Annotated in this window: 46 protein-coding genes and 7 tRNA genes (2 of these 53 only partly in view); 26 read left to right on the forward strand and 27 right to left on the reverse strand. The window is 62.1% G+C overall.

The genetic code is table 11. The features are described 5' to 3' along the window. A protein-coding gene (locus tag H4V96_RS13610) for a prolyl oligopeptidase family serine peptidase (protein ID WP_280721003.1) crosses the window boundary here: on the forward strand, positions 1-674 show its end. 1,495 nt of this gene lie to the left of the window's left edge; the window shows 674 of its 2,169 coding nt (coding positions 1,496-2,169); the start codon falls outside the window, past its left edge; the stop codon is at positions 672-674. Positions 675-795: 121 nt separating this feature from the next. Here the strand turns inward: H4V96_RS13610 and H4V96_RS13615 are convergent, their stop codons facing one another. Then, a complete protein-coding gene (locus H4V96_RS13615; RefSeq protein ID WP_196855571.1) occupies positions 796-1,419 on the reverse strand; it encodes a glutathione S-transferase family protein in 624 nt (207 codons plus the stop codon). A gap of 240 nt (positions 1,420-1,659) precedes the next feature. Here H4V96_RS13615 and H4V96_RS13620 point away from each other — a divergent pair, with 240 nt between their 5' ends. Both H4V96_RS13620 and H4V96_RS13625 read left to right on the forward strand, forming a co-directional pair. Continuing rightward, positions 1,660-4,365, forward strand: coding sequence for a M1 family metallopeptidase (locus tag H4V96_RS13620; RefSeq protein ID WP_196855570.1), 2,706 nt, complete (start codon positions 1,660-1,662; stop codon positions 4,363-4,365). 735 nt (positions 4,366-5,100) lie between these two features. After that, a complete protein-coding gene (locus tag H4V96_RS13625; protein WP_196855569.1) occupies positions 5,101-5,676 on the forward strand; it encodes a YceI family protein in 576 nt (191 codons plus the stop codon). On the opposite strand, the gene H4V96_RS13630 is transcribed toward H4V96_RS13625, so the two are convergent. Then, positions 5,639-6,268 carry a LysE family translocator gene (locus H4V96_RS13630; protein ID WP_196855568.1) on the reverse strand — a complete coding sequence of 210 codons (630 nt, stop codon included), beginning with the start codon at positions 6,266-6,268 and terminating at the stop codon, positions 5,639-5,641. The genes H4V96_RS13625 and H4V96_RS13630 overlap by 38 nt on opposite strands. 244 nt (positions 6,269-6,512) lie before the next feature. On the opposite strand from H4V96_RS13630, the gene H4V96_RS13635 reads away from it, so the two are divergent. Continuing rightward, complete coding sequence (locus H4V96_RS13635) at positions 6,513-9,341, forward strand: hybrid sensor histidine kinase/response regulator (protein WP_280721004.1); 2,829 nt, start codon at positions 6,513-6,515, stop codon at positions 9,339-9,341. A 4-nt stretch (positions 9,342-9,345) separates the two neighbouring features. Here H4V96_RS13635 and H4V96_RS13640 read toward each other — a convergent pair whose 3' ends face one another. Continuing rightward, positions 9,346-12,507: an NAD(P)-binding protein gene (locus tag H4V96_RS13640; RefSeq protein WP_280721005.1), complete on the reverse strand. Its 3,162-nt coding sequence runs from the start codon at positions 12,505-12,507 to the stop codon at positions 9,346-9,348. 216 nt (positions 12,508-12,723) lie between these two features. Between H4V96_RS13640 and H4V96_RS13645 the strand changes: the two genes are divergently transcribed. The 3 genes from H4V96_RS13645 to H4V96_RS13655 all read left to right on the forward strand — a co-directional run bounded on the left by H4V96_RS13645 (position 12,724) and on the right by H4V96_RS13655 (position 14,754). Beyond that, entirely contained in the window at positions 12,724-13,272 is a 549-nt protein-coding gene (locus tag H4V96_RS13645) for a phosphohydrolase (protein ID WP_196855566.1), read from the forward strand. Positions 13,273-13,644: 372 nt separating this feature from the next. Next, complete coding sequence (locus H4V96_RS13650; RefSeq protein WP_261981014.1) at positions 13,645-14,223, forward strand: hypothetical protein; 579 nt, start codon at positions 13,645-13,647, stop codon at positions 14,221-14,223. Positions 14,224-14,595: 372 nt separating this feature from the next. Continuing rightward, positions 14,596-14,754: a hypothetical protein gene (locus H4V96_RS13655; RefSeq protein ID WP_157998747.1), complete on the forward strand. Its 159-nt coding sequence runs from the start codon at positions 14,596-14,598 to the stop codon at positions 14,752-14,754. Between the two features lie 80 nt (positions 14,755-14,834). Here the strand turns inward: H4V96_RS13655 and H4V96_RS13660 are convergent, their stop codons facing one another. Beyond that, a complete protein-coding gene (locus H4V96_RS13660) occupies positions 14,835-15,056 on the reverse strand; it encodes a hypothetical protein (protein ID WP_010399409.1) in 222 nt (73 codons plus the stop codon). 218 nt (positions 15,057-15,274) lie between these two features. Between H4V96_RS13660 and H4V96_RS13665 the strand changes: the two genes are divergently transcribed. Both H4V96_RS13665 and H4V96_RS13670 read left to right on the forward strand, forming a co-directional pair. Continuing rightward, positions 15,275-15,868: a chromate transporter gene (locus H4V96_RS13665; RefSeq protein ID WP_070346779.1), complete on the forward strand. Its 594-nt coding sequence runs from the start codon at positions 15,275-15,277 to the stop codon at positions 15,866-15,868. Further along, positions 15,865-16,449, forward strand: a complete 585-nt coding sequence (locus H4V96_RS13670) for a chromate transporter (RefSeq protein ID WP_010399414.1) — start codon at positions 15,865-15,867, stop codon at positions 16,447-16,449. The genes H4V96_RS13665 and H4V96_RS13670 overlap by 4 nt, the downstream gene beginning before the upstream one ends. 133 nt (positions 16,450-16,582) lie before the next feature. Here the strand turns inward: H4V96_RS13670 and H4V96_RS13675 are convergent, their stop codons facing one another. Beyond that, positions 16,583-17,371: a DUF4349 domain-containing protein gene (locus H4V96_RS13675; protein WP_196855565.1), complete on the reverse strand. Its 789-nt coding sequence runs from the start codon at positions 17,369-17,371 to the stop codon at positions 16,583-16,585. Positions 17,372-17,731: 360 nt separating this feature from the next. Between H4V96_RS13675 and H4V96_RS13680 the strand changes: the two genes are divergently transcribed. The 3 genes from H4V96_RS13680 to H4V96_RS13690 are packed head-to-tail and all read left to right on the forward strand — an operon-like array spanning position 17,732 to position 22,991. Continuing rightward, on the forward strand, positions 17,732-18,322 hold the full coding sequence (locus H4V96_RS13680; protein ID WP_196855564.1) for a DUF2760 domain-containing protein: 591 nt from the start codon (positions 17,732-17,734) through the stop codon (positions 18,320-18,322). A gap of 8 nt (positions 18,323-18,330) precedes the next feature. Then, a complete protein-coding gene (locus H4V96_RS13685; RefSeq protein ID WP_196855563.1) occupies positions 18,331-20,199 on the forward strand; it encodes an Hsp70 family protein in 1,869 nt (622 codons plus the stop codon). Positions 20,200-20,201: 2 nt separating this feature from the next. Next, positions 20,202-22,991, forward strand: coding sequence for an Hsp70 family protein (locus H4V96_RS13690; RefSeq protein ID WP_196855562.1), 2,790 nt, complete (start codon positions 20,202-20,204; stop codon positions 22,989-22,991). Positions 22,992-23,165: 174 nt separating this feature from the next. Here the strand turns inward: H4V96_RS13690 and H4V96_RS13695 are convergent, their stop codons facing one another. Then, a complete protein-coding gene (locus tag H4V96_RS13695; RefSeq protein ID WP_196855561.1) occupies positions 23,166-24,731 on the reverse strand; it encodes a hypothetical protein in 1,566 nt (521 codons plus the stop codon). Positions 24,732-25,089: 358 nt separating this feature from the next. Beyond that, positions 25,090-25,656: a YceI family protein gene (locus tag H4V96_RS13700; RefSeq protein ID WP_196855560.1), complete on the reverse strand. Its 567-nt coding sequence runs from the start codon at positions 25,654-25,656 to the stop codon at positions 25,090-25,092. Between the two features lie 335 nt (positions 25,657-25,991). On the opposite strand from H4V96_RS13700, the gene H4V96_RS13705 reads away from it, so the two are divergent. The 8 genes from H4V96_RS13705 (at position 25,992) to H4V96_RS13745 (ending at position 34,892) form a co-directional block, all read left to right on the forward strand. Further along, a complete protein-coding gene (locus H4V96_RS13705) occupies positions 25,992-26,507 on the forward strand; it encodes a sigma-70 family RNA polymerase sigma factor (protein WP_196855559.1) in 516 nt (171 codons plus the stop codon). An 8-nt stretch (positions 26,508-26,515) separates the two neighbouring features. Then, entirely contained in the window at positions 26,516-27,520 is a 1,005-nt protein-coding gene (locus tag H4V96_RS13710; RefSeq protein WP_196855558.1) for a FecR domain-containing protein, read from the forward strand. A 109-nt stretch (positions 27,521-27,629) separates the two neighbouring features. Further along, positions 27,630-30,548 carry a TonB-dependent receptor gene (locus tag H4V96_RS13715; RefSeq protein ID WP_196855557.1) on the forward strand — a complete coding sequence of 973 codons (2,919 nt, stop codon included), beginning with the start codon at positions 27,630-27,632 and terminating at the stop codon, positions 30,546-30,548. Positions 30,549-30,582: 34 nt separating this feature from the next. Next, the gene (locus tag H4V96_RS13720; RefSeq protein WP_196855556.1) at positions 30,583-31,203 is read left to right on the forward strand and encodes a biliverdin-producing heme oxygenase; all 621 of its coding nucleotides are present in this window, start codon (positions 30,583-30,585) and stop codon (positions 31,201-31,203) included. Beyond that, positions 31,203-32,378: a TonB family protein gene (locus H4V96_RS22495; RefSeq protein WP_196855555.1), complete on the forward strand. Its 1,176-nt coding sequence runs from the start codon at positions 31,203-31,205 to the stop codon at positions 32,376-32,378. The genes H4V96_RS13720 and H4V96_RS22495 overlap by 1 nt, the downstream gene beginning before the upstream one ends. A gap of 185 nt (positions 32,379-32,563) precedes the next feature. Next, positions 32,564-33,373, forward strand: coding sequence for a methionine ABC transporter ATP-binding protein (locus H4V96_RS13735; protein ID WP_196855554.1), 810 nt, complete (start codon positions 32,564-32,566; stop codon positions 33,371-33,373). After that, a complete protein-coding gene (locus H4V96_RS13740) occupies positions 33,366-34,040 on the forward strand; it encodes a methionine ABC transporter permease (RefSeq protein ID WP_070346784.1) in 675 nt (224 codons plus the stop codon). Before H4V96_RS13735 ends, H4V96_RS13740 begins: the two co-directional genes overlap by 8 nt. Positions 34,041-34,064: 24 nt before the next feature. Next, on the forward strand, positions 34,065-34,892 hold the full coding sequence (locus tag H4V96_RS13745) for a MetQ/NlpA family ABC transporter substrate-binding protein (protein ID WP_196855553.1): 828 nt from the start codon (positions 34,065-34,067) through the stop codon (positions 34,890-34,892). Positions 34,893-35,115: 223 nt separating this feature from the next. On the opposite strand, the gene H4V96_RS13750 is transcribed toward H4V96_RS13745, so the two are convergent. Next, a complete protein-coding gene (locus H4V96_RS13750; RefSeq protein WP_070346785.1) occupies positions 35,116-35,730 on the reverse strand; it encodes an OmpW family outer membrane protein in 615 nt (204 codons plus the stop codon). A 374-nt stretch (positions 35,731-36,104) separates the two neighbouring features. Here H4V96_RS13750 and fur point away from each other — a divergent pair, with 374 nt between their 5' ends. The 5 genes from fur to H4V96_RS13775 all read left to right on the forward strand — a co-directional run bounded on the left by fur (position 36,105) and on the right by H4V96_RS13775 (position 39,932). Continuing rightward, on the forward strand, positions 36,105-36,542 hold the full coding sequence (gene fur, locus H4V96_RS13755; protein ID WP_010399439.1) for a ferric iron uptake transcriptional regulator: 438 nt from the start codon (positions 36,105-36,107) through the stop codon (positions 36,540-36,542). 448 nt (positions 36,543-36,990) lie between these two features. Further along, positions 36,991-38,145, forward strand: a complete 1,155-nt coding sequence (locus tag H4V96_RS13760; RefSeq protein WP_196855552.1) for a SpoIIE family protein phosphatase — start codon at positions 36,991-36,993, stop codon at positions 38,143-38,145. Between the two features lie 64 nt (positions 38,146-38,209). After that, positions 38,210-38,767: a SiaB family protein kinase gene (locus H4V96_RS13765; RefSeq protein ID WP_196855551.1), complete on the forward strand. Its 558-nt coding sequence runs from the start codon at positions 38,210-38,212 to the stop codon at positions 38,765-38,767. A gap of 22 nt (positions 38,768-38,789) precedes the next feature. After that, the gene (locus H4V96_RS13770) at positions 38,790-39,188 is read left to right on the forward strand and encodes a DUF1987 domain-containing protein (RefSeq protein WP_010399447.1); all 399 of its coding nucleotides are present in this window, start codon (positions 38,790-38,792) and stop codon (positions 39,186-39,188) included. A gap of 3 nt (positions 39,189-39,191) precedes the next feature. Beyond that, positions 39,192-39,932 carry a GGDEF domain-containing protein gene (locus H4V96_RS13775; RefSeq protein ID WP_010399450.1) on the forward strand — a complete coding sequence of 247 codons (741 nt, stop codon included), beginning with the start codon at positions 39,192-39,194 and terminating at the stop codon, positions 39,930-39,932. Between the two features lie 10 nt (positions 39,933-39,942). Here the strand turns inward: H4V96_RS13775 and H4V96_RS13780 are convergent, their stop codons facing one another. The 8 genes from H4V96_RS13780 to fdnG form a co-directional block, all read right to left on the reverse strand. Continuing rightward, positions 39,943-40,656, reverse strand: coding sequence for a transporter substrate-binding domain-containing protein (locus H4V96_RS13780; protein WP_280721006.1), 714 nt, complete (start codon positions 40,654-40,656; stop codon positions 39,943-39,945). Positions 40,657-40,815: 159 nt separating this feature from the next. Then, positions 40,816-40,911 (reverse strand) — tRNA-Sec (locus tag H4V96_RS13785). Between the two features lie 12 nt (positions 40,912-40,923). Then, positions 40,924-42,879: a selenocysteine-specific translation elongation factor gene (gene selB, locus H4V96_RS13790; protein WP_196855550.1), complete on the reverse strand. Its 1,956-nt coding sequence runs from the start codon at positions 42,877-42,879 to the stop codon at positions 40,924-40,926. Further along, the gene (gene selA / locus H4V96_RS13795) at positions 42,876-44,285 is read right to left on the reverse strand and encodes an L-seryl-tRNA(Sec) selenium transferase (RefSeq protein ID WP_196855549.1); all 1,410 of its coding nucleotides are present in this window, start codon (positions 44,283-44,285) and stop codon (positions 42,876-42,878) included. The genes selB and selA overlap by 4 nt, the downstream gene beginning before the upstream one ends. Then, positions 44,282-45,337, reverse strand: coding sequence for a formate dehydrogenase accessory protein FdhE (gene fdhE / locus H4V96_RS13800; RefSeq protein WP_070346788.1), 1,056 nt, complete (start codon positions 45,335-45,337; stop codon positions 44,282-44,284). Before fdhE ends, selA begins: the two co-directional genes overlap by 4 nt. Positions 45,338-45,477: 140 nt before the next feature. After that, positions 45,478-46,161, reverse strand: a complete 684-nt coding sequence (locus H4V96_RS13805) for a formate dehydrogenase subunit gamma (RefSeq protein ID WP_010399462.1) — start codon at positions 46,159-46,161, stop codon at positions 45,478-45,480. Beyond that, on the reverse strand, positions 46,148-47,071 hold the full coding sequence (fdxH, locus tag H4V96_RS13810; protein ID WP_010399464.1) for a formate dehydrogenase subunit beta: 924 nt from the start codon (positions 47,069-47,071) through the stop codon (positions 46,148-46,150). Before fdxH ends, H4V96_RS13805 begins: the two co-directional genes overlap by 14 nt. Before the next feature lie 13 nt (positions 47,072-47,084). Then, positions 47,085-50,156 carry a formate dehydrogenase-N subunit alpha gene (gene fdnG / locus H4V96_RS13815; RefSeq protein ID WP_196855548.1) on the reverse strand — a complete coding sequence of 1,024 codons (3,072 nt, stop codon included), beginning with the start codon at positions 50,154-50,156 and terminating at the stop codon, positions 47,085-47,087. 854 nt (positions 50,157-51,010) lie between these two features. Between fdnG and H4V96_RS13820 the strand changes: the two genes are divergently transcribed. Beyond that, entirely contained in the window at positions 51,011-52,726 is a 1,716-nt protein-coding gene (locus H4V96_RS13820) for a methyl-accepting chemotaxis protein (protein ID WP_196855547.1), read from the forward strand. Between the two features lie 54 nt (positions 52,727-52,780). Here H4V96_RS13820 and H4V96_RS13825 read toward each other — a convergent pair whose 3' ends face one another. The 11 genes from H4V96_RS13825 to pdxJ all read right to left on the reverse strand — a co-directional run. Beyond that, entirely contained in the window at positions 52,781-53,233 is a 453-nt protein-coding gene (locus H4V96_RS13825) for a hypothetical protein (RefSeq protein WP_196855546.1), read from the reverse strand. A gap of 307 nt (positions 53,234-53,540) precedes the next feature. Further along, positions 53,541-53,614, reverse strand: a tRNA-Cys gene (locus H4V96_RS13830). A 42-nt stretch (positions 53,615-53,656) separates the two neighbouring features. Further along, positions 53,657-53,732 (reverse strand) — tRNA-Gly (locus tag H4V96_RS13835). 82 nt (positions 53,733-53,814) lie between these two features. Then, positions 53,815-53,890, reverse strand: a tRNA-Gly gene (locus H4V96_RS13840). 56 nt (positions 53,891-53,946) lie between these two features. Then, positions 53,947-54,022: transfer RNA gene (locus H4V96_RS13845), tRNA-Gly, on the reverse strand. Positions 54,023-54,093: 71 nt separating this feature from the next. Continuing rightward, positions 54,094-54,169 (reverse strand) — tRNA-Gly (locus tag H4V96_RS13850). A gap of 92 nt (positions 54,170-54,261) precedes the next feature. Beyond that, positions 54,262-54,337 (reverse strand) — tRNA-Gly (locus tag H4V96_RS13855). Positions 54,338-54,445: 108 nt separating this feature from the next. Then, complete coding sequence (gene pgsA / locus H4V96_RS13860; protein ID WP_010399474.1) at positions 54,446-55,030, reverse strand: CDP-diacylglycerol--glycerol-3-phosphate 3-phosphatidyltransferase; 585 nt, start codon at positions 55,028-55,030, stop codon at positions 54,446-54,448. A 188-nt stretch (positions 55,031-55,218) separates the two neighbouring features. Then, complete coding sequence (gene uvrC / locus H4V96_RS13865; RefSeq protein WP_196855545.1) at positions 55,219-57,099, reverse strand: excinuclease ABC subunit UvrC; 1,881 nt, start codon at positions 57,097-57,099, stop codon at positions 55,219-55,221. A 24-nt stretch (positions 57,100-57,123) separates the two neighbouring features. Further along, on the reverse strand, positions 57,124-57,519 hold the full coding sequence (gene acpS / locus H4V96_RS13870; protein WP_010399478.1) for a holo-ACP synthase: 396 nt from the start codon (positions 57,517-57,519) through the stop codon (positions 57,124-57,126). Between the two features lie 22 nt (positions 57,520-57,541). Continuing rightward, positions 57,542-57,671, reverse strand: partial view of a pyridoxine 5'-phosphate synthase gene (gene pdxJ, locus H4V96_RS13875; RefSeq protein ID WP_010399480.1) — the end only. Its footprint extends 632 nt past the window's final position; the window shows 130 of its 762 coding nt (coding positions 633-762); its start codon lies off the right edge, out of view; it ends in the stop codon at positions 57,542-57,544.

The following is a 57,671-nucleotide window of genomic DNA, read 5'->3' on the forward strand; positions in this document are numbered from 1 at the left end:
ATGGCTATGGCGGCTTTGAAGTATCGCTGAAACCAAGCTACAGCGGCACCACCGGCGTGGCGTGGCTGGAAAAGGGCGGCGTCTACGTGCTGGCCAATATCCGCGGCGGCGGCGAATTCGGCCCCCGCTGGCACCAGGCGGCGCTGAAGGAAAACCGCCAGCGCGCGTATGACGATTTCATCTCGGTGGCGCAAGATCTGATCAAGCGCAAGATCACCAGCGCGCGCCACCTGGGCATCATGGGCGGCAGCAATGGCGGCCTGCTGACGGGCGCCGTGCTGGTACAGCGTCCCGATTTGTTCAACGCCGTCGTCAGCCAGGTACCGCTACTCGACATGCGCCGCTATAACAAGCTGTTGGCGGGCGCCTCGTGGATGGGAGAGTACGGCGATCCGGACGTGCCGGAACAATGGGCTTACATCAGCAAGTACTCGCCGTACCAGAACGTCTTCAAGGATAAAAAGTATCCGCGCGTGCTGTTTACGACCTCGACGCGCGACGACCGCGTCCACCCTGGCCATGCGCGCAAGATGGTGGCCAAGATGGAAGAGCAAGGCCACGACGTGCTGTACTGGGAAAACACGGAAGGCGGCCATGCGGGCGCCGCCAACAACGACCAGCAGGCGCTGATGTGGGCGCTGACCTATACCTTCCTGCTAGAGCAGCTGAAGTAATGTGGTGGTGTCGGATTACGCGTTCCGGTAATCCGACCTACCGGGCTGTCGGTAGGCGTAGGTCGGCTTAGCCCAACGGGCGTAAGCCGACAACATTGTCGACGCGGGCCGCAGACATTGCTTATTTCGACTGCGCACTGGGGCGCGCGGCGATGCGGTCGCGGTAAGCCTGCAGGTGCTCCAATCCCTCTGCGCCCGGACGGTACTTCATCAGGCCGCGCACAAATTCCAGCGTGCAAAAGGCCGTGATGTCGGCAATCGTATACCGGTCGCCAGCGATGTAGGGCTGCTTGGCCAGCAACTGGTCCAGCCATTGCGCGGTCTCGCGCAGCTTGCCCGCCTGCGCCGCAGCGAAATCGGGCAACTGCGGGTTTTCCATCGCCACCAGGGCCGGATGGCCGTGGCGCGCCCAGTTGGCAGCGGCACTGAGCAAGTTCAGCTCCACGCGGCGGTCGGCCATTTCGATGAAGGCGCGCTCCTCGAAACCCTCGCCCATCAAGTTCGGCTGCGGCTGCAAGCCTTCCAGGTAGGTGCAGATGGCGCGTGCCTCGGTCAACACGCGCCCGTCCGACAGTTCCAGCACGGGCACGCGGCCCAGCGGGTTTTTCGCCAGGAAGGCAGGGTCACGTTGCTGGCCCGCCATCAGGTCAAGCGCCACTTCCTCGATGCCGGTGATGCCTTTCTCGGCGATAAACATCGTGACGCGGCGTGGATTGGGCGTGCGGGGGCTGATATACAGTTTCATGCGCTTGATCTCGTCTGGTTGTGGTGGTGGTGGACAATCGGGTGCGGCACTCGCCTGTGGCAGCGCGCCCCGCTACCCATCATACCAGCGGCGGCACTGGCGCGTTGACTTTGCATCCGTTTCGCCTTAGATTGCCTACGGGAGCGCTGGCGTTCAGTTCCAGCGATGTCCCGCTACCGCCATCGACGCTCGCGGCCTACCCGGCTGACGGGCGTTTTACTCATGCACCAAGGGCATACCATGCATCGCATACCAACACCGCGTTTCCGCCGCAGCCAACTGGCCGCAGCTGTCCTGGCACTGACTGCCATCACCGCCTTCAAGCCGGGCCACGCCGCCCCTGGCGTCAAGTACGCCTCGGCCAGCCATGCCAACGCCACCACGACGCAGCTGCCACGCGGCGTCACGCCTTTGCACTATATGCTGTCGATCACGCCAGACGCTGCCGCCGCCACCTTCAAGGGCGCAGCCGCCATCAAGGTAGCCGTCGACACGCCAACGACCAGCATCACCTTGAATGCCTTGAACCTGGCGTTTGCCAGCGCCGCCATCGAAGGCGCTGGCGGCAGCAAGCAAGTGACGCGCCAGATCGAGTTCGATGCCGACAAGCAGACGGCGACGCTGCACTTTGACCAGCCGCTGGCCAAGGGTGAGTACCAGTTGCGCATCGACTACAGTGGCAAGATCGGCACGCAGGCCACGGGCCTGTTCTCGCTCGACTACGACACACCGCAGGGGCGCCAGCGCGCGCTGTACACGCAGTTCGAAAATTCGGATGCACGCAGCATGCTGCCGTCTTGGGATGAACCGGACTACAAGGCGACGTTCGCGCTGGACGTGATCGTGCCAAGCAAGCAGATGGCAGTCGGCAACATGCCCATTGCCAGCAGCGAAGAACTGGGTAATGGCATGAAGCACGTGCGCTTCGCCACCACGCCGCGCATGTCGACGTATCTGCTGTTTTTCGGCCTGGGCGACTTCGAGCGGGCAACAAAGATGGCCGACGGCACGGAAGTAGGCGTCATCACCAAGAAAGGCGCGCTGGCGCAAAGCCGCTACGCACTCGACGAGTCGAGCGCCCTGCTGCGCGAATACAATGATTATTTCGGCGTGCGCTACCCGCTGCCCAAGCTCGACAACATCGCCGCGCCGGGCCGCAGCCAGTTCTTCGGCGCCATGGAAAACTGGGGCGCCGTCTTCACCTTCGAATACGCCCTGCTGCTCGATCCGACCATCTCGACCCAGACCGACAAGGAAAACATCTACACCACGCTATCGCATGAAATGGCGCACCAGTGGTTCGGTGATTTGGTCACCATGCGCTGGTGGGATGACCTGTGGCTCAACGAAGGGTTTGCGTCGTGGATGGAAAGCCGCACCACCGAGCGTCTGCACCCGGAGTGGAACACGGCCCTGTCCAACGTCGGCGGGCGCGAGTCTGCGATGAGCCAGGACGCGCTGCGCACCACGCATCCAGTGGTGCAGCGCATCGCCACCGTGGAGCAAGCCAGCCAGGCCTTCGACGGCATCACCTATCAAAAGGGCGAAGCGGTGATCCGCATGCTCGAAGCGTACGTCGGCGCCGACACCTGGCGCACGGCCGTGCGCAACTACATGCGCAAGCATGCCTATGGCAATACGGTGTCGGACGACTTGTGGCGCGAAGTCGATGCTGCCGCCGGCAAGCCTGTCAGCGCCATCGCCCATGATTTCACCTTGCAACCGGGCGTGCCGATGATTACAGTGAGCGACGCCGTGTGCAGCAAGGGCAGCACCCGCGTGACCCTGACGCAGAGCGAATTTTCCAAGGACCAGCCGGACAAGAAACCGCTGTCGTGGAAAGTGCCGGTGATCGCCTCGACGGTCGGCAACGGCAAGCCGGCGCGCGTACTGGTCAAGGATGGCAAGGCGATTTTGAACGTGCCCGGTTGCGGCGCCCTGCTGGTGAACGTGGGCCAGAGCGGCTACTACCGCACCGTCTACGCGCCCGCCGGCGCGCGCGCTCTGGCAGGCAGCTTTGCGCGCCTGGCGCCGATCGATCAACTGGGTTTGCTGGCCGATAGCCAGTCGCTGAGCATGGCGGGCTTGCAAGACCCGGCCGGTTTCCTGGAACTGCTGAAAGCGACGCCCCTGTCGGCCGATCCGCAGGTGCTGGGCCGGGTGGCCGCCTCGCTCAACAGTCTATATGAACAATATGCGGGTGACAGCGTGGACAGCAAAGCGCGCCAGAAGGCGTTCGGCCGCTTTGCCATGACGCGTTTGACACCGATGATGACGCAGACGGGCTGGGAAGCGCGCGCGGGCGAAGCGTCCAGCGTGGCGACCCTGCGCGGACGCCTCATTTCCATCCTCGGCGACATGGGTGAGCCGGGCGTACTGCAAGAGGCGCGCCGCCGCTACGCAGCCAGCCTGCACGATCCCGCCGCCATGTCCGCAGCCCTGCGCAGCAGCATCCTGGGCGTGGTGGCGCAGCATGCCGATGCGGCCACCTGGGAACAGCTGCACGCCAAGGCAAAGCAGGAAAAAACGCCGCTGGTGAAGAACCAGTTGTACGACTTGCTGGCCGCCAGCGATGATGCCGCTCTGGCACAACGGGCGCTAACGCTGGCGCTGACGGAAGAGCCGGGCGTGACCAACAGCGCAGCCATGATCTCGCGCGTTTCGCGCACGCATCCTGAGCTGGCATTCGACTTCGCGCTGGCGCACCTGGAACAAGTCTATGCGCGCATCGACGCCAGCTCGCGCAGCCGCTACGTCCCGCGCCTGGCCGCCGCTTCGGCGCAGCCGGACATGATCGCCAAGCTCGAAGCGTACGCGCAAGCGCACCTGCCGGCCGGTGCGCGCGGCGACGCCGACAGCTCCGTCGCTGGCATCAAGTACCGCATCAAACTGCGTGCCGAACGGCTGCCGGCCATCGATGCATGGCTGGCGAAGCAGGCGGGCTGAGTACAATTGCCGGCGCGACGGCGCCGGCAAGAAGAAAAAGCAGACAAAAAAAACCGGCTTCGCACAGTGCGGTAGCCGGTTGAAACGCTGTTTCAGAGCGCAGGGATAAACTGGGGAAGCATAAAAAGCGACAGCAAAAGCGGAAATCGTGCCGGTCATTGAGGTGTCCGGCAACCCTGGGCCCGGGGTTTCCGTGCGCCATGACTCCACTATGCCAGCCCTTGCCTGTAACAGGCTTAGAACTTCATTAAATCCCTGCACGATTGCTGCTTTCCCCCTGCCACGCCCTGCGATCATTGCTGTAAAACAAGTTTCACGTATCTGGTGCCGATGCTTGAGCTCACCGGCTAAGCTGTTGAGCCATGCCTGCATCCTATCGCTCCCGGAGCGTAGTGATTTGCGCAACACATGCCATATGCCAACAACAGCATCATAGCAGCGCTATATGACCGCCCTATGACCGCCTTATGACGTAGCGCTAACATTACACGCGCGCCGACGCGCCGATCGCGTACTATGACTGCATCACCGTCACCCCTACAGCCCATGCCCAGCCAGAACTATCGCCAGCCGTGCGCTATCGGCACCGTTTGTCTGCTTGCCTGCATCGTGCTGGCGGCGTGCACACCGTTGCCGCCCGCTCCCGTCCAGACGCCGGCCCATGCACCTGGGCCAGCCGCCCTTGCTGCCACACCCGCGCCAGCGCCCGCGTGGCAACAGCAAGAAAAAGGGGTCTTGCACATCGTTCCACAGCAATCCCTGCTGACCATCACCGTGCGGCGCGGCGGCGCGCTGGCCCGGCTCGGGCATGACCATGTGATCGCCAGCCGCAATCTGCAAGGCGTGGTGGCGCCGGCGCTGGGACGCGCGCAATTCCAGTTCCGGCTCGACGAGATGAGTGTGGATGAAGAGGGCTTGCGCCAGGCGGCAGGCCTGACGACGACGCCGTCAGCGGACGCCATCGCCGGCACGCGCCACAACATGCTGGTGCGCGTGCTGGAGGCCGAGCGTTATCCGTGGGTGCGTATCGAGGCGCGCCGCACGGACGACAAAGAGATGCTCGAAGCAGACATCACTGTGCATGGCGTGACGCGCACGGTGCAGTTGCCCGTACGCATAGAAGAAGCGGCCGATGGTCGCGGCCTGCAGGCCAGCGGCAGCCTGCTGCTGAAACAAAGCGACTTCGGCATCGTGCCATTCGCCATCCTCGGCGGCGCCATGGCGGTGCAGGACCAGATGGAACTGGCGTTCCGCATTAGCGCCCGCCAGGAAGTCAGCGCGCCAGGATCAGGCGCAAGCCCAGGCCGATAAAGATGCTGCCGGCCACGCGGTCCAGCCACAGGCCGGCGCGCGGCCGGCGGTTGAGCCAGCGGCCGACGGCGCCGGAAAAATAGCCGAGCAAGCCAAACAGCACACACGCCTGCGCCGTGAAGACCAGGCCCAGCTGCGCGGTCTGCCAACTGGCATTGCCTTGGCCAGTGACAATGAACTGCGGCAAAAACGAGAGGAAAAACAGCACGACTTTCGGATTGATACTGTTGGCAAACAAACCCTTGCCGAACAGGCGCAGCAATGATTCATCGGGCAAGGCGGCCGCGCCATCGACTTTCGCGCCGCCTCGACTGCGCAAGGCGCCGATCCCCAAGTACATCAGGTACAGCCCGCCGGCCACTTTCAGCACGGTCAATGCCGTGGGCGTAGCGGCCAGCACGGCCGACACACCGATGCTCGCCAGCACAGTGTGGGTGAGGCAACCAAGAGCGCAGCCCAGGCCGAATGCCATGCCCTGGCGACGCCCGCGCGACATGCCCACGCCCAGCACCATCAGATTGTCGGGGCCGGGACTGGCGGTAATGAGAACGGCGGCGGCCAGGAAGGCCAGCAACTGGTCGGCACTGAGCATGGAAGTCTCGCAGGAAAAAAACGCCATGATACCGTAGCACTCGCCATGCCGACAGCAGATGAAATTGCACTTGCGTCACCAAGAGTCGATTAAAATGACGTATCCATAGCAAACGGCATTGCCGCCGATTCCAGCGCGACCATCACCTCACTCATCGATGCCAGCCCACCCGCCCCCATCCAGCCACCGCGCCCCCATCTGCCGCGTCAGCGGCGGGCTATGCGGCTGGCCGCTTCTGTTCGGTATGCAGTTCCTTCTGCTGTTCGCCCTGCTGGGCTTGGCCGGCGCGGCGCAGGCAGCGCCCTTGCCCCTGACACAGCAAGGCATCGTACACCTGGGCAAAGGCGGGCAACTATTTCTCGCTGCAAATGAGGCCGCACCTGCCGACGCCGCTGCACTGCCCGCCTGGCTGGCGCGCCAGCGCCCGGCCGGACAAGTCGACCTGTTCGGCGGCGCCTACTGGTTGCATGCGCAGGTGCGCAACGACAGCAACGTCGCGGCCTGGGTCATCGACCCGAACGACACCCTGATCGACCTGGTCGACCTTTACGTGTATGGTCCGGGGCCGCAAGCGGCGCCGCAAACCTTGCTGACGGGCTACCAGCGCCCACACGAATATTTGCTGCACTACGGCAGGAACGTGCAGCTGGCGCCCGGTGCCACGTATGACATCCTGATCCGCTTTTCCAGCCCCTACTACGCGCGCGCGCCCCTGTTCGGCATGCAGACGCAGCAGGACTACCGCAAGCTGGTGGGCAAGCAAAACTTCTTGATAGTGGCCTCCATCGGCGCCCTGCTGGCGCTGGGCCTGTTCAATTTCTTCATCTTTTCCATTACCCTGGAAAAGGCCTCGGCTTATTACGTGCTGTACGTGCTGACGTATGGCCTGGCCTGGGCCATGACCTTCCACGTCTTCGCCGACCTGTTCGACTGGCACCAGCTGCAGCTGCATTACGTGCCGTTTTTCCTGCTGCCCGTCTTCAGCACCCTGTTCTATATGCATTTCCTGCGACTGCGCGACTATTCGCGCCTGCTGTACCGCATCAGCAAGGTCAACCTGGTGCTGCCGCTGCTGCTCTTGCCTAGCTGCTTCTTCGCCCTGTCGTATGCACACACCTTGGCCACCATCGTGATCAGCATCTGGATGCTGCTGGCGCTCATTTGCGGCATCGTCGTGTGGCGCTGCGGCTACCAGCCGGCGCGCTTCTTCGTGCTGGCCTTCGTCGCCCTGATGCTGCCCGGCTTCATGATACTGCCGGCCAACCTGGGCCTGATGCCAGCCATGGTGGCCAACGCCCAGCTGGTGACGCTGCTCGGTGGCACGCTTGACGGCTTGCTGCTGGCCTTTGCCCTGGCCGACCAAATCCGCCTGCTGCGCAACAACCTGGAACAGCGCGTGCGGGAACGCACCTTGGCGCTGACCCTCAGCAACGACGCCCTGCTGAAGGCCAAGGAACATGCGGAAGTGGTGAGCCGCCATCGCATCGACTTTCTGTCGGCCATGAGCCACGACATCCGCACGCCGCTCGCTGGCGTGATCGGCATGCTGAAGTTCGCCCTGCGCGACCAATCCATCAAAGGCCGCACGCAAGAATACCTGCGCATCGGCTTGCACAATGGCGTCTCTCTGCTAACCATTCTCAATGATATCCTCGATTTCTCGAAGATCGACGCAGGTAAGCTGACCCTGGAAACGCTGGACTTCGACTTGCTGGCGCTGATCGGCGACGCGGCCGGCATCGTGCAGGGCCAGGCCGATGCCAAGAGCCTGTTGCTGCGCCGCGAACTGGCGCTGGACCTGCCGCGCTACGTGTGCGCCGATCCCACGCGCCTGCGGCAAATCCTGATCAACCTGCTGGGCAACGCACTGAAATTCACGGCCAATGGCGAAGTACAGCTGGAAGTGCGGCGCGCCCGCACGCCACCGCGCCGCGATGGCCGTAGCGAGATCGAATTCATCATCAGCGACACCGGCCCCGGCATCGACGCCGATACCTTGCCGCGCCTGTTCCAGAAGTTTGAGCAGGCCGACCATTCCACCACGCGCCGCTACGGCGGTACGGGCCTGGGCCTGGCTATCTGCAAGGAACTGGTCGAACTGATGAAAGGCACGATAGGCGTGGAAAGCCGGGTCGGTATCGGCTCACGTTTTCATTTCACATTGCCACTGCAAGACGGCAGCGCGCCAGCGGCCGACGCCCGCCGGCCGACGTGCCAGGCGCGCCATGCCTACCGCCTGCGCATCCTGTGCGCCGAAGACGTGCGCACCAACCAGATCATCATCGGCACCCTGCTCGAAGGCATGGGCCATGCCGTGAGCATCGTCGAAAACGGCGAAGAGGCGCTGCGCGCGCTGGCCACGGGCGCCTACGACTGCGTGCTGATGGATGGCCGCATGCCGCTGATGGATGGCGAACAGGCCGCACGCCTGATCCGCGACGGCGGCAACAGCCAATTTGCTATTGCCGACGCACAGATCCCCATCATCGCGCTGACCGCCAACGCCAGCGAACATGACCGGCAACGCTACCTGGCCTCGGGCATGGACGACTTCCTTAGCAAGCCAGTCGACGAAGCGCTGCTGTTCGAAAAAATCAATGCCATCATCGACCTGCTGCTGGCGCGCGGCCAGGCACTGCCGCCGGCCATGCCGGCTGCGGACGATACCCTGGCGCGCCAATTTGGCCTGGACGACGCCAACAGCGCGGCGCAGACGGACACGCCGATGCCGGCCGATCCGATGACGACGCGCGTGCACATCCTGCCGCTGGCAGGTCTGTCACCGCAACACTTGCAGCGTATTGCGCAAGCGTTCCTGATGGAAGCGCCGCGACGCCTGGACCTGGCATGCCACGCCGTGCGCGATGGCAACGCCAGCGCAGCCGCAGCCGCCTTCCACGCCTTGAAAGGCAGCGCCGGCTACCTGAGCCGCCCTACCCTGCACAGCCTGTGCCACCAGATGGAAACCCTGGCCTCGAATGGGCGGCTCGATGAAGTAGAACAATTCCTGCCTCAGTTGCAGGCAGCACTGGACGTGGCGCGGCGCGACCTGGAAGACCAGCCCGGAACCTGAGCCATCAGGCCTGGAAGTCCGTCTCTCCCTGGATCACGGCCGGATAGCCCGTCATGGCGCGCGAGGTCTGCATGCCCGCCATCACGGCCGCCTCCACGCAGCCCGCGTTCAAGCCCGTCTTGATCCAGTCGCCCGTGAGGAACAGGTTGGAAAAGCCCGACTGATCGGTGGCCAAGCGATACTGCGTGCTGTTTACCACCGACATCACGTAGCGCTCGGACGGGTCGACGTTGGCGCGCCAGTACTGGCTGTCGAAGCGCGCCGGCCCGGTGCCGGCCTTGGCATCGACCAGCCATTGCCAGGGAAATGCGCCTGGCGCACCGGCCTCGGGCCACAGCGCGCCGATCTCGCGCTCCAGCTGATGCAGCGCGCCCTGCTTTGCCTTGTCCGCGCAGCGGGCGGGGAAACCCGTGTCGGTGACGGGCGGGTAGCTGTCAACGGGAAAGGCGCTGCAAAAGTAGGACACATTCTTCGGTTCCAGTCCCGCCGGCCAGTCTTCGCGCGCCAGCAACTGGTCCATCGGCGCCCAAGTGTCGTACGGCTCCGTGAAGGCCGACAGCACGGGCTGCTGGCCGTTGGGCTGCATGCTCCAGCCCATCTGTGTCAAATCCTTGTTGAGCCACACCTGGTAAGCCTGCGTGGCCACGGTTTTCACCTTCTCGACCGTCAGTTGCAGGGCCGGGTTTTGCGCCAGCAGTTGCGGGCACAGGGCGGGCAGCGAGCCGATGGAAATACCAAATACCACCTTGTCGAAATCGACGCCCTTCTTCAATACCGTGACCGGCAGCTCGCGGCCGCACGCTTGCCGGTATTGCTGCGGCCAGTCGCTCCAGTACGATTCCAGGTTGACGTCGTGCTCTTGCAGCAGCGCCGCCTGCACCGGATCAAGCTGTGCGTAATCGGGCGTGCTGGGCCAGCACGCCAGGCCCTTCACGTCCACCAGCGGCGCATAGCCGGAACCAGGGTCCTTCAATTGCACCTGCTGCGTGATGCGGATGCTGTCGATGTCGCCCGCACCCGGCACCAGCTCTTCGACCCGCTGGAAGAACTTGAATTGCACGCCGCGCTTGCGCAGCACTTCATACAGGGGAGTAAAGATGGTGTCGCCCATGCCGGCCTGCATCTTGAACATGATGCCGCCCTTGTAGGCCAAGCCGATGCGCGCCATCGATCGCAACAGCGTCCCCGCCTCGATATTCGGTTTCGCGAAATCGCCGCCCTCGTAGGCGAACACCAGGTCGTAAAAACCGCGCACGGGCGCCGAATTGATGCAGAACTGCTCGTCGCCACCATGTTTTTTCAGCCAGGCGCGGAAATCGATGTCGTTGATCACGTCAAAGCCATTCTTCAACACGCCATCGTCGAACATGCCTTTCATGACCGTTATGCCCAGGTCCAGACAAGTGAACAGGCGACGCAATTCATCGTCGCCCTCGATCAGGGCGCGGTAGCGCAGGCGCAACCAGGCACGGATGCCGCTCAGGGTGCTGGCCAGCAGCCGATGGCTGGCCGCGTCATGGCGCGTGGAATCGGGCGCCAGCTCGGCCACCAGCGCCACCAGCGCGCCCACCGACAACCCCACGTCCAAGCCCAGTTCATCGGCCCGCCCCACCACCGCGTCAGCCAGGTGGCGCAGCCAGCCCGGCCAGACGCCCTCACCCTCACTCTCGCCATCACCTTGCAGCGCGCTGCTGCGCACGATGCGCGCGTCGGCATCCGCTACCTGCCGGATCTGGCGTATCCACTGTTCGATCCAGCCCACCATGGCGATCGCCATCTGCCACAGGGTGACGTCTTCGCCGCCCTCGCCCGGCTCGCCCGGCAAGGTGGGAAAGACGATGGACCAGTTGCGCCACTGGCCCTTGACGTCTTCCGACAGGGCCACGTAATCGTGCTGCTTGAAGGCGTCGCGCCAGGTGGCCAGCGGTGCGCCGGGCGGACGCTCCAGGCTGGCATACGCTTCCTTGATCATTTTGAAAGCATTCGCATAGAAGCCGAACCAGATATGCAGGCCGTGCTCCTCGATGCGCTGGCCAAGCTGCGCATTGCGCCCACTGGCACCCTTGCCGCCCAGGCGCCAGCCCAGCTGGTAGACAGTGATCGCATGCTGGTTTTGCCAGCCAGGCTGGTTCGTCAAATAATAGGCGGCCGTCATGGCGGCCACGCCGCCGCCGAGGATGGCGATTTTTTCCGGCGCGATCTGCGAATTGTCGACCAGTTCCTCGCCCGGCATGGCCGTGAAGTCGAAATTGACATGGAACGGCAATATCGCCGCCTGCGGCCCCAGCCGCAAGCCCAGGGTCTGGTCCAGCGGGAAGCTGTCGAACGCATGCAAGGTGCATTCGTATTCGTAGCCGAGCAGGCGCGCGCTGTGCAGGCGGTTGATCTCGGCCGGCGCGGCCACCAGGGCCTGGTACACGGCTTTCACGCCCGCGCTGTCGGGAAATTGCTTGAGGAAAATCTGGTCGATGCGCGGCTTGCGCAGCAAGGAAACAATATCGGCCCAGCCGGCTTGATCGAGGTCGAAGAAATCGGGGATGGAGAGAAAAATCTTGAACGCCTGCTCGATGAGTTCCAGGAAACTGTTGATGGGCTGGTGCTGCCCCGTCTGCACGCTGGCATTCACTTCCAGCAACGGGTGCAAGGCCAGCTTGGTTTCCGGCGAAAAATGCTGGAAACCCTTGGCGGCCACGGCGCAGCGCAGCGGCTCGCTGCCGGCAGCAGGAATGTCGTATTCGCACAGGTATTTCGGATAGCCGAACAGTTCGCGCCCGTTGATCAGGGCCATCGCGTCATCGACAAAAATGTGAAAGGGATACCAATAAATATGCGCGAGCTTGCCAGCCGCATCCATCTCGCCGACCATGATCCAGGTGACGATATCGACTTCCGTGATCCAGCCCTTGGCCTGGTCGGCGGGATTGGCCGAATCGGCATGGTTGACGCGCGTAAACGTCAGCATCACGTACGGTGACAGCGCTTTCAAGGTCATCTTGCGGCCCGCCACCTGGTTCAGCGTGGTATTGACGGTCGCTTGCAACTTCGTCAGCTCGCCCCTGACGAAATAACCATACATTTCAGACTGTTTCAATTGCAGCGGCGAGTGCATCATCACCGAACCACCCTGATAAATATACGCAGGTCTTGCCGAAGGTATCGCTGTCATTGCCCTATCTCCTTAAGTTTCAATCAAACAAGATTTCTCTAGTGTTCTAGTGTATTTGAGAAATATCAATGCATGATATGAAATAAATTAAAGGATTTGCCAAGATGCATAGCTTAGCTTTCTTTCATGCAAGAAACAGCCTGCGCAGGGCAGGCGCAGCAAGTCCCTGCCATCGGGTGTAGGATGAAGCTTCCTCAGCGTTTCGAGCACCCTGCCATGGCAATGATTACCACCGACTACGTTTCCACCTATTCCGGCAACCGTTTTTATCCTTTGCGCCCGCATATCGACAAGGTCGCCATCGAAGACATTGCCCATGGCCTCGCCTACCAATGCCGCTTCAATGGACAGACGCAAGTGTTTTACTCTGTCGCCCAGCACAGCCTGATTGTCGCCGGCCTGGTGCCGCCCCATTTGCGCCTGGCGGCCCTGCTGCACGACGCGGCCGAAGCCTACCTCGGTGACATGGTGAAACCCTTGAAAGTGCTGCTGCCGCAATTTGCCGTACTCGAAGACAAGGTCAGCGCCATCATCGCCACCACCTATGGTCTGGATTTTTCCGATTACGCGCCCATCAAACGGGCCGACCTGATCGCCTTGGCGACGGAAAAGCGCGACCTGATGCCCCACTCGGCCGAGCGCTGGGATTACCTTGACGACATCGTCCCCTTGCCCGGTATAATCGAGGCCATGGGCCCGGCCGAAGCCAAGCAGCGCTTCCTGCACGCCTTTACACAGCTGGGCGGACTTGGAATGGCGCCGTGAAAGTCTCTTTCCATGCTGCGCCAACGGGCGCTAAGCCACGGTTTTTGCACGGCTTTTTCAGATATCCACAGCAACTGTGGATAAGGTTGTTGATAAGTCCCTCTTGACAAGCCGCAACACCAGCATTGATGCGGCTTTCAATAATTTGCTGAATTCACAGGCAATTTTTTAATCCAATGAAATCAACGACTTGGAATCATGATTTAGCGCCAGAGCGAAGCAGCTGGGGCAGCTGGGGCAGCATGAAAATATATTTTGCTATGCATAAGCAATCCTGCCCCAGGCCATCTTGCCTGGACAGCATTGTTTTGACAAACCCCGCAGACTGGCATAGTGTGGGGTACGCGAGTACGATCAACGGTGGGTAAATGCATGAATATGGATAGCGACAGTGCCGCCAAGGGGGCGGACGAACCCGACTGGCTAATCGACGAGCCACTCGGGCGCGCAGGCGCGACAGCAGAACCTGCGATCGCGACGCCGTGGCGCGTGCTGATTGTCGATGACGATGTCGATGTGCACGTGGTAACCAAGTTCGCCCTCAGCCAGGCCAGCTTCCAAGGCCGTAGGCTGAGCTTTTTGCACGCTTATTCGGGGACCGAGGCGCTCGCCTTGCTGCGCAGCACGCCCGATATCGCCGTGGTGCTACTCGACGTCATCATGGAAACCCCGGATGCCGGGCTGCAGGTGGCGCACCAAGTTCGCACCGAGCTGCACAACAGCGCCGTGCGCATCATCCTGCGTACGGGCCAGCCCGGCCAAGCGCTCGAACACCGCATCGTCATCGACTACGACATCAACGATTTCTGGTGCAAGACAGACCTGACCACGCGCAAATTATTTACCACCGTAATCACCTCGCTGCGCACCTACGCCACCTTGCGCGAATCGCAACAACAAGTCACCGACCTCGCTGCTGCCCTGGCCCAGTGCGGCGACACGCCAGCGTGAGGGGCCGATGGCAAGCTTTGGAACGCCACCGCCACGTTGACAACGGCTAAGCAAAGCGGCGCGCGCAGTGACATCAGCAAACAAGCAAGAAATCATGGGTAGATGCCGCGCTTGACGCCCGCAGCGTCAGGGCATCAAGCGCGGGGCCGGCTGGACAGCAAGCGTCGCCGACTGAAGACGACGACGCGCAGTCAGTGTTGATCGGCCTTGTCAGGCATAACAACAAGTGTACTGGATAAACATACAGGCCAATTCCCCGCCGTGCCTTGGGCTGCGGCGACGCTGCATTTGCCACGCCGATCCGGCACCACTATCTAAGTGGCGGATTGTTAAGCGCTTTTTCAGATATCCACACGGACTGTGGATATCTTTGTGGATAAGGCTCTATTGACAAGCCTCAAAGCCACAGCCCGTGCGGCTTTCAATAAACTGCTCAATCAAACAGCAAAAATAAAACCGATTAAAATCAGTTACTTAGAAAATCAAACAATATCACCACAAAATTATTTCGCCAATTTCGCTAAGCCATGATTTGTGCATAACTGAGCCGTAGTGAGCAATCCGGCAACACCGGACTACGGCTGCCAGCAACACAGTTGCCGCGAGGATACTCAATGCACGGTCCGGCGGCGCTGCTCCGGATGCAACAGCACGCGCTCGATCAGTTCGGGGGCGACATTGTATGACTTCAAGTATTCCAGTGCACACAAGGTACTGAAGGCAGCCTGCACGGCAATGCCCAGGTTGACGATATCGCACATCTTCTGGTCGCTCCGGACATGCAGCACCAAGGTTTTGACGGGCATATGCAGCGTTTCTGTGTAATGAGACATGACGAACGACTCCTGCGAAGGGGATAGAGGGGTGGAAACGGCGTTGCGACGCCGGCCGCGCTAACGCGGACAGCAACAGCGGTCGTGTTGCCTTTAAAGTATTGCTGATATATTCTTAATGTCAATAGCAGGGAAACATGAGCCACGGTTTTTTCTTGCAGGCACAAGCGCTGCCGAAAGCGATGGACAAGCGCAAGCGGCCACGGCGATAATCAACCATGCCCTCATCCCCCCTCGCCGCCCTCCCGCCCGACCTGCCCCACCCGCAACCGGCCTCGCTGGCCGACCTGTTTTTCTCGTTTACTTGGCTAGCGCTGCAGGGATTTGGTGGCGTGCTGGCCGTGATCCAGCGCGAAATGGTCGAGCGCAAGCGCTGGCTGACGCAAGAGCAATTTATGGAAGACTGGGCCTTGGCACAAATCATGCCAGGACCGAATGTCATCAACCTGTCGCTGATGCTCGGCGCGCGCTATTTCGGCTTGCGAGGCGCCCTGACGGCACTGGCCGGCATGCTGGCCGTGCCCCTCGTCATCGTGCTGTTGCTGGGCGTGCTGTACACGCACTTTGGCGACAACGCGCAGATGGCAGGCGCCTTGCGCGGCATGGCGGCCGTGTCGGCCGGCATGATCGCCGCCATGGGCATGAAACTGGCAGGCGCGCTAGGCAAGCATCCGCTGCCTCTGTGGCTGACCTTGTCCATCACGGTGCTGGGCGTGCTGATGGTGGCGATCTTGCGCTGGCCACTGCTGTACATCCTGCTGGGCCTGGGCGGCATCGGCTGCCTGCTGACCTATCGCAAGCTGTCCTCATGACGCCGCCTTTGCAACTGACCTTGAGCGCAGGCGACTGGCTGAACCTGTTCGGCCATTATCTGATGCTGTCGCTGATGTCGATCGGCGGCACCATTTCCACCACTGCAGAAATGCACCGCTTCCTGGTCGAACAGCATGGCTGGCTGACGCAGGCGCAATTCAATGAGTCGATTGCCATCGCGCAAGCCGCGCCCGGCCCGAACGTGCTGTTCGTCGCCCTGATGGGCTGGAACGTGGGCATGAATGCCGGCAGCTACGCGGCCGCGTACCTGGGCGTGCTGGTGACCATGGTGGGCATCATGCTGCCCAGCACCACCCTCACCTACGTGGCGGCCCAGTGGGGCTACCGCAACGCCGACCTGCGCGCCGTACGCGCTTTCAAGCAAGGCATGGCGCCCATCGTCGTCGCCCTGCTCATTTCCACGGGCATGATATTGGGCAGCGCGCATCACGACATCCGCACCGATTGGCCCCTCTGGAGCCTGTCCATCGTGGCCGGCCTGATCATCTGGCGCACGAAAATCCACTTATTGTGGCTGCTGGCGGCCGGTGCCATGCTGGGCTGGCTGCAACTGGTGTAGGTCGACACGGCCTGATGGCGCTGCGCTGGGCTGCACCACCTCGTCATCCATCGACTGCGCCACGCCGCTGCTGCATCTGGCCAGGAGCGCACACAGCGCCTGCCCTTAGGGAACGATGCGCGCGCCTTGCCCATTAGCCCTTGCGCGGCAAGCCTCTCAAACGGCGCCAGCCCCTGCGTCCCAGCGGGTACAGCAGCACGAAAGCGATCAGCCAAGGCAAAATGTATGCCATGGTCGTGATGGCGTTGGCCACCCCTTGCGACAGGTTTTCCGTAACATTACCCAGCGCGCGCTTGACGGGGCGCCAGAATGATTGCTTGCCTTCGGCGCTGATATTCACGCTCAGCAAGTCCGTGTCGATGCGCTGCAGCAGCAGCGCATTGGCCGCTGTCGCCTGCTCCAGCTCCACTTGCACGCTGGCCAGCTCCTTGCTCACCTTGATCAGGGCATCGACGTTCGCACTCGAACGTTTTTCCAGCTCCTGCAGCTGGGCCTGGTACTGTTTGAGCATGTCCAGGCGTTTCTTGCTGTCGAGCACAGGACGGCCCAGGTCTTCCACCTTGGTGCCCTCGCTGCTGACGTCGCCTCCGGTCGCGACCAGCGCAACGAGCTTCTTGATGCCGGCAGGCTTGGCGCGCAGGCTGATGCGCGCATGCACGTAAGACCCGCTGTCGATAGCGGAGTCAAGCAACAGACAGCCGTTTTCCGTATCGGCCTTGCAGGCGGCGGCCACTTTTTCAACCAGGGGCCGCACTTGTGCCTCGCTCGTATCGACGCTGACATTGTGTTCATAGGCAAGAAACGCCTTGCCTCGTTCCTTGCCATCGAAACGCGCGGCACTGGCTAGGCTGGCGCCCTCGTCCTTGCCGCCGCAACCTGCCAGCAGCACCAGGCCGATCAGATATATCCCTACTGCTTTCATGATTTCTTTCTAACAGTTATTTGTGCTGCGACAGCAACGCAATATCGGGCAAGTCGCATTCACCGGGCTACAGCACTGGACAAGCCGCCAGACATGACAAGCAAGTCATGCAAAAAGACAATCCGCGATTCTAGTCGAAGTGGCCAAAAATCGTATGTTTCCTTGCGTAGCGACAAAGAAAATCCCAGCCTACAGCAGGCACAAGGGGCGCCGGCGACTTTGGCGGCGGCGCCGTAGCTGGTATCATGCGGGCAAACGCAGCCGGCCAGATAGGCGCGGCACATGCACCACCTTGCGCAGCGGCCCCGCCACCGGGCGCGCCGCCGACGCCACCCTACAAAGCAGAGAAACGAGTTACCTATGAGTACATCATCGTCCCACCCATCGTTCTGGCGCCGCGTCCCGCTAGCCTTCGGCGCCTTCTTCAGCACCCTGTCGGACGCCGCCTATGCGGCCCGCGTGGAAAAACTGTCCTTACCCGTAGCTGCCCCGCCGGCACCCGCTCCGACACCGGCACCGGCACCGGCCCCCGTGCCAACGCCAGCGGCCGCACCCGTCATCGTAAAAGAAGCCACGCCGGACGCCGCCCTGCAATTACTGGCGTTGTTGCAACGCGAAGCACGCCTGATCGACTTCACCCAGGAAAACCTGGGCAGCCATGCCGATGCCGATATCGGCGCCGCCGCCCGCGTCGTGCATGAAGGCTGCGCCAAGGTCATGCGCGAATATTTCACTATCGACGCCGTGCGTCAGGAAGCCGAGGGCAGCCGCATCGTGCTGCAGCAAGGCTTTGACAGCGCCCAGGTACGCTTGACGGGTAACGTCGTCGGTTCCGCACCATTCACGGGCACCCTCAGCCACCGCGGCTGGCGCGCCTCCAGCGTACGCCTGCCGAAACTGAGCGCGCAACACGACGCCGCGATCCTGGCACCGGCCGAGGTGGAACTGTGAGCGATGCGATGAACACCCCCCCAAACACCGCGCGCTACGCCATCGGCATCGACCTGGGCACCACTCACAGCGCCTTGTCGTATGTGAACCTCAATGAGAGCGACGGCGAAAAGTCCAGCCATGGCGTGCTGAAAGTGCCGCAGTTGTCGGCGCCGGGCACCGTCGAAAACCTTGCCTTGCTGCCGTCGTTCGTCTATCTGCCGCACGCCGATGAAGTGGCGGCGGGCGACCTGGCCCTGCCCTGGGTCACCGAAGAAGCGCAAGCTCCCTTCGTTGTCGGCGAAATGGCGCGCAGCCGTGGCGCCACCACGCCCATCCGTTTAGTGTCGAGCGCAAAAAGCTGGCTGTGCCACCCGGGCGTGGACCGCCGCGCCGCCATCTTGCCGAACGATGCACCGGCCGAAGTGGCGCGCATTTCGCCCATCACGGCCGCCACGCGCTACCTGACGCATTTGCGCCAAGCCTGGGACCACGCCCACCCGCAAGCGCCGTTCGCGCAGCAGGAAATCACCGTCACCATTCCCGCCTCGTTCGATCCGGCCGCGCGCGAGCTGACAATGGAAGCGGCGCAGGCGGCCGGCTATACTTCGCTGACCCTGCTGGAAGAGCCGCAAGCGGCCCTGTACAGCTGGATACAGACCAGCGAAGGCCGCTGGCGCAAGGAAGTCAAGCCGGGCGACATCATTCTGGTGGTCGACGTGGGCGGCGGCACCAGCGACTTTTCGCTGATCGCCGTGTTGGAGCGCGACGGCGTGCTGGAACCGCACCGCGTGGCCGTCGGTGAACACATCCTGCTCGGTGGCGATAATATGGATCTGGCCCTGGCCCATCTGGTAGCACGCAAGCTGGCAGCCAACGGCAGCCAGCTCGACGCCTGGCAAATGCGCGCGCTGACCTATGGCTGCCGCAGCGCCAAGGAAAGCCTGCTGGCCGACAGCGGTCTCGATGTGGCGCCGATCGTCGTGCCGAGCCGCGGCTCGAAACTGATCGGCGGCTCCATCCGCACGGAACTGACGCGCGCCGAAGTGTCCACCTTCATCCTCGACGGCTTCTTCCCGCAGGTGGAAGCGTCGAGCCGCCCAGCCGTGCGCACGCGCGCCGGCCTGACGCAACTGGGCTTGCCGTATGCGCAGGACGCTGCCATCACGCGCCACCTGGCCGCGTTTTTGGGCCGGCAAGTGGCGGCGACCAGCGAGCTGGCAGGTTTTGCGGGCCGCCAGGCAGCAGGCGCCAGCTTCTTGCACCCGACGGCCGTGCTGTTCAACGGCGGCGTGTTCAAGTCCGACTTGCTGGTGCAGCGCATCATGGCCACCGTCAACGATTGGCTGTACATGGAAGGCGCGGAACCGGCACGCATGCTGGCCGGGGCCGACCTGGACCTGGCCGTGGCCCGTGGCGCGGCCTACTACAGCTACGTGCGGCGCGGCCATGGCGTGCGTATCCGCGGCGGTACGGCCAGTGCCTTCTACGTGGCCATCGAATCGGCCATGCCCGCCATCCCCGGCATGGAACCGCCGATCCAGGCCCTGTGCGTGGCGCCGTTCGGCATGGAAGAAGGCAGCGAACTGGAACTGCCGGGCCAGCAATTCGGCCTGGTGGTGGGCGAACCCGTGCACTTCCGCTTCTTCGCCTCATCCACGCGCCGCAACGACCAGATCGGCGACTTGCTCGACTTCTGGGGCCATGATGAGTTACAAGAGCTGAGCGAAATCCAGGCAACCTTATCGGCCGAAGGCCGCCAGGCTGGCGACGTTGTGCAAGTCAAGCTGCACGCCCGCGTGACGGAAGCGGGCACCCTGGAGCTGTTAGCGGTATCTGCCGACGGCGCCGAGCGCTGGAAAGTGGAATTCGACGTGCGCGGCACGACGCAGCAATAAGCATGCGCAGCGCGAAGGTGCAGCCGGCCTGGCTGGTCGGCATCGACCTGGGCACCACCAATACGGTGGTGGCGTATGCCAATGCCAACGATCCGCAAGCCGGCATCGAGCTATTCGCCATCGAGCAACTGGTCGCTCCGGGCGAAGTGGCAGCACGCCCGCTGCTGCCCTCGCTGCGCTACCACCGCGCCGATGGCGAACTGGCGGCCGGCGATTTGCAGCTGCCGTGGCCACAGGACGCTGACAACAACGCTGCACGCCCCGTGCTCGGCGAACTGGCGCGCCAGCTCGGCGCGCAAGTGCCGGGACGGCTCGTTGCCAGCGCGAAGAGCTGGCTGTCAAATGCGAACGTGGACCGCCAGGCACCCATCCTGCCGTGGGGCGCCGATGCCGACGTGGCCAAGGTGTCGCCCGTGGCGGCCAGCGCCAGCTATCTCGCGTATGTGCGCGCGGCGTGGAATCAGCGCTTCCCCGATGCGCCACTGGAAGACCAGGAACTGGTGCTGACCATCCCCGCCTCGTTCGACGAGGGCGCGCGCGCACTCACCCTGGAAGCGGCGCGCATGGCAGGCTTGCCCAGGCTGCGCTTGGTGGAAGAGCCGCAGGCCGCCTTTTATGATTATCTGCACCGCCAGCGCGAAACGCTGCACCTGGACCTGGCGCAAACGCGGCGCATTTTGGTGTGCGACGTGGGCGGCGGCACCACCGATTTCAGCCTGATCGATGTCGCCTTCGATAACGATGGCGCACCGCAACTCACGCGCAGCAGCGTGGGCAACCATTTGATCCTTGGCGGCGACAATATGGACCTGGCGCTGGCCCACCTGGCAGAAACGCGCATGGCGGCAGGCCAGGAAGGCGGCATGCGCCTGTCCGCCACACGCCTGTCGCAGCTGATGCAGCGCTGCCGCGCTGCCAAGGAATTGCTGCTGTCGAACGATGCGCCGGAAAGCACCAGCATTACCCTGCTGGGCGCCGGCTCTCGCCTGATAGGTGCCAGCCGTTCCACCGACATTACGCGCGAGGAAGTGGCGACCATGCTGGTCGACGGCTTCTTCCCGAAGGTGGAACTGAGCGAAGTAGCCAGGAAAAACCGCGCCGGCATCGTCGAATTCGGCCTGCCGTATGCGCAGGACGCAGCCATCACGCGCCATCTGGCCAGCTTTTTGCAGCAGCATCAAGGGGCACTGGGGGGCGACCTGCCCGACACATTGCTGTTGAATGGGGGCGTGTTCCGCGCCGACGCACTGGCGCGCCGCCTGGCCGAGACGCTCGCCCACTGGCGCGGCGCGCCCCTGACCATCCTGCACAACGACAATCCCGACGTGGCCGTGGCGCGCGGCGCCGTCGCCTACGCGCTGGCGCGACGCGGCCAGGCGCCGCGCATCGGCGGCGGTTCGCCGCGCAGCTACTTCCTCGTGCTGGGCGAGGCCGGCAAGGACAACCGCGCCGTCTGCATCCTGCCCCGTGGCAGCGCCAGCGGCGAAGAAATCGGCTTGACGCAGCGTTTGTTCGCGCTGCGCCTGGGCCGCCCCGTGCGCTTTCACCTGGCGTCCTCGATTGCGCAAACGGCCACGCCGCCCAAGCTGGGCGACATCGTCGATTTGAGCGTCGGCGAGTATCTGCGCCTGCCGCCGCTGGCCAGTGTGCTGCACGACAAACAGGATGCCAATGACAAGCGCGACATCACCGTGCAACTGGCCACCGTGATGACCGAAGTGGGTACCCTGGAAGTACACTGCGTGGCCGCAGCCGATGCCGGCCAACGCTGGCTGCTGGAATTCCAGCTGCGTGGCGAAGAGGAAACGCAGGCCCAAACATCTGCCCTGTCGCCACGCGTGAAAGAAACCATCGAGAAGATCGAGCGCATCTTCGGCGGCAAGGCACAAAAAGTCGACGTCAAGGAAGTGCGCCAGCTGCGCCAGCATCTGGAACTGGGGCTGGGCGGGCGCGAGAGCTGGGATACGCCGCTGCTGCGCCAGCTGTTCGACTCCCTCATGCAGCGCGCCCGTGGCCGACGCCGCTCTGCCGAGCATGAGCGGGTCTGGCTGAACCTGGCCGGCTACTGTTTGCGCCCCGGCTACGGCGACGCGCTCGACCCGTGGCGCATCGAACAGCTATGGGCCCTGTTCGACACGGGCATACAGCATCACAAAGACAACCAGGTGTGCGCCGAATGGTGGACCCTGTGGCGCCGCGTGGCCGGCGGCTTGAGCACGCAGCAGCAATTGCGCCTGCTCGACGACTTCGCCTTCAACCTGCAAGCCGATGCAGCCCAGCGCGGCAGCCGCCCTGTCACCCTGGTCAATGGCAGCGACGACGACATGCTGCGCCTGGGCGCGTCGCTGGAGCGCATTCCCGGCGCCTACAAGACGGAAGTGGGCGCCTGGCTGATCAAACGCATGGAAAAAGCCAGCAAGAAGGGCGAAGCGGCGCAGACGAATACTCTGTGGGCGCTTGCCAGGGTCGGCGCGCGCCAGCCCTTCCACGGCAGCGCGCATGAAGTGGTTGACAGCGCCAGCGTGGCCGGGTGGCTGCACGTGTTGCTGGCGCTGGACTGGAAGAAGGTCGAGCCGGCGGCGTTTGCCGCCGCCCACCTGGCGCGCATGACGGGCGACCGCTCGCGCGACATCGCCGACGATGTGCGGGCCATCATCCTGGCCCGTCTGAAAGCCGTTGGCGCCCCGCCCCTGTGGCAAGCCATGGTCAGCGAAGTGACACAGCTCGACGAAGCAGTTACCCGGCGCATGCTGGGCGAGGCCCTGCCGCCGGGCTTGAAACTGATCGGCTGAAACCATGGGGCACGTAGGTCGGATTAGCGTAGCGTAATCCGACAGGCATCGCCAACAATGTTGTCGGATGACGGCCTGCGGCCTGATCCGACCTACCCTTCGCTGCGCGCGCCGCAATACCGCGGCAAGCAATCGGCCAGCCATACCCAGGCCATTGCGGCACGCCGCCTTGCGCTAAATCACGGCGATGATCAACAGCACCACCGCCAGCGGCGCCTGCACCAGCACGATGCCGGGATGCGTGCGGCGCAGCTGGGCCCAGACGGACAGGCCAGGCACCTCTTCGTGCGGATGGTGCGCTTCGTTGCGCAGCGACATCGCGTGCAGGAACATGCCGGCGATCAGGGGGCCGGGGTTGACCCACCAACCCTGTTCGAGCAAGCCGCGCGACAGGTAGATCGCCAGCGCACCGATGGCAAATGGCGAAGCCCACACCAGCAGCAGCATCAAGCGGATAGCATAGAATTCGAACAGGGTAAGCAGGCGGTGCAAGCGGCTGAAATCGTGATCTTGCAGGCGCTGGTCGATGGCCAGCTCGGCACGGCCATACAATATCCACAGGCCGCCGAAGAGGCAGCCCAGCAACACGCCGATGACGATGTCGGCCACGAACACCACGTATTTATTCACGTCCGCCGTACCGATGCCCAAGGAAGCGTGGGCGGCCGCGTGCAAGTGCAGGCCAGCCTGCTCGCCTTCGGCCGTCGTGTAACGGTTACGTACGTCATAGCTGCTGCCGATATACACGGCGTTCTTGCGCCCTGCCACGGCAGCCACCCCAGCCTGACCATCGATCAGGCTGGCGCGCATGCGCGTGGGATTGATGAATTGCCGCGCCACGGCAGCCGGGTGGAACGGCGCGGTGACGGCGTTCTGTTCGGCCGCGGCCTTGGCGTCGCCATGGATCACGGGTTCGAACGCCCAACGCGCCAACTCCTTTTCGCTACCCGCGCGCCGTGCCAGCTCGCATACGCGGTCGGCCAGCGCCAGCCCTTCCTTTTGCTGGGACAAGACGGCCGGCATGGGCTGCTTCTGCTCCTGCTCGTCGGCGCCATGCGCCAGCTCGAAGGCCACGGCAGCGAGCACCGGGCTTTTCAACTCGATGCGCGTGACGGCGCCCATGCGCTCGCGGATCTGCGCACTGGCGAAATGGATGCCGGCGGCGCAACGCGCGCGTATCCATGGCAGGTTCGCGTTCTGGTCCGATTGTTCGGGCAGGATCAGCACCAGTTGCCGGCCACTGCCAGCCAATTGGTCGAGCAGGCGATCCAGCGCCCGCTCGCCCGCCTTGTGCTGTTCATACACGGCCGGCGCCAGGTCCAGATCGATGGCCAGCACCGTGCCGGCGTGCGCGGCGGCGCTGGCGATCAATTGCTCGAGGCGCGTGCGCTCCAGTGGTGCGCGCTCATCGAAAACCCGTTCGAACGCAGGCTGGTCGATTTCAATGATGCCGGGCCGGTAGGCGGCACCCGGATCCTCGCTGCGCTTCGGTAGCTGCCCCTGTCCCTGTCCCTGTCCCTGTCCCTGTACAGCGCTGGCGCGCAGCATGGCCGCATCGAGCCATTCGAGCACATGCAAACCTTCCAGCGCCAGCATCATCGCAGCGATCAGGCTGGCGCCGATCACGTGGTGCAGCAGGTGCGTGCCCGTCAGCTTGAAGGCCGAGCCAAGCTGGGAAAATGGCCACAGCCAGCGCCGCCAAAGCGGAAAGCACGATTTGACTGGCTCGCTGTTTTCCACGGTATGTTCCCCTTGCGTACAGCGCTTGAATTATTATTAAAATAACAAATTATACCGAAACAATAGTGTATTGCAGTTGTGTCCGTTCCGCCGCACGGCTGGCACGGACCATCCTGCTGCGCCCTGCTTCGGCTTGGCCAGCAACAGTATGCCCGGCGCTTCAACAATCTGATCTCGCCCGAGGTGGACTAGCAGGTGGGCAAGGTGTGGTGATTGGGAAATAGAGAATAGAGAATAGAGAATAGTGACAGCAGCAGCAGCAGCAGGTGCATCACTTGTCGTGATCGCCGTCACTGCCAGGAAAAAAGAAATGGCGGCGGACCGGAGTGCGCCGCCACTTTCATCCTGCCGCCAAGAATTACTGCTTGATCGCTTCGATCGCGAACGTCAGGGTCACATCGTCGCTGACAGCGGGCGCATATTTGCCGGCGTTGAATTCAGAGCGCTTGATCTTGGCCGTCGCGTTGGCGCCGCAAGCGTCTTTTTTCAACATCGGATGCGGCGCGCAAGCGAACGAGGTGACGCTCAGGGTGACAGGCTTGGTCACGCCTTTCAGGGTCAGGTTGCCTTCAACGGAGGCCAGCTTGTCGCCGTCGAAGTTGAACTTGGTCGATTTGTAGGTGGCGACCGGGAACTTGTCGGTTTCAAGGAAACCATCGCCCTGGATGTGCGTGTTGAACAGGGTCGAACCGGTGTCGACGGATTTGGTGTCGATCAGCACTTCGACGGCGCCCGTCTTGGCGGCGCGGTCCAGCGTAATTTTGCCGGTGGTGGTGTTGAAACGGCTTTGCTGAGTCGAGAAGCCCATGTGGGTGTACTCGAAACGCGGGAAAGTGTGGCTACCATCGATGACATAGACTTCGGGCGCGGCAACGGCGGACAGCGAGAAAGCGGCGGCGGCGATAAAAGCGAGCAGTTTTTTCATGGTGGATTCCTGATAGGGAGTGGAGGATGTCAAAACCGCAAGCAGCAGCAGGCGAACCACGCATGCGACTATTTGTCTGGTTTCAGTTGCAATGAATTATGCATGGCATGAAGATCGATGTAAAACGGAAAATATACCTAGTTAGTATCGAAAAAATCGATAATAAAATCCGCAGTAGCTTCTCTGATGCCGATTATTGTCTGCATTCGCAACAATATCCAGCGGCATCGGGCACCTCAGCTGGCGCCACAAATGACACTGCAAATGAGAATGATTCTTGTTATTATTTGAAAGACTTGCTATCATGGCGCGCTTTGATCACGGGAACATGCGCTGTGCTTGAACGCTATTACCAGCAATTGCTGCGCCTCATTTCGCGCTCCACGGGATGCCGCGACAAGGCACAGGACGTGGTGCAGGAAGCCTATGCCCGCATCCTGGCGCGCCAGCCGCAGGGCGGCGCGCACGCCCTGCGTGGCGATACGCCACCCGACAGTGGCCAGCTCGCCCTGCTGTACGTCACGGCAAAAAACATCGCCATCGACGAACAGCGCTTGCGCCAGAGGCGGCCCCATGACGCGCTCGACGAGCCGCACATGCAGTTGCGCGCGCCGCGCGCCGATGAACCGGAACAGCGCCTGCACGACCGGCAAACCATGGAGCGCCTGCTGGCCATCATCGAGGCCTTGCCGCCGCGCTGCCGCCAAGCCTTCGCGCTGTACAAGTTCGATGGCCTGAGCCAGATCGAGATCGCCGCGCGCATGGGCATCTCCGTCAACATGGTGGAAAAACACATCATCAACGGCATGCTGGCCTGTAAAAAAGGCTTGCCCGAGCGGGACCTGGTATGAAACAGCGCATGACATCACAAGACACGACGCTCGACGAGATCGACTTCCTGGCGGCACATTGGCGGCTGCGCCACGACGCAGGCCTGGCCGCAGCTGAACTGGCCGCATTGCGGCAATGGCTGGCAACGGACACGCGCCACCAGCGGGCCTGGGATGCGCTGGGCCGCACCAATGCGCTGCTGGCCAGCTTGCCGGCGCAGCGCGTGGCGGCCTTCAGCCAGCGCGCCCCGGCTGCGGGCACGCCGTCATCGCTGCGGCAACGGCTGCGGCAGTTGCGCCAGACGACCACCTTCCCGCCGCTCGGCGCGCTGGCCGGCGGCTGCTTGCTGCTGTGCGCCGTGCTCGCATGGCCGCTGGCCAGCCATTTGCAGCAAGCGCGCTTCGAGCACGATTACAGTACGGCGCGCGGCCAGTTTGCCACGCAAGTGCTGCCCGACGGCAGCCGCATCGAACTCGATAGCGGCAGCGCCGTTGACGTGGCCCTGTACCGCGACCGTCGCACCGTGCGCCTGCTGCGCGGCCAAGCCATGTTCCATGTGCATGCCGATCCTGAGCGTCCGTTCCAGGTCATGGCGGGAGCGGCCACGGCGACGGTACTGGGCACGCATTTTTCAGTGCGCCACGTGGGCGCCACGACCCAGGTGAGCGTGGCGCAAGGCACGGTGCGCGTCGACAGCGAAAACGGCGCGCATGCCGCAGTGCTGCGCGCGGGCGACACGGTGAGCGTCACGCAGCAGGGCGTGCAAGCGCTGGCCAGGGTCAACGCCCAGGCGGTGGGCAACTGGCGTGCCGGGCGCCTCGATTTCGAGGATGCCACCCTGGCCGAGGCGCTGGCCGAATTCCAGCGCTATGGCGATACCAAGCTGGTGCTCGACGATCCGGCCCTGGCCACCCTGCGCCTGAACGGCAGCTTCGATGCAAAGTTGCCGGCGCAATTTGCCGCGGCCCTGCCGCTAGCCTTGCCAGTGCGCCTGCTACCCCAGGACGGCAAGCTGCATATCGTCGCCCGCTGATTTACTCCAGCGTCCACATGCAGCGAAAATAAAATGCATGTGCACGTCAGGGTAAATGATACTCATTCGTTTTAACTATGAATGACTACCATATCACCATAGGAAAAACATGCACATGAACTCACCGCGCCATTGCTTGCACGCCCGCCTGTCTCCCCTGTTCCTGGCCATCGGCCTGGCCTTCGCCACGCCTGCCGTACATGCCGCTGCGCCGGTGGCGGCAGTGGAATGGCAGATCCCGGCGCAGCCTTTGAGCCGCGCGCTGAACGAACTGGCACGCCAGGCCGGCATGGTGCTGCTGGCCGACGCGCGCCTGACGCAAGGACGGCAAAGCGCGCCGCTGCAGGGCCGGCATTCGCTGCCCGATGCGCTGCGCCAGCTGCTGGCCGGCAGTGGCCTGCAGGCGCAGTTGCAAGGCGGCACGACCATCATCATCAGCGCACCTGCGCCCCTCGCTGCCGGCGCCGTACAGATCGGCACCCTGCGCGTGAATGGCCAGGGCGGCAGCGGCACGTTCGAGGCAGACGACACGGACCCGGCCGACCGGCCCTACCTCACGCCGGCCGCCTCTGTGTACATCGGGCGCGAACAGATCGAGCGCTTCCGCGGCACCTCCCCGGCCGACATCTTCAAGGGCGTGGCCGGCGTGCAGGTGGGCGACAGCCGCAACAGCGGCGCCGTCGACGTCAATGTGCGCGGCATGCAGGGCCAGGGCCGCGTGCCCGTGCTGATTGACGGCAGCTTGCAATCGTCGACCGTGTACCGCGGTTACGCGGGCATCGCCGATCGCAGCTACATCGACCCGGACCTGATCAGCGCCATCCACATTGACAAGGGCCCGAACCTGTCGGCGCAGGGTGCCGGCGCCATCGGCGGCATGGTCAGCATGCAGACCTTGCGCCCGGAAGACATTTTGCGACAGGGCCAGCGCACGGGCGTGCGCCTGCGCGGCGGCATCCAGGACAACAGCGTCACGGCGCCCGACGATTTCGGCAGCGCGCCGCGCACGCAGCGCAACAAGCTGGGCGACCCGCGCAGCGGCTTTGCCAGCATTGCCGTGGCCACGCGCCAGGACGACTACGACTTGGTGGCCGCCATCAGTCAGCGCAGCATCGGCAATTATTTTTCCGGCACGCGCGGTTTCAAACGTTATCAGCTGCTCAACGAATGGGGCGACGACAATGGCGTGACGCAATTTTTCAAGCGCGGCGATGAAGTGCTCAATACGGCCAACCGCACTACCTCGGCCCTGCTGAAGGCCAATCTGCGCCTGCCGCACGAACAGAAACTGGAACTGGGCTACCGCTATTTCGACAGTAGCTACGGCGAAATCATGCCGTCGCAAATCTACCGCAACAGCACTGGCAGCATTCCCCAGTGGGACCACAGCGAGGTGCGCACCAATGCGCTGACGGCGCGCTATGAATGGACGCCCGAAGGCCAGCAGCTGATCGACCTGAAAACCAATCTGTGGCTGACGGACATGCAGAGCAAGTCGCGCAACGGCGATATCTTCAGCAATCCACTGGAAGGCAAGCCCAATCCGGGCGACAACGAATGCAAGCAATGCGTGGAAGTGCTGTACCTGGCAAAAAACCAGGCGCGCAGGGTGGGGGCGGATCTGACGAATACCTCACGCTTCGCCACCGGCATGGGCGCGCTCAAGCTCGATTACGGCTTGTCCCTGCAAAACGAGAATATCGGCCCGGCCGACAGCGTGCGCATCGTCGACGCTGACCTGAACGCCAATCACACCCTGCGCAACGGCAAGCGCCACGAGCAAAGCGTGTTCGCCTCGCTGCAGTGGCAGGCGCGCGACTGGCTGAGCATCGACGCGGGCGGACGCTTCCAGCGCTTCGATACGCGCGACCGCAACCGCCGTGCGGAACAGCAATACCATCCACAAGGCTGGCAGTGGGTCACCATGTGGAACAAGGACGGCGAGCAGCTTGGCGCCGCGAAGTGGTACCAGGATGCGCAGGGCCGCTTCACTGCCGCCAACAATCCGGCGCTGGTGGGCGGCATGCTGGAACGCTATGGCGAGCAAGCGGTGCCACTGGACCTGTCACAGGTCGACCAGTGGAGCGGCAACAACTATGTCTACCGCGACGCCATCGCCGGCCTGTTCAAGTACAGCACGCCGATCCGTCGCAAGGACCACGGCTTTGCGCCCACGTTTGCGCTGACGGCGCGCCTGTCCGACAGCGTCAGCCTGTTCCTGCGCGACGCGCGCGGCCTGCGCATGCCCAGCCTGTACGAATCGACGATAGGTTTCTCGGCCACCTATTCGTCGCCGTTGAACGCCGAGCGCAGTCACAACCGCGAGATCGGCGTGAGCGTGATCAAGGATGGCGTATGGAGCGCCGCCGACAAGCTGCGCCTGCGCGTGGCGCACTTCGACAACGTTACCCACGGCTACATCACGCGCCGTCCGATTCCTGATTTGCCGGCCTACGCGCAGAATTTCTCGATGGCCAATACGGACAAGTACAGCGTCTCGGGCATCGAACTGCAGTCCTCGTATGACCGGGGTAGCGTGTTTGCCGATTTTTCCGGAACCTGGAACCGCAAGACACTGCTCTGCGACGCCGCCACGGCGGCCTATTTGCGCAAGGCAAGCAAGTGGCAATCGGATATCTGGAACACGCCCGACTGCTCGCCCATCGGTTTTAGCAGTTCTTACGTGAGCAACCATATCCAGCCCAAGCTGAGCGCCAACCTGACCCTGGGCACGCGCTGGCTGCAGGAGAAACTCAGCATCGGCACGCGCCTGACGCGCGTCGGCAAGCCGCTGGCACGCCAGGACGACAAGGCCGTGTGGCAGTCGTGGACGGGCACCTCGCCGCAAGTGCTGACGCAGGCCTACACCCTCGCCGACCTGTTCGCCAGCTACAAAATCACGCCCAATGTCACCGTCGACGCGGCAGTGGACAACCTGACGGACCGATACTACCTCGATCCGCTGACCCTGAGCCTGATGCCGGGACCGGGCCGCACGGCGCGCGTCACCCTCAGCGTTCGTTTCTAATTTGATTCATCCTTATAATAGAGAGCAGATATCCATGCATGCAGCAAGCGACACCAGCAACACCTTGAACGCCGTTCCGACCAACGCAAGCCCAACTCGCAGCCAGCGCCTGAAAGCCGACACCATGGCCACCCACGAATTGCTGGACCAACGCATCATGGCTAGCGCGCCGTTTTCCAGCCGCGACAATTACGCGCGCTTCCTGCAGGCGCAGTACGCGTTCCTGCGCGATGTCGACGCACTGTACGACAACGCGCAACTGGCCGCCCTGCTGCCAGACCTGGAACAGCGCCGCCGCTACGCCAGCATCGCCGCCGACCTGCGCGACCTCGATACCGCGCTGCCAGCCGATGCTGCCACGGCGCCGTTCGACGCGCAACTGGACCTGGCCACGGCGCTGGGCTGGCTATACGTGAGCGAAGGCTCGAAGCTGGGCGCGGCCATCCTGTATAAACTGGCTGGCAAGATCGGCCTCGATGAACACCACGGCGCGCGCCACCTGGCCAGCCACCCGGACGGGCGCGCGCGACACTGGCGCGATTTCACGTGCGTGCTCGATACGGCCGTCCTTGACGATGCGGGCGAAGCGCGTGTGATCGACGGCGCGCGCGCCGCCTTCCTGCGCATGCTAGGCCACGTCGAGGCCTGCGCCTGATGCAAGAGCCAGTCATCCGGAGCGGCGCGCAAGCGCATACGGCGCGGCTGCGCCGCTGGGCCTGGACGGCCGCCGGCATGCTGATGGTGGCGCTGGGCGTGATCGGCGCCATGCTGCCCGTCATGCCGACGACGATCTTCCTGATCCTGGCGCTGGCCTGCTTCAGCCGCGCCTCGCCACGCCTGGAGCACTGGCTGCTGCACCACCCACGCTTCGGCGCGCCGCTGCGCCAGTGGCGCGAGCACCGCGCCGTGTCGCGCCGCGGCAAAGCCCTCGCTTGCCTGGGCATGACCATCGGCTTTGTCGCCATGTGCCTCGGCCATCCGCCCTGGTGGGTGATCGTCCTCGTGGCAACGATGGAAATCGCCGTCATCGTCTACCTGCTGCGCCGACCAGATGGGCCGGGGGCGGGGCCAGCGCCGGGGCCAGCGCCAGCGCCAGCACCAGAAAAGACGGCGCCGACGCACTGGCACAAGCCACTGACGATTGCCACCGTCTTCGCCGTGCATGGCGCCCTGCTGGCATGGGCACTGTACCAGCGCACTCCAGCAGCGCCCGTGCTGGCCATCATGCCCGACGTGGCGCAGCCGGCCATGCTGCTGTATCTGCCGGCCACGGCCCCGCCGCGCCCCCTGGAGCAGAATCTTGCTGAACAGGCCAGCGCTGCGGCCGCGCCGTCGCGCGCCCTTGCCAAGAAAACAGCGCCAGCCATAGCGCAATTCGTGCCGCCGCAGCCCGATGCCGCGCCCATGGCGCCGCAGGCCGAGGCCGTCGCGGCCGTCGCCGAGGTGCGCCACGCCCCCGTCTCGCCGGTGCCGGCGGCCACGGCGTCTGTCGCGGCGGCGCCGCCCTCGCCTGCCCTGCCGCCTGCGCCGCAGGAGCTGCGCAGCGGCGTATCGAGCTGGGAAGGCAAGGTATTGGCGCGCATGGAGCGTTTCCGCCGCTATCCGGCGGCGTCGCGCGCGAAGCAGGAACAGGGCGTGGTGTATCTGCGCTGCCGCATCGACCGCGACGGCCAGGTGCTGGCGGCCAGCATCGAGCGCAGTTCCGGTTCCGCCGCCTTGGACCAGGCAGCGCTCGACACCTTGCAACGGGCGGCGCCACTGCCACGCATCCCCAAGGAACGGCCGGAGCCATTGGAATTATCGATTCCCGTCGAATTTTCCATCGGCTGAACCCACAAAAACCGCTTTTACTCTCGCTAAAAATCCATATAGACATTATTTGCATATTCAAAGCAAGATTCTGTCGTAGGAGCAACAACACAAACGGAGGTATACTACGCAACCGACGTAGCAGGCCGGGCGATTTGGCCCCCGCAAGCAAGCCTGTCACGGTCCAATAAAAAAGGAAACACTGCATGACCACACCACACCGTACGCCGGTGATTCGCATCGATGGCGCGAACAAGACCTTCGCGCTGCCCAAGGGCGAACAATTCCACGCGGTCAAATCGGTCACGCTGGAAGTCTATCCCGGTGATATTTTCGGCCTGATCGGCAAGAGCGGCGCCGGCAAATCGACCTTGCTGCGCCTGATTAACCTGCTCGAGCGTCCAGACAGCGGCACCATTACCGTGGCCGGGCGCGAACTGACCGGCCTGGGCAAGAGCAAATTGCGCGACGCGCGCCAGAACATCGGCATGATTTTCCAGCAATTCAATTTGCTGCAAAACGCCAGCGTCTTCGACAACGTCGCCTTCCCCCTGAAAATCCATGGCACCACCAAGGGCGCGCAAATCGCCGCCCGCGTCGAAGAATGCCTGGCGCTGGTGGGTTTGTCCGACAAGCTGCACAGCTATCCGGCGCAGTTGTCGGGCGGGCAAAAACAGCGCGTGGCGATTGCGCGCGCCTTGGCCAGCCATCCTGACGTGCTGCTGTGCGACGAGCCGACGTCTGCGCTGGACGCGGAAACTACGCGCGCCCTGCTCGACACTTTGCGCGACATCAATGCGCGCTTGAAAGTGACCATCGTCATCGTCAGCCATGAGCTGTCGGTGCTGGGCGCCATCTGTAATCGCGTGGCCGTGGTGGAAAACGGTGCCATCGCCGAACAATTCGATTTGAGCGACACGGCCACCCCACGCAAGACGGCGCTGGGACGCGAACTGGCGTATTACGGCACCGAGGCGTTTGAAGCCACCGCATGGAAGGATGCAACACATGTTTGAAGAATCGATCAAAAACGTCATCAACCTGCTGCCGGAAATCTGGGTGGCGCTGGGCCAGACCATGACCATGCTGGGCATCGGCCTCACCGCCGCCATCCTGATCGGCGGCCCGCTGGGCATTGTGCTGTTTCTCGTCTCGCAAGGCCAGTCACTGGAAAACCGGCCGCTGTCGATGATTTTGGGCTGGCTGGTCAATACCGTGCGCAGCTTTCCCTTCATCATTTTACTGGTCGCACTGACGCCGTTTACGCGCATCATCGCGGGCACCTCGATCGGCCCGCTGGCGGCTGCCGTGCCGCTGTCGTTCGCCGCCATTCCCTACCTGGCGCGCCTGGTGGAACAAAATCTGCGCGAAGTGCCGCGCGGCGTGATCGAGGCAGCGCATGCGATGGGCGCCTCGGAAATGCAGATCATCTTGCGCGTGCTGCTGGTGGAAGCGCGCTCCGGCCTGGTGCTGGCCCTGACCGTGCTGTCGATCAGTTTCCTGTCGTATTCGGCCGTGGCAGGCGTGGTGGGCGGCGGCGGCATCGGTGACCTGGCCATCCGCTACGGTTACTACCGCTTCGAGACTGATATCATGGTCGTAACCGTAGCTATCTTGATCGTGCTGGTGCAAACCATCCAGTTCGCAGGCACACGCATCGCCAAGCGCCTCGACAAACGTTAATCCAATTCAGAAACAAGGATACCTATGAACCACATTCGCCGCACCCTGCTCCTGGCCGCTACCAGCATGGCTTTCGCCACCGCCGCCCATGCCAAGGAACCGAAAGAACTCGTCATCGGCACCAGCTCCGGTCCGTATTCCGACCAGCTGAAGCTGGGCATCAAGCCGATCCTGGAAAAACAGGGCTACAAGGTCAAGATCGTCGAATTCAACGACTACGTGCAGCCGAACTACGCGCTGGCCGAAGGCTCGCTGGACGCCAACGTGTTCCAGCACATCGTCTACCTGACCAAGTTCGCCACCGATAACAAGCTGCCACTGAGCGCATTGATCACCGTGCCTACCATGCCGATCGGCCTGTACGGCGGCAAGCAAAAGACGCTGGCCGACGTCAAGAACGGCGCCACCGTCACCATGCCGAACGACCCGACCAACCAGGCGCGCGCACTGGTCATGCTGGCCAAGATGGGCTGGATCAAGCTCAAACCGAACGTCGATCCGCTGCGCGCTTCCGAGCGCGACGTGCTGGAAAACACCAAGAAACTGAAACTGGTGCCATTGGAAGCGGCGCAGCTGCCCCGTTCGCTGGCAGATGCAGACTATGCCTTCGTCAATGGCAACTTCGCCCAGGCCGCCGGCATGAAGCTGACCTCGGCCCTCGCCGTGGAAAAAATTTCGGACAGCTACATCAACCTGGTGGCCATCCGCACGGCCGACAAGGCCAAACCGTGGGTCAAAGACCTGGAAGCGGCCTACCGTTCGCGCGCCTTCCTCGACGCGACGAACAAATACCTGGCCGGCTATGAAAAGACCGATTACCAGTTGGCACTGGAAAAGACGGCGAAAAAATAAAGCGACGCAAACAATGCAAAAAGGACGGCCAGGTGCAAACCCGGCCGTCCTTTTTTTTCCCGCGCTACGCGAGTATCTTCAACACTGACAACGCCTGACAAAACCGTAGCGAGCGGAAGGAAGGCTCGGCGCCCCCGTTGGCTTGAGAAGCGCAACTGTACGAAGGTACAGTGAGCATCGCAGAGCGCAAATTCCGACGCGCAGTAGGTTTTAATGGGTGTTCTTAGAAGCGGTAGCCAACGCCTACGCCAATCAGGACAGGGTCGATCTTGACTTCGCTGACCTTGGCACCAGCAGCGGTCAATACATCGCTGCGGATCTGCACTTTCTTGATGTCGAAGTTCAAGGACCAGTTTTTGTCGAGTTTGTAGTCGACGCCGGCTTGCAGCGAGTAGCCCCAGCTATCGTGTTCCAGGCGCAGGCCAGGAATTTTGACAGCCGAGATATTCGTGTAGTTCACGCCCGCACCCACGTAAGGGCTGAACTGTTTTTCAGGCATGAAGTGGTATTGCAGCGACAGCGTCGGTGGCAGATGCTTGAACGTGCCGATATTTTGGCCCGACAAGGTGACGTCATGCTTTTGCGGATACGTCAGGATCAGCTCGGCAGCGATATTCGGGGTAAAGAAATACGAAATATCGATTTCAGGAATCGTCTTGCTGCTGACATGGATCAGGTCCGATGCGCCGACGCCACCAACAGGCGTAGATTTATTCGCAGGATCGATGTGCACGGCGCGTGCGCGCACCAGCCATGGGCTTTCCTGTGCCATTGCATTGCCGGCCAATGCGCCGATAGCGGCCAGGACGATTGCTGCTGCAGTTGCGGACTTCTTCATTCTAGTTCCCTCTTTTTATCGTTAAGTAACGCTGCAAAGTCTAAGAGTGCAGTGCAACAAAAACTTTGATCCACATCAAATTGTGCCTGATAGCATCATTAGAGGGATTTTTTCCTTTGCCCAGATCAAAAAATGCGGCATTGCAAAAATTAAACAGCGCACTGACCAGGCTGGCGCCCGAGCCGCCAAACACGCGCCCGCACAGCAAATATGGCCCGCTACGCAATCGTCATTTGCGCCGCGGCCAATCGATGAGCCCCTGCCTGCGCCACATGCTATTGCGCGTCCGTACGATACAAATGAGAATAGTAATGATTATCATTTGCGATATAATGGCGTACCTCGCTCAGCGATCACAACAAGGAATGGGAGACATGGATATATTGAGGGAACTGCGTGAATCGGGCTTGAAAGTGACCATCCCGCGCTTGCGGATTCTGCAGCTGTTTCAAGAAGGCACAATCAAGCATCTGAGTGCGGACGATGTCTACAAACTGTTGCTGGCTGAAAAAATCGACGTGGGCCTGGCCACCATCTACCGCGTGCTGATGCAGTTTGCCGAAGCGGGCATCCTGTTTCGCCGGCATTTCGAATCGGGCCATGCGGTCTTCGAGCTCAATCAAGGACAGCACCATGACCACCTGGTCTGCACCGCTTGCGGCAAGGTCGATGAATTCGTCGATGACGGCATCGAGCTGCGCCAGAACGAAATAGCCGCCGAGCGTGGCTTTGTGCTCCACGAGCACGCATTGTCGCTATACGGCACCTGCGCCGAGTGCACGGCGAAGTGCATTCCACCGCGCCGTGCCTGAAGCCAGCGCGCAGCGTCGCGCTCGGCAAAGGACCTGCATATACATCGGAGAAATCGCCCGCATGGCGGGCACCTCGCCCAAGGCCTAGCGCCATGATGAGACGCTGGGCTTGCTGGACGACGTGCGCCGTTCCGGCGCCTACCGCGTCTACACGCAGCAGCGGGCGCGCTGGCCGGCACAGGCACAGGCGCTGGCCCGGCGCCTGCAGGCCCGGCAACGGCTTGCCATGCAGCCATCTTGCATACTATTTTAACAATTTTGTAATCAAGCCGTCACATTCAAAGGTTAATATCATCACATTGCCTGTTTGTCAGTCGCCACACCTTCGCGACAACAACGGCCCGATCGTCATGTAAAGGTAGCCGCTGTGGAGTTCAACGCTTCTCGATTGCATCTTCCCCGTTATCGCACCTCAGTCGCGCTTGATCGGTGCATTGCCACGGAATCGGTGCAGGCCGACACCAGCAATTTCGCCGTACTGGAACTGTTTACGGAAAGGCGCGACATGATGAGCCTACCCGTTACGGAGCAGCAGAAGCCGATTGGTTTGATCAGCCGCAACATCTTCATGTCGCAGATGTCCAAGCCTTTCTACCATGAGGTGTACGGCAAGAAGAGCTGCATCGCCTTCATGGACAAGGAGCCGCTGATCGTCGATGGCGCCATGAGCATCGAGGACCTCACCTTCCGTGCCGTGGAAGCGGGCGAAAAGGCACTCGCCGACGGCTTTATCATCACCAACGATGGCGCGCTGGCCGGCGTCGGCTTCGGCTTGCAGCTGATGAACGTGGTGGCCACCATGCAGGCCGAAAAGAACCGGCAAATCATGCACAGCATCGATTACGCCAGCGTGATCCAGCGCGCCCTGCTGCGCAGCTCCGACGCGCAATTGCGCCTCACCTTGCCCGACGCCCACCTGGAATGGCAGCCGCGCGACGTCGTCGGCGGCGATTTTTACTTCTTCGAACGCCATGCAGGCGGCTGGTTTGCCGCCATCGCCGACTGCACGGGCCACGGTGTTCCCGGTGCCTTCATGACACTGATCGCCTCGTCGGCCCTGAGCCAGGCCTTGCGTGAACTGGGACCGCACGATCCGGCCGCCCTGATCGGCGCCGTCAGCCGCGCCATCAAGACCTTGCTGGGCCAGGACGGCGCCAGCTGCGGCAACACCGGCCACGCAGGCTCGAACGACGGCATGGATTGCGCCTTCCTGTGCTATGACACGGCCAGCGCCAACCTGCATTTCGCGGGGGCTAAACTGGCGCTGCAGTTGGTGGCGCCGGGCGCACAGGCCGTGCGCACCGTCGACGGCGCGCGCATGGGCGTGGGCTATGTCGACACGCCAGCCAGCTACTGCTGGCACAACGAAGCGCTAGCCATACCCGCCGGCAGCCTGCTGTTCATCACGACCGATGGCTTGCTTGACCAAATCGGCGGCGCGCGCGACATCGCCTACGGCAAGCGGCGCATGCGCGAGCTGCTGCTGGCGCAGCGTGACGCCCGCGCCAGCGACGTGGCGGCAGCGCTACTGCAGGACAGCGCCGCCTGGCAAGGAGCACAGCCGCGACGCGACGACCTGACCTTTTTCTGTTTCCGCCTGTAGTTGGGCGCCATCGAGCCACCTTATTAACAAGAAACCGGGTCACCGGCTAGCCAGGAGCACGCACGTGCTGTACGAAGAATTCAACGAGTTTTGGGATGTGGCGCGCAAGCGCAACATCATCTTTTTTTACGTGGGCTATTTCTCGCAGCACGTGGTCAGCGCCATTTCCGAAACCATCAAGGCGCGCCTCGACACGGCCGGCGCAGCCGGCCCCACGCGACGGCGCATCTTTTCCTCGTTCATTGAGATGTCGCAAAATATCATGCACTATTCGGCCGACAGCCTGACGCCCGATGCCCAACTGGACCAACAGATGCGGCGCGGCTCGTTTTGCATCGGCATGCACGGCGACAGTTTTTTTCTGCTGTGCGCCAACCCCGTCTCGACGGACAATGTGGCGCAGATCCGCACCCGCCTGGAACCGCTGCACAGCATGACGATGGAAGAAATCCGCCTCGCCTACAGGAAGGCCCTGCGCGAAGAAACGCCGACCGACAGCAAAGGGGCGGGCCTGGGCTTCCTCACCATGGCGCGCGACGCCAGCGAGCCATTGGAATTCGAATTCGCCCCGGATCCGCAGGAGCCGAGACACACCATCTTCTGTATCAAAGCCATCATCTGAAAGAGCCGCCTCAGGAAAGCATATGCAATTACCGTCACCACTGTTCATCGCCGCGACCCCGAGTTCGCCTGAAATCGACTTCCGCTTCGAGCAGCACACCCTGTCGATCAAGGGCGAGTCGTATCCGGAAAACGCGGCCGCCTTCTATGGCCCGCTGATCGCCGCCGTGCGCGCCTATCTCGACGGCTGCTGCGAGAGCAGCATCACCGTCAACGTCTCGCTGGCCTACTTCAACAGCTCCAGCACGAAGATGCTGTTTACCCTGTTCGACACCCTGAACCAGGCGGCCGTAGAGGGCAACCAGGTGCGCCTGAACTGGTATCACGACGAGGACGACGACACCATCCTGGAATTCGGCCAAGAGCTGCAGCAAGACTTTACCGCGCTCGACTTCTGCGACCACCCAGTGCAGGGCAGCTAGAGCATGCGCGCCGCCCTCTCCGACGCCGAACTGGCGCCCGACCTGTTTACAGTGGAAGCGGCGGCGCTGGCCGCCGCGCGCCGCATGCACGCCGACGCCCATGCCAGCGGCGAGGCACAGCGCCGCGTGCTCGGTGAATTGATCATCCATTACGAGCGGCTGATGCGCGAGACGCGGCGCCTGATCGGCCGCAGCGACCGCGCCGAGCGCGACATGCATTTGCTGAACCGGCAATTGCAAACCCTGGCCGGACAGCTCGAATACCGCGCCACGCACGACCCGCTGACGGGGGCGCTGAACCGCGGCGCCGTGATCGAGCATGCCTCGCGCTGCCTGGCGCACGGCGACATGGCCTTAATCGTGCTCGACATCGACCTGTTCAAGCAGGTCAACGACGACTTCGGCCACCCGGCCGGCGACGGCGTGATCCAGGCCGTGGTCGACTGTCTGAAGCAGTTATTAGGACAGGAAACGGCTATCGGCCGGGTCGGTGGTGAAGAATTTTCCGTGGTCTGGCCGACCTCTTCGCGCGACGATGCGCTGGCCGTGGCGCAGCGCATTTGCGATAACATCGGCCGCCAGCGCCATGCGGCGCCCATCACGCGGCCCATCACCGTCAGCGTGGGCGTGAGCTTGAACCGCGCCGGCACGGCCTTCGAGACGGCCTACAGCCATGCCGACCAGGCCCTGTACCAGGCCAAGCGCGAAGGACGCAACTGCGTGCGCCAGTGGCTCGAGAGTTGAAGCGCAGGCGCTAGCGGCCGTGCTCGCGCAGCATGCTGGCATCGCGCTGCATGGCGGCAGCGGCGCGCTGCATGGCAGCCGCTTGCGCCTCGGGCACCTTGAGGTTACAAGCCAGGTAGGTCTGCACGCGATTAAAGGTCAGCAGCGGCTCCAGCTTGCCCTGCCACTCTTTGCCGGCAAACGGCTTGCTGCCCGGTGCCATGCTCACGGCCCACAGGTCTATGCGCCCCAGCAGCAGTTTTTGTGGATTGAGCCACTCCTGCGTCACGGGTGCCACGCTCAGGCCACGCTGGCGCAGGTAGTCGTCGCGCGCGTCGCCCAGCACCGTGCCGATCACCAAGCCACGCGCATCGGCCAAGGTGTGCAGCGTCCGATGCTGCTCGACCAAGCCATACAATATCCACTGCGCTTCGTTGAGGGGGCCGATCCAGCGAAATTGCGCTTCGCGCTCTTGCGTGCGCGTGGTGGAAAAGATGCAGGTATCGGGCTCGCGCAGCGCTTGCGCATAGGCGCGCTTCCAAGGCAGCAATTCGATACTGTAAGCAATACCGGCGCGCGCCATGATGTCGCGCACCTTCGCCGTTTCGCGCCCGACGACGACATCGCCTTCCATCATGCTCGCTGGCGGCAGGTGCTCGCCAACGATACGCAGGCCGGCAGCAGCGACCAGCACCGGCATCAGCAGCGTCACTGCCAGCAGCCATGCCATGCTTGCTTGTTTCATGCTTGCTTTCATCTGCTACAGTCAATGCAAGCCGATGTCAGCATCGGCCCGCAGCAACATCGTTGCATATTTTCAATCACAGCATGCATGGGCGCCACGTCGCAACACGCCAACGCCGCTACGATCACCATGCAGGGGGAACGGGAAAAGAAGAATCACTGGCGGAAAACAGTAGGAGTCGAACCTACGGGAGAACGTCTGACGCCCTCCACCGGGTTTGAAGCCCGGCCACATCACCGGATGAGTGTGCTTTCCGCGGTACCTGAACTAGCTGTTGGGCAAGCCTGCAGTGTAGGACCATAGCGCCTGCGGGCGCAGTAAATGCCCATTGCCAACACGACGAGTATAACCTACGCGGTCAAAAAATTCCAAGACCTGGATCGCCCGCTTTCGGCCCAGGCCGCTAGCGTCGCGGAAGGTGGCGGCACCCACGGCACCATTGCCGGCAGGCAAACCTTCTTCCTGTTCGGCTTTTTCAGCCAGGCTACGCACCAGTTGCGCCAGCTCGGCCAGCGCCGCCTGGTGATAAAACAGGTCGTGCACCACCTGGCTGACCTGTCCTGCCTTGGCAAGTTTGCGCAACAGCCGGCGCGTTTCATCTTCGGCCAGGCCGAAGTCGCGCGCCAGGTCACGCGTCCACGGCGGATCGTAGCGCCCCTGCAGCAACAGCGCCAGCAAGGGTTCGGCCAGCGCCGCCTCCTGCGCCGTCAGCTCCACGCTGTGCGTCGGCAGATGCAGGCTGGCACCGCGCGCCTGCACCTCGCCGCGCGCCAGCAAGCCTTCGACCAGGTGGCTCCACAAAGCGTCTTCCATCTCCGCGTCAACGATGCGCTTCAAGCGCCACAGTTCCGGCCCTGCCTCATCGGGCGCGCGCGCGTGGAACACCGCCAGGGCGGCCAGTAGCCGCTCTTCCAGCGCGGCCTGCGCCGCCGGCGCCAGCAGCAGGGCATCGTTTGCGCGCAGAGCGATGCGGCGCGTATCGGGCGGCAGCGCGATGGCGTGCGCCGGCAGCAGCGACAGGCGCACCAGCAGCGACTCGCGCAAGCCCAGCGGGCTTTGCGCCAGCAGCGCCGCATAGTCGCCGTGCGCGACAAAGGCTGCCAGAGCATCGAGCCAGGCAAGCCTGGCCGGGCTGCGCCGCTTGCGCGCGGGGCCGAACGGATCGAGCACCATACCGCCGCCCACCGTTTGCGTCGCTTGCGCATTGCGCACGACGAAGCGGTCACCGGGCACGCCGTGCATGGGTGCGTCGAACACCAGCTGCACCCTGCCCGTCTGCCCCGGCCCCAAGCTTACGCCATCGAGCATGACGGCGCGCGCCACCTGGTGCGCCGCCCCCAAGTGCACGTGCAGCGGCGACCAGGCTTTCAATTGCACGCCCGCGTCGGGCAGCAAAGTCAGTTGCACGTCGAGGCGCTCCGAGCATTGTGCCAGTTGCGGCGCAACGATCCAGTTGCCCCGTTCGATGCGCTCGCGCTCGATGCCGGCCAGGTTCAGCGCCAGGCGCTGGCCCGCCAAGCCCGTGTCCGCCGCGCGGTTTTGCGCATGGATGCTGCGCACGCGCGCGCCTGTGCCGCCCGGCACCAGCTGCAGCGTGTGCCCCACCTTGGCCATGCCGGCCAGCGCCGTGCCGGTGACGATGGTGCCCTGCCCCGACAAGGTAAACACACGGTCCACGCCCAGGCGGAACAAGCGCCGCTCGTCGCGTTGCGGCAAGTCGTGCGCCACTTGCGTCAGGTGCGCCAGCAAGGCAGCCACACCGGGATCGTTGTCGCCGCTGGCAGCGGTGCAGAAAACCGGGCTGCCTGCGAGCGGCGTGCCGGCCAGCAGCGCCTCGATGTCGGCTGTCACCTGCGCCACGCGGGCGCCGTCGACGCGGTCGACCTTGCTCAACGCCACGGCGCCGCGCCCCACGCCGAGCAGCTGCAAAATAGCCAGGTGCTCGTGCGTCTGCGGCATGATGCCATCGTCGGCAGCCACCACTAGCAGGGCAAAGTCGATGCCCGTCACGCCGGAAGCCATGGTGCGGATGAATTTTTCGTGGCCAGGCACATCGATCACGCCCAGCACCGTGCCGTCCGCCAGCGGCAGATAGGCATAGCCCAGTTCAATCGAAATGCCGCGCGCCTGCTCTTCTTTCAGGCGGTCCGTGTGCACGCCCGTCAGCGCGCGCGTCAGCGTCGTCTTGCCATGGTCGATATGGCCAGCGGTACCGACGATCATGCGGATAACTCGGCGAGCTGCGCGATGAAAGCCGTCTCGTGCGGCGCCTCCAGGCAGCGCAGGTCCAGCCACAGCGCATCCTGGCCAATGCGCCCGATTACAGGACGTGGCAAGGCACGCAAACGCTGTTCCAGCGTTCCCAATGGATTACTCAGGCGCGAGCCCGGCACGCTGCGGATGGCCAAGCCAAAGCTGGGCAGCTGGTCGATGGGCAAGGCGCCGCTGCCGATCTGGCTTTTCATGGCTTCGGCCGTCACAACGTAGGCTTTTCCCAGCACCTGCTGCAACGCCGGCAGCAGCAGCTCGGCTTGCGCGCGCATGGCGGCCGCAGGCCGCGTCAGCAAGCGCAACGTGGTCAGGCGCTCGGCCAGCAAGTCCGGCGCGCGGTACAGCTGCAACACCGGAGCCAATGCCGCCAGCGTCAGTTTGCCCACGCGCAGCGCGCGTTTCAGGGGGTTGCGCTTGATCTTCGCAATCAGGTCGGCGCGTCCGACAATGATGCCGCATTGCGGGCCGCCCAGCAATTTATCACCGCTAAAGGTTACCAGGTCGGCGCCCGCCGCTATCGTTTCGCGCACCGTCGTTTCATGCGGTAGCCCGTATTGAACCAAATCAAGCAATGTGCCGCTGCCCAGGTCCACCGCCGTCGGCACGCCGTGTTTTGCACCCAGCGGCGCCAGTTCGTCGAGCTCCACGCTTTTCGTGAAGCCGGTGATCACGTAATTGCTACAATGCACTTTCATCAGCAAGCCGGTGTGCTCGTTGATGCCGTCCGCGTAATCGTCCAGATGGGTGCGGTTAGTACTACCCACTTCGCGCAGCACGGCGCCGGCGCGCGTCATGACGTCGGGAATGCGGAAGGCGCCGCCGATTTCCACCAGTTCGCCGCGCGAAACAATGACTTCCTTGTTCTGTGCCAAAGTGTTGAGCATCAGCAGCACGGCGGCGGCATTGTTGTTGACGATGGTGGCCGCTTCGGCCCCCGTCAGTTCACGCAGCAGCTCCTCGACCAGGTCGTCGCGGTCGCCGCGCTTGCCTGTCTCGAGGTCAAATTCCAGGTTCATCGGCGATTGCATCGCTTCCACCACGGCTTGCACGGCGGCGTCGGGCAGCAGCGCCCGACCCAAATTCGTATGCAGCACGGTGCCCGTCAGGTTGAACACGGCGCGCAGCTGCGAGCGCGATTGCGCCTGCAGGCGTTCGGCCATTTGCGCGACGATGGCAGCCAGTGATGCGCCCTCTTCACAGACGGCACCGGCCAGCATGGCGGCGCGCAATTCGGCCAGCACGGTACGCGCGCAGGCCAGGCTCTGCACGCGGCCATAGTGCGCAATCAGGCCCAGGCAAGCCGCGTCACCGAGGATGCGGTCGACCGACGGCAGGCGCACGGTTTGCCCTGTCATCATGGCTGCGCGTCCTCGCCGCTTTCGCTCTTGCCCAGCCACAGCAGCGGATTGCCGCTGGCGCGCTGGTAGCCCGCTTCGCCCACCAGCAGGTCGAGCATCAGGCTGGCCAGGTCGTCGGCCAGCGGCTCGACGTTGTAGTCATGCTCCTGATTGAAGACCTTGCGGTAGGTATGGCAGTCTTCGCAGGTTTCCGCGCGCGCCACCTTCTTGGGATCATTCGCCTTGTTGGGCAATTTATCGTCCTTCGCCGTCACGGGGTCGAACGGTGCCGCTTCGGCCGCGTCCAGGCCCTGATAGGCAATCTTGCCATTGTGTTCGCAGGTCGAGCACTTCACGCGCACCATATGCCATTCGCTTTCGCAGATACCGCAGTGCAGATAGCGATAGCCTTGCGATTGGCCGCCGATGCGGATCACGCTGGCGACGGGATGCGAACCACACACCGGACACAGGGTACCCGTTTCAAGGTCCGGCACGCGCGCGGCGCGCAGTTCGCTGGCCGATACCGACCACAGGATTTGCAGCGCTGCCGCAACGAAGGGCGCGTGCATGGGATTGAGGTTGTCGCCGTTTTCATCGAGCACGGCATCGGCGCAGGCATCGAGCGCTGACGCGTCGAGCGCGCGCAACTGGAGCAGCACCTGCGTCAAGCCGGCGGACAATGCCGGCACGCTCGCTGCCGTGACGGCCAGTTCATCGAGCACGCTGGCAAAGATGTCGCGCCACACGGGTGGACGGGCGCCGTTGACGGGCAACACGGGCATGCGGTGCTGCATCGCGCGGCGCAGCGCGTCGGGATCGGCGGCAGGCACGGCGCCAGGCGCCAGTTTTCCTACCACGGCGGCCTGCGCGTCGGCCAGCGCGGCCATCAGCACCAGGTAGCCCTGCATGCCCGCGTCGACGGGGATGCCCTTGATATTGCCTTGCGCCAACTCGCGCAAGCGCAAGGCGCGGGCCTTGAACAGGCTGTCAGGCTGCGGCAGCAGCAGGCGCGGAATCGCGTTGTGGTCCAGGCCTTCGATTTCGCCTGGCTGAAGAATGCGTTGTACCAATGGAGTTTTCCCATCAAAAAAGGCAAAGCAGAGCCAGCGGAGTTGGCTATGCTGTCAAAGTATTTTAATCGATATAGAGAAAGGGGCCGATCCTCTGGGACCGGCCCCGGCTCTTACAGCAGGGTCTCACTGACGACAGCTTAATCCTTGCTGTTGCGTATTACCGCCTCAAACCACTTCGGATGGTGCTTGCGCGCCCAGCCGTAAGTGACGGTGCCGCGCACCATGGCGCCGATCGAGCCCTTGACCCACAGCGCCGCATAGATATGCACGATGATGGCGCAGATGATACCGAAGGCACAAACAGCGTGCAGCAAGGCGGCAGCGCGGATGACGGGAATCGGGAAATAGAACGCGAAATACGCGCGCCAGATCACGATGCCAGACAGCAACAATCCCACCATGAAAGCGAGCAGCGCGAAGAACAGGATCTTCTGGCCGGCATTGTATTTGCCGATCTTAGGAAGCTTTTCCTCACGGTTGTTGAGCACGTCGTCCATCTGTTTCAGCCACTGCTTGTCGCCGTCCTCGAACTGGTTGTGGTGCCAGAAGCGCACCACCAGGATCGCGAACGAGACAAACATCAGCACGCCGGCAAACGGATGCAAAATACGCGTCCATTGCCCGCCGCCGAACAGGTTGGCCATCCATGCCATCGAAGGATGGAACATGGCCAGGCCGGACAGCGCCAGCATGACGAAAGTGATGGAAGTGACCCAGTGATTGGAACGCTCGTTGGGATTGTAGCGTTCAATCAGGGGATTGCCATCCTTGTCGAACAGCTTGCCATCGTGATGTTCACTCTGCTGTTCACTGTGATTCATGCTGTTCCTCCCGGATACGCTTGGCCTCTTCCAAGGCTTCGTGCTCTTCTTTCTTGCTCACTTCGTTCGGACCGATGCGCGTGTAATGGAAAAAGCCTGCCAGTGCCGTGGCAGCTATGCCGGCCACTGCCAGCGGCTTGGACCAGCCCTTCCAGAAGCCCACCATCGGACTGATGCGCGGGCGTTCCGGCAAGTTCGAATACAGCTTCGGCTTGTCGGCATGGTGCAACACGTACATCACGTGCGTGCCGCCCACGCCCAGCGGATCATACAGACCCGCATTCTCGAAACCACGCGATTTCAGGTCGACGATACGCTCTTCCGCATGCACCTTCATGTCTTCCTTGGTGCCGAAGAGGATGGCGCCGGTCGGACAGGTTTTCACGCAGGCCGGTTCCTGGCCAACGGCCACGCGATCCGAGCACAAGGTGCACTTGTAGGCGCGGTCGTCCTTCTTCGAAATACGCGGCACGTCGAAAGGACAGCCAGCCACGCAGTAGCCGCAGCCGATGCAGTTTTCCTGGTGGAAATCCACAATGCCATTCGTGTATTGCACGATGGCGCCCGGCGCCGGACAGGCCTTCAGACAGCCCGGGTCCTCGCAGTGCATGCAGCCATCCTTGCGGATCAGCCACTCGAGGTTACCGTCGTTGTCTTCGTGTTCGGCAAAACGCATCACCGTCCACGATTGCGGCGTCAAGTCCGTCGGATTGTCATAGGTGCCATGGTTTTCGCCGACTTCGTCGCGCAAGTCGTTCCATTCCATGCACGCTGTCTGGCAAGCCTTGCAGCCGATGCATTTCGACACATCGATCAGCTTGGCCACGGTGCCCGTCACCGGGCTGCGCGCTTGCGGCGGCGTTACCGTGGTAGCCGACAGGCGCCGGATATCTAAGGATTGCAGTGCCATTATTGAGCTCCCATCATGCTTTTTCCACCTTCACCAAGAAGGACTTGAATTCCGGCGTTTGCGAATTGGCATCCCCCACGCCTGGCGTCAGGGTATTAATCAGATACCCGGGCTTGGCCACGCCCGCAAAGCCCCAGTGCAACGGCAGGCCCACGGTATGCACCTGCTTGCCTTCGATCATCAGCGCTTTGATGCGCTTGGTGACCACGGCCTTGGCGATGATGTGGCCTCGCTTGGAACTGACGCGCACTTCACCACCGGCGACGACGCCGATGCTCTTGGCCAGCTCTTCGCCAATTTCAACGAATTGCTGCGGCTGGATGATGGCATTCAGGCGTGCATGCTTGGTCCAGTAATGGAAATGCTCGGTCAGGCGGTAGCTGGTCGCCACATGCGGATATTCCTCATGCGTACCGAGCATTTTCCGATCCTCGGCGAACACGCGCGCGGCCGGGTTGCTGGTCGCCATCGGATTTTTCGGATGCATCGGGTTGTAACCGAGCGGATTTTCGAACGGCTCGTAATGCTCGGGGAACGGCCCTTCGGCCATGGCGCCACGCGCAAAGAAACGCGCCACGCCCTCGCCCAGCATGATGAACGGACCCATGCCATTTTCCGGCGGTTCGTCGGCCTTGAAGTCGGGAATATCGGCCCCGCTCCAATTCGTGCCATTCCACTCGATCAACTTGCGGGTCGGATCGAAAGGCTTGCCTTTCAAGTCGCACGAAGCACGGTTATACAGCACGCGCCGGTTCGCCGGCCACGCCCAGGCCCAGCCCAGCGTCTGACCGATGCCGGTCGGGTCGCTGTTATCGCGCCGTCCCATCTGGTTGCCCGCCTGCGTCCAACTGCCGGCAAAGATCCAGCAACCGCTGCTGGTGCTGCCATCGTCACGCAATTGCGCAAACGAGGCCAGCTGCTCGCCCTTCTTCAGCAACAACTTGGTCGGATCTTTGAGATCGTACAAGTCGGCCAATGCCTTGCCGTTGAATTCGCGGGCGATTTCTTCCGGCTGCGGGTTATGCGGCTGCGCATAATTCCAGGTCAGGTTGACGATAGGATCGGGAAACTTGCCACCCTCCTTCTTGTACAGCGTGCGCATGCGCAAGAACAGGCCGGACATGATTTCCAGGTCGCTGCGCGCCTGGCCCGGCGGTTCGGCCGCCTGCCAGTGCCACTGCAGCACGCGCGCCGAGCTCACCAGCGAACCGCGCTCTTCGGCGAAGCAGGTGGTCGGCAAGCGGAACACTTCCGTCATGATCTTGGTCGGATCGACTTCGTGATATTGCCCGTGCGGCTTCCAGAATTCGCCCGTTTCCACGGCCAACGGGTCCATGATGACGAGGAACTTCAGCTTCGACAGCGCTTCTGTGACCTTCTGCTTGTTCGGCGCGGACGCCAGCACGTTGAAGCCCTGGCAGATATAGCCGGTCATCTTGCCTTGATGCATGTTCTCGATCGCTTGCATCAAGTCATACGGCTTGTCGAGTTTCGGCAAGTAGTCGAAGGCGTAATTGTTCTCGGCCGTGGCAAAATCACCCCACCACGTCTTCATGAAGCTGACGTGGAACTTGCGGTAATTGCTCCAGTAGCTGAGCTGGTTAGGCCGCAGCGGCTTGGTCGCGCGCGCAGCGATGTAGGCATCGAAATCCTGCTCGCGCTCGTTAGGCAGGGTCATATAACCTGGCAACAGGTTTGACATCAGGCCCAAGTCGGTCAAGCCCTGGATGTTCGAGTGGCCGCGCAAGGCGTTCATGCCGCCGCCGGCGATACCCATATTACCCAGCAACAACTGCACCATGGCGCCCGTGCGGATGGTTTGCGCGCCCGTCGAGTGGTGCGTCCAGCCCAGTGCGTACAAGATGGTACCCGCGCGTCCCGGCACGGCGGTCGAGGCGAGTGCCTCTGCCACCTTGTGGAACTTTTCAGGCGACACGCCACACGTGCGTTCGACCATCTCGGTCGTGTAACGTGCGTAGTGCTTCTTCATCATCTGGTAGACGCAGCGCGGATGTTCGAGCGTCGGGTCGACCTTGGCATAGCCATCGTCGCCGATCTCGTAATCCCAGGTGGCCTTGTCGGTGTACTTGCCTTTTTCCTTGTCATAACCCGAGAACAGGCCATCTTCGAACGCATAGTCTTCGCGCACGATGAAAGGCATGTCCGTGTAGTTACGCACGTACTCATGCTGGATCTTGTCGTTCGTCAGCAGATAATTGATGATCGCGCCGAGGAAAACGATGTCCGTGCCGGTGCGCGTGGCGCAGTAGTAATCTGCCACGGATGCGGTACGGGTAAAACGCGGATCGACAACAATCAGCTTGGCCTTGTTATGCGCCTTCGCTTCCGTTACCCATTTGAAGCCGCAAGGATGTGCTTCTGCTGCATTGCCGCCCATGACCAAAATCACATCGGCATTCTTGATATCGACCCAATGATTCGTCATCGCGCCACGGCCAAACGTCGGGGCAAGACCTGCCACCGTCGGTCCGTGTCATACACGCGCCTGATTATCAAAGGTCAGCATCCCCATGCTGCGCACTGTCTTGTGGGTCAGGTAACCGACCTCGTTGCTGCCGGCGGACGCGGCAAGCATGCCGGTGGAGAGCCAGCGGTTGACGGTCTTGCCGTCGGCATTCTTTTCGATCAGGTTGGCATCGCGATCATCCTTCATCAGGCGCGCGATCTTGTCGAGCGCCACATCCCAGGAGATCGGTTGCCATTCCGTGCCACCGGGTGCGCGGTATTCGGGCACTTTCAAGCGACTCGGACTGTGGATAAAGTCGATCAGACTGGCGCCTTTCGGGCACAGGGTGCCACGGTTTACCGGGTGATCGGCATCGCCTTCCACGTGGATGATGCTGGAGACGGCATTTTTCGCGCCGTCGCCCAGTCCATACAGCAGGATGCCGCATCCTACCGAACAATAAGGACACGTATTGCGTGTCTCGGTCGTGCGAGACAGCTTGTATTGCCGCACTTCCGCCATCGCCTGGCCCGGTGCAAAACCGAGCAAGGCGAGGCTGGAGCCAGCAATGGTCGCGCCAGTTACCCGAAGGAACTGGCGCCTGGACATCTGAACCATATTCAGGCCTCTATGATGTGAGTAAATAAAAAGTCATACGGTGTCATGGAGGTGTCATATCAATAAGATATAAGCACCATACCTGTTCCGCATGGCATCATTTTACCCCTCAAATCTCGTCAAGGCTTGGAGTGCTCGAATAAATTGCACATAGACAACATTTTTCCATAGGCAATAGGCGGCTACTCAAAACACTATCGCTACGCGAACAATGACTCCAAGCCGGTAGTGTGCGCACACATACAATTCTTCACTGATGAAAAACCAGGATCGCAAGCGACTTTTGAATGCGAACAAACTGCCAGGCTAGCGACAGACTGTCGCGCAAATCGTGCCCTTCGACGCCGTCACGGTGAAAGTCGGCAAGCCTTCCTCAGGCATAGCCGCCAGTGGCGTGACACCCAAGGTCAGGGGCAAGGCCTCGCAGTACGGCAATCGTGATCGCCTTGCCTGCGCGCATGCGCTGTTGCTGCAGAGAAGACCCTGACTGATGCCTGACTATGCCTGATTGTCATGATATGGACATCAAGCAGTGCGGTGGAAGGCAAGGCAACATGTAAGTGATAGTACTTATTGACTAGGTAATTGGTGCAGAAAAGCAACAATAAGTAAATATCGACAAGCAATTTAAATTGCTTGAAAAACTATTTCCGTGCGTCAATGCTATACTCGCCTCAGCTGGGCAGTAGCATTCCCACGCCGTCACACCCCTTGCTTTACCTCCACGGCGCGCACTGCGCGGCGCGGCGCCATGTCACCATGCGGCACCCGAAAACCACGATCCCCTGCGCCTTGCGGCGACTGCCTGCCCCTGCGGGCGGCGGCGATCATGACAATTAACTGTTAGGAATTACATGAAAAACCTGAACATCGGCAGCCGCCTTGGCGTCGGCTTTGCTATCGTATTGTTGCTGCTTGCCGCCTTGACCGTCACCGCTATCGTACGCATGCAAACGGCCAGCGCCCTGACTGACCGCCTGCTCAATACCAGCATCAAGAACCAGCGCATGGTGGCCGAATGGTCGAAGATCATCGAAGTGAACAGCGTGCGCGGCGTAGCCTCGTTTGAAATCGCGGATCCCGTCGTGCGCGCAAAAATCGAAGAAGATCTCAAAGTCGATGCGGCACGCTCCAGCAAGCTGCAAGATGATATCGCCGCCGCATTGCGCAATCCGGGCGTGATCGAGCAATTCAAGGTGGTGCGCAAGGTGCGCACCGACTATGTGACGACGCGCGCACGCGCCTTCAAGATGAAGGCCGACGGCGACATGGCAGGCGCCAAGGAAGTGTTCGACAAAGAAGTGACACCGATCACCAAGGCTTACCTGGCCGAAGTGAAGCAATTTGCCACCATGCAGATCAACGCTTCCGACGCCGTCGGCGCCAGCATCGTCGAGTCGTATAGCGACACCCGTGCCTTCCTCATCAGCATGGGCCTGCTGGCCGTGCTGATGGGCATCGGTTTCGCTTGGTGGATCACGCGCTCGATCACCGGCCCCATCCGCGACGCCGTGAAAGTGGCAGAAACCGTGGCAGCAGGCGACCTGAGCAGCACAATCACGGTGCAAGGCCGCGATGAAACAGGGCAGCTGATGCAGGCCCTGAAAAGCATGAACGACAGCCTGGTCGGCATCGTGAGCCAGGTGCGCAGCGGCACCGACACCATCGCCACGGCTTCCGCAGAAATTGCCGCCGGCAACCAGGACCTGTCGTCGCGCACGGAACAGCAAGCCAGTTCGCTGGAAGAAACTGCCTCGTCGATGGAAGAGCTGACCTCGACCGTAAAGCAGAATGCGGATAATGCGCGCCAGGCGAACAAACTCGCTGGCGACGCGGCCGGCATCGCCAGCCGCGGCGGCGCCGTGGTGGCGGAAGTGGTCGCCACCATGGGCGAGATCAATACCTCGTCGAAGAAAATCGTCGATATCATCTCGGTCATCGACGGCATCGCCTTCCAGACGAATATCCTGGCCCTGAACGCGGCTGTGGAAGCGGCACGCGCCGGCGAACAGGGCCGCGGCTTTGCCGTGGTGGCCACGGAAGTGCGCAACCTGGCACAGCGCTCGGCAGCGGCGGCCAAGGAAATCAAGGGCTTGATCGACGACTCCGTGCAAAAGGTCGACGTGGGCACGGACCTGGTCGACAAAGCCGGCAAGACGATGGAAGAAATCGTGCAAAGCATCGGCTTCGTCACATCCATCATGAGCGAGATCAGCAACGCCAGCGAAGAACAGAGCGCAGGCATCGAGCAAGTCAACCAGGCCATTTCCGAAATGGACCAGGTGACCCAGCAAAATGCAGCCCTGGTAGAAGAGGCCTCGGCCGCAGCCGAAGCGATGCAGGATCAGGCGAGCGAACTGGCGCAAGTGGTCAGCGTCTTCCGCCTGGACGCCAATGCGGCGACGACTGACCGTTTCAGCATGAAAGCGGCGCAACGCAGCACGCCTGCAGCGACGGCAAGCGCGGCCGCAGCGGCCCGCAAGGCTACGGCCCCTGCCCTGCGCCTGCCCGTGACACGCGCCAACAGCAAGGCAGCCAAGCCTGCCGAAGGCGAGTGGGAAGAGTTTTAAACGCTGAAGATCGATGCGTGGCAGTGACTGCCACGCAGGCGCAGCAGCCAGGCATCAGCCCAGCCTGGCTTGCGCATCCTGAATCAGTTTTGCCAGCTCGCGCGGCGCAGATTGGGCCAGAAATGCCAGCGCCAGCGCCTGCGGATCGATAGCCGCATCCGCTGGCAAGCCATGCTCGAAGCCACCCACCATATAGAGGCAGAAGTGCGGCGATTCGGCCCGCGTTTCCACATACCAGCAACCCGCATGACTCTGTACAAAGTATTCGCCGATAAAGTAGCCGAGCGTGGTTTTTACCCACTGCCAGCTCTCGTCGCGGATGACGATGGTGCGCATGGCCGCATCGATGTAAGGCAGGTATTCGGCCGCATTCGTCAATACTTCGTGCGCGGGCTGGATACCCAGACGTTCGACAAAATTCACCAGCGACGCCCCCAGCGCGTCATAGTAAGCATCGAAACCCGCCTGGCTCTGTTGTAACAATTGTTCTTCTTCGTTCGACAGCATTCACACTCCACAGACATTCATCAATTGCGTCCATTTTCAATCAATGGCGCAGATCACGGCATCGCCCATTTTACGCCGCGTGCACAGCCACGTCAGCGCTCTGCTGCAGGGCTTGGTTGCGGGCGGACAAATGCGGCAATGCTGGGCTACCGCTCCCCCCGGCAGCGACGCACGCGCCTTTCCTCAAGCACGGCATGCAGATGATGATGAACAGTCGATTCTGCGGCTCATGCGAGATTAACACCGTAGCAAGGTAGGGCAACAGACAAAAAAATAGCCCACTATAAAGTGGGCTATTTTTTTTATCTGGAGGCGAGGACGGGAATCGAACCCGTCTAAACGGCTTTGCAGGCCGCTGCATAACCTCTTTGCTACCTCGCCAGAGGAACTGCTAGGGTGCGCCTTGCGGCCCACCTTGAAAACTGGAGCGGGAGAAGAGTCTCGAACTCTCGACCTCAACCTTGGCAAGGTTGCGCTCTACCAACTGAGCTACTCCCGCATTGGAGCTTGTTTACTACTTAATCACGCCACGTACTGAGCGGATAAAAAAAGGAAGCCAGCTTAGCTTCCCTTTAGAATTCTGGAGCGGGAGAAGAGTCTCGAACTCTCGACCTCAACCTTGGCAAGGTTGCGCTCTACCAACTGAGCTACTCCCGCATTGGAGCTTCTATTTTCTGCTACTGCCATCCTACCGTACTGCCTCCAGCTTGCGCTGGAGCGGGAGAAGAGTCTCGAACTCTCGACCTCAACCTTGGCAAGGTTGCGCTCTACCAACTGAGCTACTCCCGCATACGAACTACTATTTTACTGCCTTTTACACCCGTTTACCAGTGCTGCTTTACTGCTGATCCAGCATTCACTGGAGCGGGAGAAGAGTCTCGAACTCTCGACCTCAACCTTGGCAAGGTTGCGCTCTACCAACTGAGCTACTCCCGCAGTGGACAACATTGTATCAGAAGCTCTACTGCACCGCCAGTACTACTTTTTACTGCATCTGCTGTTTTTACCTATGACACGATCCAGAAAACTGGAGCGGGAGAAGAGTCTCGAACTCTCGACCTCAACCTTGGCAAGGTTGCGCTCTACCAACTGAGCTACTCCCGCGTCATCAACAACAGGCCAGCATTATAGAGGGATTACAGGGACTGTCAACTGGCAATATCTGGTCTTTTGCAAAATATTTGAAGTCAGAGCATGTGGGCCTGCCCCCTTTCAATGCAAATTGCCGGCCTTTTCCTTGATCAACGGCCATGCCAGGCGCAGGTAATAGAACATCGACCATACCGTCAGCACGCTGGCGATCCACAGCAGCTTTTCGCCCCACACGTGGGTATCGATCGCGCCGAAGATCACGTCGTGATACAGCAGCAAGGGAATGGCCGTCATTTGCGCAGCCGTCTTGATCTTGCCGATCGAACTGACGGCCACCGATTTCGATGCGCCAATCTGCGCCATCCATTCACGCAATGCGGAAATGGTGATTTCACGGCCAATGATGATGAAGGCCAGCACGGCATTGACGCGATCGAGCTGCACCAGCACCAGCAAAGCGCCCGCCACCATCAGCTTGTCGGCGACCGGATCGAGGAAGGCGCCAAAGGCCGAGGTCTGGTTCCAGCGCCGCGCGAGAAAACCATCGAACCAGTCGGTGACGGCGGCAACAATGAAGACCAGGGTGGCGACGAGGTTCTGGTCGCCATGCAGCAGCATCGACGGCGGCAAGTAAAACACGCCGACGACGAGTGGGATCAGGGCCACGCGCAGCCAAGTCAAAAGGATGGGAATATTAAAAGGCATAAGCAAACAATCGGCCAACGGGTGAATTGAACATGAAGAAAGCGTAAAGAAAGCGCCCCTAGTCTACATGGCCCAGGGGCATTAGCCTAGTGCGCTTGCCGCAGCACCGGAGCAGGCAATCAGGAACCCGAACAAAACCACCGCGAGCGACGACGAATCGCCACGCACTGTCGATTTGCGCAGGCGTTCTAATGCAACTGCTTGTAAATCTCTTCCGCAAGCTGCGTCGAAATGCCCTCCACCGACATCAAATCCTCGACGCTGGCGTCGACCACGCCGCGCAAGCCGCCAAAACGCGACAGCAGTTTCTGCCGGCGCTTGGCGCCTATGCCTTCTATCTCTTCCAGGCGCGAGGTCTGACGTGTCTTGGCGCGCTTGGCGCGCATGCCCGTAATGGCAAAGCGGTGCGCCTCGTCGCGAATTTGCGCGATCAGCATCAAGGCTGCCGACTCTTTGCCCAGCGCTTGCGGCGCACGCCCATCGACGAACAGCAGGGTTTCCAGGCCCACCTTGCGCCCTTCCCCCTTGGCCACGCCGACGATCAAGCTGATATCGAGTCCCAGCTCGGCAAATACCTGGCGCGCCATTTCGATCTGCCCCTTGCCACCATCGATCAGCACCACGTCGGGCATCACGCCATCGCCATTGGCCACCTTTTCATAGCGGCGCATCAAGACCTGGCGCATGGCCGCGTAATCGTCGCCGGGGGTGATGTCGTTGATGTTGTAACGCCGGTATTCGCCATTGTGCATGGCGTGGTGATGAAATACCACGCACGACGCCTGCGTCGCCTCGCCCTGCGTGTGGCTGATGTCGAAACACTCCACGCGCAAGTTGTCGATCTCTTCCATTTCCAGTCCCAGCGCCTCGGCCAATGCACGCGTGCGCGACTGCTGCGAACCCTGCTCTGACAGCAAGCGCGCCAGCGAAATCTCGGCGCCTTTTTGCGCCATCTCCAGCCATTGGCGACGCTGCCCCTGCGGCTGAAAGATCAGGTTAATGCGGTGGCCGCACTGCTCCATCAGCGCCACCATCAGGGCTGGCTGGTCAAACTCGATATTCAGTATCAGGGTGCCGGGAATGAATTTTTCCGTGTAGTGCTGGGCCAGGAAGGCCGCCAGCACTTCCACCTCGATCGCTTCTTCGGCAATCGCTGCCGCGTCGCTGAACTGACTGGGGAAATAGGCACGGTCGCCCAGGTGGCGCCCCCCGCGCACCATGGCCAGGTTGACGCAGGCGCGCCCGCCCTGCACCAGCACGGCGAGGATGTCGACATCGGCGTCGTCCGTGGTCTCCATGCTTTGCTGGTGCAGTACGCGCGACAGCGAGCCAATCTGGTTGCGCACCACTACCGCCTGCTCGAATTTCAGCTCGGCGGCAAAGGCGTGCATCTTCTTTTCCAGGTCCGCCATCACTTCGCTCTGGCGCCCGCGCAGGAAGCGCGCCGCATTTTCCACGTCGTTTTTATAGTCTTCCTTGCTGATCAGGTCGACGCAGGGCGCGCTGCAGCGGCCAATCTGGTGCAACAGGCAGGGCCGCGTGCGGTTCGCATACACGCTGTCCTCGCAGGTGCGGAGCAAAAATACCTTTTGCAAGATCTGCATCGATTCCTTGACGGCCCAGGAACTGGGGAACGGCCCGAAATACTGGTTTTTCTTGTCCACCGCGCCCCGGTAATACACCATGCGCGGCGCATCGCCATGCGTGATTTTCAAATAGGGGTACGACTTGTCGTCGCGAAACAGAATGTTGTAGCGTGGCTGCAGCGCCTTGATCAGGTTGTTTTCCAGGATCAGCGCCTCGGCTTCGCTATGCGTCACGGTCGTTTCCAGGCGTGCAATGCGCTCGACCATCATGGCGATGCGGGGGCTGGCCAGATTCTTTTGAAAATAGCTAGCGACGCGTTTTTTCAGATCACGCGCCTTGCCGACATACAACACCTTGTCGGCGGCGTCGAAATAGCGATACACGCCAGGCAGGTTGGGCAGCTTGGCGACCGTCGCCAGCACCTGCGCGCGCGGGTCGGGTGGCGTTTCCATGGAATTGAGATCGGATATTGCTTCAGTCATTGCTGGCTCATTGCGCGCTCATCGTTACACTGCTTGTTCCACGATCACGAACGCGACCGCATAGTCTTCTTCATCGCTGATCGTCACTTGCGCGCTCAGGCGGTTTTCTTGCATGAAGTGCGCCAGCACGCCACTGCACACGATCATCGGCTTGCCGCTGGCATGGTTCAGCATTTGCGCCGCAGGCCACGTCATCGGCATGCGCAAGCCCAGGCCAATGGCCTTGGAAAATGCCTCTTTGGCCGCAAAGCGGGTGGCCAGAAAACGCACGCCGCGCACCGCGTTCTTGGCGCTGCGGGCATGGAATTTCTCCATCTCCTGCGGTCCCAGTATTTTCTGCGCGAAACGCTCGCCGTGGCGCGCCAGTGCCGCCTCGATGCGCGCAATCTTGCAGATATCGGTGCCGATACCGTAGATCATGCTGCCTCCTTGGTGCGCGCGTTTATGCTTTGCTGCCCAGGCGCGCGGCCACCATGATGGCCTTCATTTCGCGCACGGCATTTTCCCAGCCGACAAACACGGCGTGCGCAACGATGGCGTGGCCGATGTTCAGTTCAGTAATGTCAGCAATG

This window comes from Janthinobacterium sp. CG_23.4, assembly GCF_029892305.1.
Classification (GTDB): domain Bacteria; phylum Pseudomonadota; class Gammaproteobacteria; order Burkholderiales; family Burkholderiaceae_D; genus Janthinobacterium; species Janthinobacterium lividum_D.

Excerpts from the sequence above, each read along its gene's own strand:
- H4V96_RS13615 (WP_196855571.1), bottom strand. The coding sequence starts at position 1,419 with ATGAAACTGTATATCAGCCCCCGCACGCCCAATCCACGCCGCGTCACG.
- H4V96_RS13620 (WP_196855570.1), top strand. The coding sequence starts at position 1,660 with ATGCATCGCATACCAACACCGCGTTTCCGCCGCAGCCAACTGGCCGCA.
- H4V96_RS13630 (WP_196855568.1), bottom strand. The coding sequence starts at position 6,268 with ATGCTCAGTGCCGACCAGTTGCTGGCCTTCCTGGCCGCCGCCGTTCTC.
- H4V96_RS13635 (WP_280721004.1), top strand. The coding sequence starts at position 6,513 with ATGCAGTTCCTTCTGCTGTTCGCCCTGCTGGGCTTGGCCGGCGCGGCG.
- H4V96_RS13640 (WP_280721005.1), bottom strand. The coding sequence starts at position 12,507 with ATGACAGCGATACCTTCGGCAAGACCTGCGTATATTTATCAGGGTGGT.
- H4V96_RS13645 (WP_196855566.1), top strand. The coding sequence starts at position 12,724 with ATGGCAATGATTACCACCGACTACGTTTCCACCTATTCCGGCAACCGT.
- H4V96_RS13650 (WP_261981014.1), top strand. The coding sequence starts at position 13,645 with ATGAATATGGATAGCGACAGTGCCGCCAAGGGGGCGGACGAACCCGAC.
- H4V96_RS13660 (WP_010399409.1), bottom strand. The coding sequence starts at position 15,056 with ATGTCTCATTACACAGAAACGCTGCATATGCCCGTCAAAACCTTGGTG.
- H4V96_RS13665 (WP_070346779.1), top strand. The coding sequence starts at position 15,275 with ATGCCCTCATCCCCCCTCGCCGCCCTCCCGCCCGACCTGCCCCACCCG.
- H4V96_RS13670 (WP_010399414.1), top strand. The coding sequence starts at position 15,865 with ATGACGCCGCCTTTGCAACTGACCTTGAGCGCAGGCGACTGGCTGAAC.
- H4V96_RS13675 (WP_196855565.1), bottom strand. The coding sequence starts at position 17,371 with ATGAAAGCAGTAGGGATATATCTGATCGGCCTGGTGCTGCTGGCAGGT.
- H4V96_RS13680 (WP_196855564.1), top strand. The coding sequence starts at position 17,732 with ATGAGTACATCATCGTCCCACCCATCGTTCTGGCGCCGCGTCCCGCTA.
- H4V96_RS13685 (WP_196855563.1), top strand. The coding sequence starts at position 18,331 with ATGAACACCCCCCCAAACACCGCGCGCTACGCCATCGGCATCGACCTG.
- H4V96_RS13690 (WP_196855562.1), top strand. The coding sequence starts at position 20,202 with ATGCGCAGCGCGAAGGTGCAGCCGGCCTGGCTGGTCGGCATCGACCTG.
- H4V96_RS13700 (WP_196855560.1), bottom strand. The coding sequence starts at position 25,656 with ATGAAAAAACTGCTCGCTTTTATCGCCGCCGCCGCTTTCTCGCTGTCC.
- H4V96_RS13710 (WP_196855558.1), top strand. The coding sequence starts at position 26,516 with ATGACATCACAAGACACGACGCTCGACGAGATCGACTTCCTGGCGGCA.
- H4V96_RS13715 (WP_196855557.1), top strand. The coding sequence starts at position 27,630 with ATGCACATGAACTCACCGCGCCATTGCTTGCACGCCCGCCTGTCTCCC.
- H4V96_RS13720 (WP_196855556.1), top strand. The coding sequence starts at position 30,583 with ATGCATGCAGCAAGCGACACCAGCAACACCTTGAACGCCGTTCCGACC.
- H4V96_RS22495 (WP_196855555.1), top strand. The coding sequence starts at position 31,203 with ATGCAAGAGCCAGTCATCCGGAGCGGCGCGCAAGCGCATACGGCGCGG.
- H4V96_RS13735 (WP_196855554.1), top strand. The coding sequence starts at position 32,564 with ATGACCACACCACACCGTACGCCGGTGATTCGCATCGATGGCGCGAAC.
- H4V96_RS13740 (WP_070346784.1), top strand. The coding sequence starts at position 33,366 with ATGTTTGAAGAATCGATCAAAAACGTCATCAACCTGCTGCCGGAAATC.
- H4V96_RS13745 (WP_196855553.1), top strand. The coding sequence starts at position 34,065 with ATGAACCACATTCGCCGCACCCTGCTCCTGGCCGCTACCAGCATGGCT.
- H4V96_RS13750 (WP_070346785.1), bottom strand. The coding sequence starts at position 35,730 with ATGAAGAAGTCCGCAACTGCAGCAGCAATCGTCCTGGCCGCTATCGGC.
- fur (WP_010399439.1), top strand. The coding sequence starts at position 36,105 with ATGGATATATTGAGGGAACTGCGTGAATCGGGCTTGAAAGTGACCATC.
- H4V96_RS13770 (WP_010399447.1), top strand. The coding sequence starts at position 38,790 with ATGCAATTACCGTCACCACTGTTCATCGCCGCGACCCCGAGTTCGCCT.
- H4V96_RS13775 (WP_010399450.1), top strand. The coding sequence starts at position 39,192 with ATGCGCGCCGCCCTCTCCGACGCCGAACTGGCGCCCGACCTGTTTACA.
- H4V96_RS13780 (WP_280721006.1), bottom strand. The coding sequence starts at position 40,656 with ATGAAACAAGCAAGCATGGCATGGCTGCTGGCAGTGACGCTGCTGATG.
- selB (WP_196855550.1), bottom strand. The coding sequence starts at position 42,879 with ATGATCGTCGGTACCGCTGGCCATATCGACCATGGCAAGACGACGCTG.
- selA (WP_196855549.1), bottom strand. The coding sequence starts at position 44,285 with ATGATGACAGGGCAAACCGTGCGCCTGCCGTCGGTCGACCGCATCCTC.
- H4V96_RS13805 (WP_010399462.1), bottom strand. The coding sequence starts at position 46,161 with ATGAATCACAGTGAACAGCAGAGTGAACATCACGATGGCAAGCTGTTC.
- fdxH (WP_010399464.1), bottom strand. The coding sequence starts at position 47,071 with ATGGCACTGCAATCCTTAGATATCCGGCGCCTGTCGGCTACCACGGTA.
- H4V96_RS13820 (WP_196855547.1), top strand. The coding sequence starts at position 51,011 with ATGAAAAACCTGAACATCGGCAGCCGCCTTGGCGTCGGCTTTGCTATC.
- H4V96_RS13825 (WP_196855546.1), bottom strand. The coding sequence starts at position 53,233 with ATGCTGTCGAACGAAGAAGAACAATTGTTACAACAGAGCCAGGCGGGT.
- pgsA (WP_010399474.1), bottom strand. The coding sequence starts at position 55,030 with ATGCCTTTTAATATTCCCATCCTTTTGACTTGGCTGCGCGTGGCCCTG.
- uvrC (WP_196855545.1), bottom strand. The coding sequence starts at position 57,099 with ATGACTGAAGCAATATCCGATCTCAATTCCATGGAAACGCCACCCGAC.
- acpS (WP_010399478.1), bottom strand. The coding sequence starts at position 57,519 with ATGATCTACGGTATCGGCACCGATATCTGCAAGATTGCGCGCATCGAG.